This is a genomic window from Yoonia sp. 208BN28-4, from assembly GCF_037543925.1.
Taxonomy (GTDB): Bacteria; Pseudomonadota; Alphaproteobacteria; order Rhodobacterales; family Rhodobacteraceae; genus Yoonia.
The window spans coordinates 730,690-788,091 of the sequence record NZ_JBBIFY010000002.1; the positions used below are offsets into that span (position 1 = coordinate 730,690).

General features: G+C 58.7%; 56 protein-coding genes (2 of these 56 cut by a window edge). 33 read left to right on the top strand and 23 right to left on the bottom strand.

All coding sequences use genetic code 11. From position 1 onward, the window contains the following. Together V8J84_RS09860 and V8J84_RS09865 are read left to right on the top strand one after the other, a co-directional pair. Positions 1-165, top strand: the end of a protein-coding gene (locus V8J84_RS09860; protein WP_339930722.1) for a type II toxin-antitoxin system RatA family toxin. It extends 279 nt beyond the left edge of the window; 165 of the gene's 444 nt are visible here — the last part of the coding sequence; the start codon falls outside the window, past its left edge; the stop codon is at positions 163-165. Continuing rightward, positions 158-1,414: an MmgE/PrpD family protein gene (locus V8J84_RS09865; protein ID WP_339930556.1), complete on the top strand. Its 1,257-nt coding sequence runs from the start codon at positions 158-160 to the stop codon at positions 1,412-1,414. Before V8J84_RS09860 ends, V8J84_RS09865 begins: the two co-directional genes overlap by 8 nt. Before the next feature lie 53 nt (positions 1,415-1,467). Here the strand turns inward: V8J84_RS09865 and V8J84_RS09870 are convergent, their stop codons facing one another. From V8J84_RS09870 to V8J84_RS09885, 4 genes are all read right to left on the bottom strand, one after another. Then, entirely contained in the window at positions 1,468-2,646 is a 1,179-nt protein-coding gene (locus V8J84_RS09870) for an ammonium transporter (protein WP_339930558.1), read from the bottom strand. Between the two features lie 146 nt (positions 2,647-2,792). Beyond that, a complete protein-coding gene (locus V8J84_RS09875) occupies positions 2,793-3,284 on the bottom strand; it encodes a CinA family protein (RefSeq protein ID WP_339930560.1) in 492 nt (163 codons plus the stop codon). Further along, positions 3,285-3,779, bottom strand: a complete 495-nt coding sequence (locus V8J84_RS09880) for a phosphatidylglycerophosphatase A family protein (RefSeq protein WP_339930562.1) — start codon at positions 3,777-3,779, stop codon at positions 3,285-3,287. Next, a complete protein-coding gene (locus V8J84_RS09885) occupies positions 3,776-4,906 on the bottom strand; it encodes a bifunctional 2-C-methyl-D-erythritol 4-phosphate cytidylyltransferase/2-C-methyl-D-erythritol 2,4-cyclodiphosphate synthase (RefSeq protein ID WP_339930564.1) in 1,131 nt (376 codons plus the stop codon). The genes V8J84_RS09880 and V8J84_RS09885 overlap by 4 nt, the downstream gene beginning before the upstream one ends. 223 nt (positions 4,907-5,129) lie before the next feature. Between V8J84_RS09885 and dusB the strand changes: the two genes are divergently transcribed. The 9 genes from dusB (at position 5,130) to hflX (ending at position 16,913) form a co-directional block, all read left to right on the top strand. Then, positions 5,130-6,092, top strand: a complete 963-nt coding sequence (gene dusB, locus V8J84_RS09890; protein ID WP_339930566.1) for a tRNA dihydrouridine synthase DusB — start codon at positions 5,130-5,132, stop codon at positions 6,090-6,092. After that, positions 6,089-7,168 (top strand): two-component system sensor histidine kinase NtrB, encoded by a 1,080-nt coding sequence (locus V8J84_RS09895; RefSeq protein ID WP_339930568.1) that lies wholly within the window; start codon positions 6,089-6,091, stop codon positions 7,166-7,168. Before dusB ends, V8J84_RS09895 begins: the two co-directional genes overlap by 4 nt. Next, positions 7,168-8,538, top strand: coding sequence for a response regulator (locus V8J84_RS09900; protein WP_339930723.1), 1,371 nt, complete (start codon positions 7,168-7,170; stop codon positions 8,536-8,538). Before V8J84_RS09895 ends, V8J84_RS09900 begins: the two co-directional genes overlap by 1 nt. A gap of 188 nt (positions 8,539-8,726) precedes the next feature. Then, positions 8,727-10,901: a sensor histidine kinase NtrY-like gene (locus V8J84_RS09905; RefSeq protein WP_339930570.1), complete on the top strand. Its 2,175-nt coding sequence runs from the start codon at positions 8,727-8,729 to the stop codon at positions 10,899-10,901. A gap of 22 nt (positions 10,902-10,923) precedes the next feature. After that, a complete protein-coding gene (gene ntrX / locus V8J84_RS09910; protein WP_339930572.1) occupies positions 10,924-12,324 on the top strand; it encodes a nitrogen assimilation response regulator NtrX in 1,401 nt (466 codons plus the stop codon). A 54-nt stretch (positions 12,325-12,378) separates the two neighbouring features. Beyond that, on the top strand, positions 12,379-13,755 hold the full coding sequence (trkA, locus tag V8J84_RS09915) for a Trk system potassium transporter TrkA (protein ID WP_339930574.1): 1,377 nt from the start codon (positions 12,379-12,381) through the stop codon (positions 13,753-13,755). Next, a complete protein-coding gene (locus V8J84_RS09920) occupies positions 13,755-15,284 on the top strand; it encodes a TrkH family potassium uptake protein (RefSeq protein ID WP_339930576.1) in 1,530 nt (509 codons plus the stop codon). Before trkA ends, V8J84_RS09920 begins: the two co-directional genes overlap by 1 nt. 118 nt (positions 15,285-15,402) lie before the next feature. Then, positions 15,403-15,636: an RNA chaperone Hfq gene (hfq, locus tag V8J84_RS09925; RefSeq protein WP_056031573.1), complete on the top strand. Its 234-nt coding sequence runs from the start codon at positions 15,403-15,405 to the stop codon at positions 15,634-15,636. Positions 15,637-15,674: 38 nt separating this feature from the next. Further along, positions 15,675-16,913 carry a GTPase HflX gene (gene hflX / locus V8J84_RS09930; RefSeq protein WP_339930578.1) on the top strand — a complete coding sequence of 413 codons (1,239 nt, stop codon included), beginning with the start codon at positions 15,675-15,677 and terminating at the stop codon, positions 16,911-16,913. Here the strand turns inward: hflX and V8J84_RS09935 are convergent. The 12 genes from V8J84_RS09935 to V8J84_RS09990 all read right to left on the bottom strand — a co-directional run bounded on the left by V8J84_RS09935 (position 16,910) and on the right by V8J84_RS09990 (position 29,749). Beyond that, a complete protein-coding gene (locus V8J84_RS09935) occupies positions 16,910-17,680 on the bottom strand; it encodes a GGDEF domain-containing protein (RefSeq protein ID WP_339930580.1) in 771 nt (256 codons plus the stop codon). The genes hflX and V8J84_RS09935 overlap by 4 nt on opposite strands. Before the next feature lie 45 nt (positions 17,681-17,725). Further along, complete coding sequence (locus tag V8J84_RS09940) at positions 17,726-20,197, bottom strand: penicillin acylase family protein (RefSeq protein ID WP_339930582.1); 2,472 nt, start codon at positions 20,195-20,197, stop codon at positions 17,726-17,728. Between the two features lie 87 nt (positions 20,198-20,284). Continuing rightward, positions 20,285-21,586 carry a branched-chain amino acid ABC transporter permease gene (locus V8J84_RS09945; RefSeq protein WP_339930584.1) on the bottom strand — a complete coding sequence of 434 codons (1,302 nt, stop codon included), beginning with the start codon at positions 21,584-21,586 and terminating at the stop codon, positions 20,285-20,287. Beyond that, on the bottom strand, positions 21,583-22,593 hold the full coding sequence (locus V8J84_RS09950; protein WP_339930586.1) for a branched-chain amino acid ABC transporter permease: 1,011 nt from the start codon (positions 22,591-22,593) through the stop codon (positions 21,583-21,585). Before V8J84_RS09950 ends, V8J84_RS09945 begins: the two co-directional genes overlap by 4 nt. Before the next feature lie 3 nt (positions 22,594-22,596). Next, positions 22,597-23,004: a hypothetical protein gene (locus tag V8J84_RS09955; protein WP_339930588.1), complete on the bottom strand. Its 408-nt coding sequence runs from the start codon at positions 23,002-23,004 to the stop codon at positions 22,597-22,599. After that, positions 23,001-23,336, bottom strand: a complete 336-nt coding sequence (locus V8J84_RS09960; RefSeq protein ID WP_339930590.1) for a hypothetical protein — start codon at positions 23,334-23,336, stop codon at positions 23,001-23,003. Before V8J84_RS09960 ends, V8J84_RS09955 begins: the two co-directional genes overlap by 4 nt. 41 nt (positions 23,337-23,377) lie before the next feature. Beyond that, complete coding sequence (locus V8J84_RS09965; RefSeq protein WP_339930592.1) at positions 23,378-24,205, bottom strand: ABC transporter ATP-binding protein; 828 nt, start codon at positions 24,203-24,205, stop codon at positions 23,378-23,380. Then, positions 24,202-24,987: an ABC transporter ATP-binding protein gene (locus V8J84_RS09970; protein ID WP_339930594.1), complete on the bottom strand. Its 786-nt coding sequence runs from the start codon at positions 24,985-24,987 to the stop codon at positions 24,202-24,204. The genes V8J84_RS09965 and V8J84_RS09970 overlap by 4 nt, the downstream gene beginning before the upstream one ends. Positions 24,988-25,072: 85 nt before the next feature. Then, positions 25,073-26,269: an ABC transporter substrate-binding protein gene (locus V8J84_RS09975; protein ID WP_339930596.1), complete on the bottom strand. Its 1,197-nt coding sequence runs from the start codon at positions 26,267-26,269 to the stop codon at positions 25,073-25,075. Positions 26,270-26,485: 216 nt separating this feature from the next. After that, positions 26,486-27,508 (bottom strand): hypothetical protein, encoded by a 1,023-nt coding sequence (locus V8J84_RS09980; RefSeq protein WP_339930598.1) that lies wholly within the window; start codon positions 27,506-27,508, stop codon positions 26,486-26,488. Positions 27,509-27,611: 103 nt separating this feature from the next. Next, positions 27,612-28,580 carry a hypothetical protein gene (locus tag V8J84_RS09985; RefSeq protein ID WP_339930600.1) on the bottom strand — a complete coding sequence of 323 codons (969 nt, stop codon included), beginning with the start codon at positions 28,578-28,580 and terminating at the stop codon, positions 27,612-27,614. Between the two features lie 167 nt (positions 28,581-28,747). Beyond that, positions 28,748-29,749 carry a GlxA family transcriptional regulator gene (locus tag V8J84_RS09990; protein WP_339930602.1) on the bottom strand — a complete coding sequence of 334 codons (1,002 nt, stop codon included), beginning with the start codon at positions 29,747-29,749 and terminating at the stop codon, positions 28,748-28,750. A 200-nt stretch (positions 29,750-29,949) separates the two neighbouring features. Between V8J84_RS09990 and V8J84_RS09995 the strand changes: the two genes are divergently transcribed. Continuing rightward, positions 29,950-31,320: a class II 3-deoxy-7-phosphoheptulonate synthase gene (locus V8J84_RS09995; protein WP_339930604.1), complete on the top strand. Its 1,371-nt coding sequence runs from the start codon at positions 29,950-29,952 to the stop codon at positions 31,318-31,320. A 79-nt stretch (positions 31,321-31,399) separates the two neighbouring features. Here V8J84_RS09995 and V8J84_RS10000 read toward each other — a convergent pair whose 3' ends face one another. Beyond that, the gene (locus V8J84_RS10000; RefSeq protein ID WP_339930606.1) at positions 31,400-32,053 is read right to left on the bottom strand and encodes a PAS domain-containing protein; all 654 of its coding nucleotides are present in this window, start codon (positions 32,051-32,053) and stop codon (positions 31,400-31,402) included. 163 nt (positions 32,054-32,216) lie between these two features. On the opposite strand from V8J84_RS10000, the gene V8J84_RS10005 reads away from it, so the two are divergent. The 11 genes from V8J84_RS10005 to phoB all read left to right on the top strand — a co-directional run bounded on the left by V8J84_RS10005 (position 32,217) and on the right by phoB (position 42,615). Continuing rightward, on the top strand, positions 32,217-33,107 hold the full coding sequence (locus V8J84_RS10005) for a YicC/YloC family endoribonuclease (RefSeq protein WP_339930608.1): 891 nt from the start codon (positions 32,217-32,219) through the stop codon (positions 33,105-33,107). 5 nt (positions 33,108-33,112) lie between these two features. Next, positions 33,113-33,748 carry a guanylate kinase gene (gmk, locus tag V8J84_RS10010; RefSeq protein ID WP_339930610.1) on the top strand — a complete coding sequence of 212 codons (636 nt, stop codon included), beginning with the start codon at positions 33,113-33,115 and terminating at the stop codon, positions 33,746-33,748. Position 33,749: 1 nt separating this feature from the next. Then, positions 33,750-34,271 (top strand): gamma carbonic anhydrase family protein, encoded by a 522-nt coding sequence (locus tag V8J84_RS10015; RefSeq protein WP_339930612.1) that lies wholly within the window; start codon positions 33,750-33,752, stop codon positions 34,269-34,271. Continuing rightward, the gene (locus V8J84_RS10020) at positions 34,272-35,450 is read left to right on the top strand and encodes a trans-sulfuration enzyme family protein (RefSeq protein WP_339930614.1); all 1,179 of its coding nucleotides are present in this window, start codon (positions 34,272-34,274) and stop codon (positions 35,448-35,450) included. 55 nt (positions 35,451-35,505) lie between these two features. Continuing rightward, entirely contained in the window at positions 35,506-36,549 is a 1,044-nt protein-coding gene (locus V8J84_RS10025) for a sensor histidine kinase (protein WP_339930616.1), read from the top strand. 194 nt (positions 36,550-36,743) lie between these two features. After that, on the top strand, positions 36,744-37,775 hold the full coding sequence (locus V8J84_RS10030; protein WP_339930618.1) for a substrate-binding domain-containing protein: 1,032 nt from the start codon (positions 36,744-36,746) through the stop codon (positions 37,773-37,775). A gap of 88 nt (positions 37,776-37,863) precedes the next feature. Further along, positions 37,864-39,066 (top strand): phosphate ABC transporter permease subunit PstC, encoded by a 1,203-nt coding sequence (gene pstC / locus V8J84_RS10035; RefSeq protein ID WP_339930725.1) that lies wholly within the window; start codon positions 37,864-37,866, stop codon positions 39,064-39,066. Continuing rightward, positions 39,063-40,385, top strand: a complete 1,323-nt coding sequence (pstA, locus tag V8J84_RS10040) for a phosphate ABC transporter permease PstA (RefSeq protein WP_339930620.1) — start codon at positions 39,063-39,065, stop codon at positions 40,383-40,385. Before pstC ends, pstA begins: the two co-directional genes overlap by 4 nt. Positions 40,386-40,411: 26 nt before the next feature. Continuing rightward, the gene (gene pstB / locus V8J84_RS10045; RefSeq protein ID WP_445285968.1) at positions 40,412-41,203 is read left to right on the top strand and encodes a phosphate ABC transporter ATP-binding protein PstB; all 792 of its coding nucleotides are present in this window, start codon (positions 40,412-40,414) and stop codon (positions 41,201-41,203) included. Positions 41,204-41,215: 12 nt separating this feature from the next. Then, complete coding sequence (gene phoU / locus V8J84_RS10050; RefSeq protein ID WP_339930624.1) at positions 41,216-41,923, top strand: phosphate signaling complex protein PhoU; 708 nt, start codon at positions 41,216-41,218, stop codon at positions 41,921-41,923. A gap of 5 nt (positions 41,924-41,928) precedes the next feature. After that, positions 41,929-42,615, top strand: a complete 687-nt coding sequence (gene phoB, locus V8J84_RS10055; protein WP_339930625.1) for a phosphate regulon transcriptional regulator PhoB — start codon at positions 41,929-41,931, stop codon at positions 42,613-42,615. On the opposite strand, the gene V8J84_RS10060 is transcribed toward phoB, so the two are convergent. After that, positions 42,612-43,766 (bottom strand): lytic murein transglycosylase, encoded by a 1,155-nt coding sequence (locus V8J84_RS10060; protein ID WP_339930627.1) that lies wholly within the window; start codon positions 43,764-43,766, stop codon positions 42,612-42,614. The genes phoB and V8J84_RS10060 overlap by 4 nt on opposite strands. 220 nt (positions 43,767-43,986) lie before the next feature. On the opposite strand from V8J84_RS10060, the gene aroQ reads away from it, so the two are divergent. Together aroQ and V8J84_RS10070 are read left to right on the top strand one after the other, a co-directional pair. Beyond that, complete coding sequence (gene aroQ / locus V8J84_RS10065; RefSeq protein WP_339930628.1) at positions 43,987-44,430, top strand: type II 3-dehydroquinate dehydratase; 444 nt, start codon at positions 43,987-43,989, stop codon at positions 44,428-44,430. Continuing rightward, positions 44,427-45,182: a LuxR family transcriptional regulator gene (locus V8J84_RS10070; RefSeq protein WP_339930629.1), complete on the top strand. Its 756-nt coding sequence runs from the start codon at positions 44,427-44,429 to the stop codon at positions 45,180-45,182. Before aroQ ends, V8J84_RS10070 begins: the two co-directional genes overlap by 4 nt. Before the next feature lie 484 nt (positions 45,183-45,666). On the opposite strand, the gene tsf is transcribed toward V8J84_RS10070, so the two are convergent. From tsf to V8J84_RS10085, 3 genes are all read right to left on the bottom strand, one after another. After that, positions 45,667-46,539, bottom strand: coding sequence for a translation elongation factor Ts (tsf, locus tag V8J84_RS10075; protein ID WP_339930631.1), 873 nt, complete (start codon positions 46,537-46,539; stop codon positions 45,667-45,669). 80 nt (positions 46,540-46,619) lie between these two features. Continuing rightward, a complete protein-coding gene (gene rpsB, locus V8J84_RS10080; protein WP_339930633.1) occupies positions 46,620-47,387 on the bottom strand; it encodes a 30S ribosomal protein S2 in 768 nt (255 codons plus the stop codon). Positions 47,388-47,588: 201 nt separating this feature from the next. Beyond that, positions 47,589-48,908, bottom strand: coding sequence for a HupE/UreJ family protein (locus V8J84_RS10085; RefSeq protein ID WP_339930635.1), 1,320 nt, complete (start codon positions 48,906-48,908; stop codon positions 47,589-47,591). Between the two features lie 55 nt (positions 48,909-48,963). Here V8J84_RS10085 and V8J84_RS10090 point away from each other — a divergent pair, with 55 nt between their 5' ends. The 5 genes from V8J84_RS10090 (at position 48,964) to V8J84_RS10110 (ending at position 53,061) form a co-directional block, all read left to right on the top strand. Further along, positions 48,964-49,767, top strand: a complete 804-nt coding sequence (locus V8J84_RS10090) for a DUF4198 domain-containing protein (protein WP_339930637.1) — start codon at positions 48,964-48,966, stop codon at positions 49,765-49,767. A gap of 92 nt (positions 49,768-49,859) precedes the next feature. After that, positions 49,860-50,753 (top strand): PfkB family carbohydrate kinase, encoded by an 894-nt coding sequence (locus V8J84_RS10095; RefSeq protein ID WP_339930639.1) that lies wholly within the window; start codon positions 49,860-49,862, stop codon positions 50,751-50,753. After that, on the top strand, positions 50,750-51,658 hold the full coding sequence (locus tag V8J84_RS10100) for a pseudouridine-5'-phosphate glycosidase (protein ID WP_339930641.1): 909 nt from the start codon (positions 50,750-50,752) through the stop codon (positions 51,656-51,658). Before V8J84_RS10095 ends, V8J84_RS10100 begins: the two co-directional genes overlap by 4 nt. A gap of 75 nt (positions 51,659-51,733) precedes the next feature. Next, positions 51,734-52,459, top strand: coding sequence for a DUF502 domain-containing protein (locus V8J84_RS10105; RefSeq protein ID WP_339930643.1), 726 nt, complete (start codon positions 51,734-51,736; stop codon positions 52,457-52,459). Then, a complete protein-coding gene (locus tag V8J84_RS10110) occupies positions 52,456-53,061 on the top strand; it encodes a LysE/ArgO family amino acid transporter (protein WP_339930645.1) in 606 nt (201 codons plus the stop codon). The genes V8J84_RS10105 and V8J84_RS10110 overlap by 4 nt, the downstream gene beginning before the upstream one ends. Here the strand turns inward: V8J84_RS10110 and V8J84_RS10115 are convergent. Further along, positions 53,054-54,094 carry a patatin-like phospholipase family protein gene (locus tag V8J84_RS10115; protein WP_339930647.1) on the bottom strand — a complete coding sequence of 347 codons (1,041 nt, stop codon included), beginning with the start codon at positions 54,092-54,094 and terminating at the stop codon, positions 53,054-53,056. The two genes, V8J84_RS10110 and V8J84_RS10115, sit on opposite strands and share 8 nt — an antisense overlap. Next, a complete protein-coding gene (locus V8J84_RS10120) occupies positions 54,091-54,864 on the bottom strand; it encodes a 3-hydroxybutyrate dehydrogenase (protein WP_339930649.1) in 774 nt (257 codons plus the stop codon). Before V8J84_RS10120 ends, V8J84_RS10115 begins: the two co-directional genes overlap by 4 nt. Before the next feature lie 297 nt (positions 54,865-55,161). On the opposite strand from V8J84_RS10120, the gene V8J84_RS10125 reads away from it, so the two are divergent. The 3 genes from V8J84_RS10125 to V8J84_RS10135 form a co-directional block, all read left to right on the top strand. Next, positions 55,162-56,979: an extracellular solute-binding protein gene (locus V8J84_RS10125; protein ID WP_339930650.1), complete on the top strand. Its 1,818-nt coding sequence runs from the start codon at positions 55,162-55,164 to the stop codon at positions 56,977-56,979. Positions 56,980-57,058: 79 nt separating this feature from the next. Further along, the gene (locus V8J84_RS10130; protein WP_339930651.1) at positions 57,059-57,187 is read left to right on the top strand and encodes a lipoprotein; all 129 of its coding nucleotides are present in this window, start codon (positions 57,059-57,061) and stop codon (positions 57,185-57,187) included. Positions 57,188-57,233: 46 nt separating this feature from the next. After that, positions 57,234-57,402, top strand: the 5' portion of a protein-coding gene (locus V8J84_RS10135; RefSeq protein WP_339930653.1) for an arsenate reductase ArsC. The gene runs 308 nt beyond the window's last position; 169 of the gene's 477 nt are visible here — the first part of the coding sequence; the start codon lies at positions 57,234-57,236; its stop codon lies beyond the right edge, outside the window.

Consider the following 57,402-nt stretch of genomic DNA (forward strand, 5'->3'; position numbering starts at 1 on the left):
ACCTGGCGGTTTCGCGATGTGGACGGCGGGTGCGAGGTGGCGTTTGCCGTCGATTTCGAGTTCAAGAACCGCTTATTGCAAGGGGCCGCTGGTCTGTTTTTTAACGAAGCGATGACCCGCATTGTGCGATCCTTTGAAAAGCGCGCGGCAGAGCTTTATGGCTGATCCCGCACAGCGTCTTGCAGAATTTGCAGCTGGTCCAGTTGCGGGCGATGCGGCGCTGGCGATCACTGATCTGAGCATATGCGACTGGGCCGCCTGTGGCATTGCAGGCGCGCGCCACGGCGAATTTGCGGCTTGGGTCGCGTCCATGAGGCAGGGCGGCGATGCGCCTGTTTTCGGCGGCGGGGCGTTTGATCCGGCACAGGCTGCTTTGATCAACGGCACGCTGTCTCACGCACTGGACTACGACGACACACACTTTGCCCATATCGGTCACCCATCCGTTGCCGTGCTCCCCGCAGTCTTCGCCTTAGCGGGGCGTCACCCGTGGCAAGCCTTGCGCGATGCCGCCTTGGTCGGCATTGAGGGGTCCGTTCGTGCGGGTGTCTGGCTCGGCCGCGATCATTATCAGATCGGGTATCACCAGACGGCAACCGCCGGTGCCTTTGGTGCCACGCTTGCGGCAGGACGCCTACTGGGCTTGTCCGAAATCCAGATGGTGAATGCGTTAGGCCTTTGCGCCACGATGGCATCGGGTCTGAAGGTGCAGTTTGGCACCATGGGCAAACCGCTGAATGCGGGACTTGCCGCGCGCACAGGGATTGAGGCCGTACTCTGGGCGCAGGCGGGGATGACCTCATCGCCCAGCGCCATGACCGCATTTGCGGCAACACACCACGGCGCGGCGGATATGACTGCGCTGGATGGCTTGGGTCAGGATTGGCAGATCACGTCAATCAGCCACAAGTTTCACGCGTGCTGCCACGGCCTGCACGCCATGTTGGAAGCCTTGGCCACTTGCGAGCTATCCGAGGAGGTCGCGCGTATTGACGTGGTCACCCACCCGCGCTGGCTGACGGTTTGTAATGTCGCGTCGCCCGATACCGGACTGGCGTGCAAATTCAGCTATCGCCACACCGCTGCTATGGCGGTGCTGGGGATTGATACGGGCGACATTGATCAGTTCTCAGATGCTGCCGCTCAAAATGTAAATTTGATCGCCCAGCGCGAAAAGGTCCATGTCGTGGCTGATGATACCCTGAGCGAGATGCAGACCCGCATGATCGTCACCGGCCCAAAAGGTCGGCAGGAAAAGCACTACGATCTGGCCGCACCCGTCGCGATTGATGATCTTGCCAGAAAGCTACGGCGCAAGTCCGACACCCTGATCGGCGATGCGGCGTCTGATAAGCTTTGGACCGCGATGCGGGCGCAGGATGTGCAGGGCTTTGAGGCTGCTATTCAAGGCTGACACGCAAAAGGCGGACCGTGATGGCCCGCCTCTGCTTTGGATATTCGAAAGTCTTAGCTGGTGATGTCGTAGGCACGCTCGCCATGCACCGCCAGATCAAGGCCGTTCACTTCGGTTTCGTGATCGACGCGCAACGATGTCAGCGCCTTGCAGATCATAATCAGAACGACTGTCACGACAGTTGTATAAAGACCGACCACAACAAGCGACCCAAGCTGCGATGCCCATGATCCAATGCCGAAGGCCGCGATCATGATCGTGCCAAAGATACCGCCCACACCGTGAACCGCAAACACATCCAGCGTATCGTCAACGCCCACCTTGTTGCGGATGAAGTTCACGCCTTCCTGACACAGGATACCTGCGACACCACCGATGATCAGCGCCTGAATGGGCGTGATGAAACCGGAGGCAGGTGTGACGGAGGCCAGACCTGCGATCGTGCCTGTCACGATACCAACAAGAGACGCGCGACCAAACTTGATCTTCTCCCACAGCGCCCACGTCAGGGATGCAGCAGCAGCCGACAGGTGTGTGACGGTCAGGGCCATTGCAGCACCTGCGTCAGCGGCCAGCTGCGAACCACCGTTAAAGCCGAACCAACCGACCCACAGCATCGCAGCACCGATCATCACCATGCCGGGATTATGCGGCGGCTTTGTCTTTTCACGGCGTGGGCCAAGGAAAAGCACGAGGATCAGTGCGGCCAGACCAGCGGTTTCGTGCACAACGATGCCACCTGCAAAGTCCATGACAGGCTCCGCGAACAACGTGCCGTCAGCCAGCAAACCGCCGCCCCAGACCCAGTGCACAACAGGCGCGTAGCACAGCAGCATCCACAGGCTGGAGAAAAGCAACACAAACCCGAACCCGATACGTTCGACGTAAGCGCCGACGATCAGGGCAGGGGTAATGATGGCAAAAGTCATCTGGAAAGCGAAGAACAGGATTTCGGGCAGGGTGCCCGACAGGCTGTCGATGGTGACCCCTTGCAGGAACATCTTGTCCAGACCGCCCCACAGCGGGCTTTCCGCGCCGCCAAATGCGATGGAATAGCCAAAAGCAAACCAAAGGATGCTCATCAAGCAGGCAATGGCATAACAATGCATGAAAACGCTAAGCACATTGCGCGAACGCACAAGGCCGCCGTAAAAAAGTGCGAGGCCCGGCAATGTCATGAACAGCACCAATGCTGTTGCAACGATCATCCAGGCGGTGTCCGCTCCGTTCATAGTCCCCTCCAGTGGTCTTTTTGACTGTCTCGGGGGGATGGACCGGAAAACGGCTGCTTACAGAAGTGGCAATCTGCATTTTGACTGCTGAAAACTGCGCCAGTTTCCGTATTGCACGTCAAATGGGCTGTCGCAGATGGCGATGCCTAATTTTTAGCCGACAGTGAATCGACCTGTGCCAGCATCATCGACAAGGCGTGCGCGACTGTTGCCCTGCGCACCTCGTGCCGTCCGATGGCGCCGAACTGCATGGTTTCAGTGTGATGCCCTTTGGCGGTAGCGATGCCAAAGCAGACCATACCTTCGGGCTTGGCCGCCGTGCCGCCCGGTCCCGCAACCCCTGTCACGGAGATAGCGACCGTGGCTTGTGATCGATTGAGCGCGCCCATCGCCATCTGGGCTGCGACCTGCGGCGATACTGCGCCATGATCCGCGATTGCGTTTGCATCAACGCCCAGCATATCGACCTTCGCGGCATTGCTGTAGGTCACAAACCCGCGGTCAAACACCGCAGAACTGCCCGCGATGTCTGTCAAAGCACCTGCAATCAGCCCGCCAGTGCAGCTTTCTGCCGTTGCGATCATCACGCCTTTGGCCTTGCAGGCGGTCAACACATCTTGGGCAAGCTGCGCGGTCATCTAGATCACCCGCATCAGACCGTGAGCCACAGCAGCCAGAGCGACCACGCCAATCGCGGCAAAGACCCCGGCGATGATATCGTCGAGCATAACGCCCAAAGCATCATCCCTGCGATCCGCCCAGCCCACGAGCGACGGCTTTGTAATGTCAAACAGCCGGAACAGCGCAAAGGCCCCGATCCAGCCGGGATAAAGAGCCAGCAAATCGGCCTGCATCATCGCGGCCCCATAAACCACGGGCAGCAGCGCGACCCACTGGCCTGCGACCTCATCAATCACAATCTCTGACGGGTCATGATTGGCCTTGCCGTGCGTTTCGGTTTTCGTGGCCCAATATCCTATGGCGAACACAAGGATCGTTGCCAGCAAAAGTCCGGCGAACCCCGTGAGCGTGGCGATAAGCCAGGCTGCGGGCAAGGCGGCGAGCGACCCCCATGTGCCCGGCGCGGGGCGCAGGTGACCCACGTAAAAGAAGGTGGCGATCAGGTGGCTCATGTCTTCACCAGCGTCGCGGTGGCAATCGCCGCGATTCCCTCACCACGACCCGTAAAGCCCAGCTTTTCGGACGTCGTGGCCTTCACACTGATCCGGTCGGTCTCCATCTGCATGATATCTGCCATTTTTGCTTTCATATCAGCGGCGTGCGGGCCGATCTTCGGGTGCTCACAGATCAATGTGCAATCGGCGTTACTGATGCTAAATCCCAACTCCCGCGCCAATGCGCAGGCGTGTTCCAGAAAGATATGGCTGGCGGCACCTTTCCACTGCGGGTCGCTTGGCGGAAAGTGTTGCCCGATATCTCCGCGCCCAAGCGCGCCATAAATGGCATCGGTCACGGCATGCATGCCCACATCGGCGTCAGAATGTCCCTGAAGGCTGCGGTCGTGCGGCACTTTGACTCCGCAAAGCCAGACGTGGTCGCCCGGTCCGAAACGATGCACGTCATATCCGTTGCCAAGTCTGATATCCATATTGCGCCCCTGCATATGGCGTTCCGCGCGGGCGAAATCGGCCGGAGTTGTAATTTTCAGATTGTCGTCGTCACCGTCCACAATGGCAACCGCAATCCCTGCCGCGCGGGCGACAGCCACATCATCGGCGACTGGACCATCGTGCGCCGCGTGCGCGTCGACAATCGCCTTGTAGTGAAAGCCTTGCGGTGTCTGGGCGCGATACAGGCCATCGCGCTCCTTTGTGCCGGTGACTTGCCCGTCCGCACCTGTCCACAGCGCGTCTGTGACGGCCAGGGCGGGTGCTGCGGCTACCGATGTTTTGAGCGCCTCGCAAACGGCAGCAATCGTTGCAGTGCTGACAAGTGGTCTTGCGGCGTCGTGGATCAGTACGTGATCCGGCGCAATGTCGGCAAGTGCAGCCAGACCGGCCCTGACCGACGCATCGCGTGTCGCACCGCCCTGCACAACGATATGACCTGACGCAGAAAAGCCGACGGCCCGATCATGGTCCTGAGCGCTGACGACAATAACAACCGGCCCAAGATCGGTGAAAGCCGCGATGGTATGATCGATCACCCGTTGGCCGGCTATCATCTGCCACTGTTTTGGAACATCACCGCCCGCGCGTTCGCCTTTTCCAGCGGCAACAATGATCGTGGCAATGCTCATCTGCGGGTCCCGTCGGCTGTCTGGAATTGGTGTAAGCCTTTGTCCTGTCGCACGCAATTCTCTTCCCTTTGCCAGTTGCTGCCTAAAATTTAGGCGCATGCAGTTTTCCGCCCAAAAATTGACCGTGAAAGGTTTGTGACTCTTCCGGCGATCGGCTATGGCTTCGCATGTTCTACTTTTCCAGAAAGTCTGCTTTTCGTTGCTGTACCCGTTTCCCGATCTGATGACCAAGGCGCCTCCTGTGGTGCTGGCCCCTTTGGCTGGCATCACTGACCTGCCGTTCCGGCAGCTTGTCGCGTCTTTTGGCGCGGGCTGGGTGGTGAGCGAGATGGTGGCAAGTCAGGAAATGGTGCAGGCCAAACCGGGCGTGCGCGAAAGGGCAGAGCTTGGCTATGATCAGGCCGCGACAGCTGTGCAGATCGCAGGTCGCGATGCCTACTGGATGGCCGAGGCCGCGCGCATGGTCGCGGACAACGGCGCGGCAGTTATCGACATCAACATGGGCTGTCCCGCAAAGAAGGTGACAAACGGCTATTCGGGGTCCGCACTGCTGCGTGATCCCGACCACGCGCTGACGTTGATCGAGGCGGTGGTGAATGCGGTTGATATCCCTGTGACCTTGAAAACGCGGCTGGGGTGGGATGATGCCTTCCTGAATGCCGCTGACGTGGCCGCCCGCGCCGAGGCCGCCGGTATCCAGCTGGTTACAATCCACGGGCGCACGCGCTGCCAGTTTTACAAAGGGGCAGCTGATTGGGCGGCCATCGCTGCGATCAAGGACGCCGTATCAATTCCCGTCATCGCCAACGGTGATATCGTCGATCTGGCGTCGGCACGCAAAGCACTGGACTTGTCCGGCGGCGATGGCGTGATGATCGGACGTGGTGCGCAGGGCCGACCATGGCTGCTTGCGCAGATCGCGGCCAGAATGGCCGGTCAGCCCGCGCCAGATGCGCCGCAGGGGCGTGACCTGATCCGTTTGGTGTCTGACCATTACGAAGCGATGTTGGATTTTTACGGCCCTGATCTGGGTCGCCGTGTCGCGCGCAAACATCTTGGGTGGTACATGGATGAATGCGCCACAGACCCCGCATTGCGCCGCCGCATCCTGACCTCGAAAGACCCGCAAGAGGTGCACCGGATGCTACCCGATGCTTTGATCACAGCGCCGCAGGTGGCCGCATGATCTTTGATGCAGCCCTTTGGTCATCGCTACCGGTTCCGGCTATATTGCTTGATCCTGACGACACAATCGCGCGGATCAATCCCGCGGCAGAAAGCTTCCTGAATATCTCGGCCAAGGGCCTGACGGGGGCAAGTGTCTGGGACAAGGTGATGATTGACGCACCATTGGAAGGGGCGTTTGCGCGCGCGCGCAAGAACAAATCATCGCTCTTTGTGAATGACGTGGATGTCGGATCGGGCATGCGCGCCCCGATGCAATGCAACATCCAGATTGCACCGCTACAGGGGGCAGACGGGCACATGCTTGTGATGATCAGCCCGCGCGAGATTGCCAGCCGGATGGTGCAAAACCAAAATTCGGGCAAAGCTGCCAAATCGGCGATTGGCATGGCCGAAATGCTGGCTCACGAGATCAAGAACCCGCTGGCTGGCATCACGGGTGCTGCACAACTGCTGTCGATGAACCTCACGCCAGAAGATCTGGAAATGACCGACCTGATCGTCGCGGAAAGCCGCAGGATCGTGAAACTGCTTGAACAGGTTGAACAGTTCGGCAACCTGCGCCCGCCTGCGCTGCGCCCTGTGAACATTCACGATGTGCTTGATCGTGCGCGGCAGTCGGCCTCTGTCGGTTTCGCGGCGCATATGCTGCTAATCGAGGACTACGACCCGTCACTGCCGCCAGCATATGTGGATAATGATCAGCTCTTGCAGGTAATCCTGAACCTTTTGAAAAACGCGGCCGAGGTGGGCGGCGACGGCGGTTCAATCCGGCTGCGCAGCTTTTACGACACGTCCTTGCGGATCACCAAATCCGACGGATCGCAGGCACGGCTGCCGCTCCAGATCGAGATCGTGGACGACGGCCCCGGTTTGCCAGCTGAAATTGCAAATGATATCTTTGAACCCTTTGTTTCGGGGCGCGAGAACGGGACCGGTCTTGGTCTGGCGCTTGTTTCAAAACTGATCGGCGACATGGGCGGGTGGATTTCGGTCGATTCCACCCCCGGCCACACGGTGTTCCGCGTGTCCCTGCCGCTGGTGCCCGAAGACGCTAAGACAACAGGAGAGACATGATGGACGGCACGGTTCTGGTCGCTGATGATGATCGCACGATCCGCACGGTTCTGACACAGGCGCTGACGCGGGCAGGGTGCAAAGTGCACGCTACGTCATCTTTGGTGACGCTGATGCGTTGGGTGGAAGAGGGCAAGGGCGACCTTGTGATCTCGGACGTGATGATGCCTGACGGGAACGGGCTGGATCAATTGCCGCAGATCACAGCAGCGCGGCCCGGTCTGCCGGTGATCATCATTTCGGCCCAAAACACTATCATGACGGCCATTCAGGCAACCGAGGCCGAGGCTTACGATTACCTGCCCAAGCCGTTTGATCTGCCCGATCTGATGAAACGCGCCGCAAAAGCGCTTGAGGTAAAACGACGCGTGATGCCCGCAGGTGCGGCCACGGCGCCGGCAGACGCAGGATCGGACCTGCCGCTGGTCGGGCGCACGCCTGCGATGCAGGGGCTTTATCGTCTTGTCGCGCAGGTTATGAACACGACCATGCCGGTGTTGATCACTGGAGAAAGCGGTACGGGCAAATCGCTGATTGCGCGCGCGATCCACGATTTTTCGGACCGCCGGAACCTGCCATTCGTGGTGGCCTCTGTCGCCGATCTGCAAGGAATGGACGGACCGGGCACGGTGCTCTCACGGGCCAAGGGCGGAACGCTCTTGTTCGATGAAGTTGGTGATCTGGATCAAGGCACGCAAGGGCGGATTGTGCGGATGCTGGACGCACTCAGCGATACGGCACCACGGATTATGGCGACAGCGCGGACCGATCTGACCGCGTTGCTGGATGACGGCACGTTTCGCGAAGACCTGTTCTATAGGTTGGGCGGTGTAACCATTGCCGTGCCGCCATTGCGATCGCGGGTGGATGACATTCCTCTCTTGGCCACGCACTTCCTGAACCGCGCAGCCCGCGACGGCGCACCTGCACGCAGCCTGTCGGATGGCGCACTTGATCTGGTGCGGGCCTATAGCTGGCCGGGTAACGTGCGCCAGTTGGAAAACGCTGTCAGGCGTCTGGTATTTACCGGATCGCAAGAGGACATTGGCCGCGCCGAGGTGGAAACCGTGCTGGGCGAACAGCCCGCGATGGAACCGCTCAGGGCGGGGGGCGATGGTGACAAACTGTCAGCTTCGGTCGCACGGCATCTGCGGCGTTACTTTGACCTGCACGGCGGGGTTCTGCCGCCTCCGGGGCTTTATAACCGAATTTTGCGCGAAATTGAGTCGCCGCTAATCGAAATTGCGCTGGATGCTACGGGTGGAAATCAGGCGAAATGTGCTGATTTACTTGGAATAAACCGCAATACCCTGCGCAAGAAGATCACCGATCTCGATATAAGCGTGACACGCCGCCGCAAATTGATGTAAAACCGCAACATAACCGTGGCCCCGGAGTCGCATCTGCAAAGACGCGCCCCGGCAGGACCACATAAAACGGCGGTATCGCGGGGGGCACCCCGCCTGAAAACAGGGCAATGCGCGTGCAGCGTTCCCTCTTGGGCATCAATTTCAAGCGTTTCAGCCGTTGGCGGCGCCAAAGGCATGTGCAAAACGCAATGACCCTTGGTCTGGTGACGCTTGGGCCGGTCTTGGCCGTGCTCACGTTCCTGACACTGGGGCCGCTTGATCAGTCGTCATCGTCAAATGCGCTGCGGCTGATCCTGCTGCTTGATCTGATCTATATTCTGGCCGTGGCTGCCGCCGTGTTCTACCGCGTCGCCCGCATGATCGCGGCGCGCCGTGCGAAATCAGCGGGATCACGTCTGCACCTGCGCCTGACGGGTGTGTTCGCGCTTCTGGCGCTCATCCCCACGGTCTTGGTGGCAATCTTTGCGATGCTGTCGATCAATCTAGGGCTTGAAGGCTGGTTTTCCGAACGTGTGCGCAACGTGGTGTCCACGTCCTTGTCCACGGCGCAGGCGTACGAGGAAGAGCACCGTCAGGAACTGGCCCGCGACGGGCGCGCGCTTGCGGCGTATCTGAACACAGAACGCTTGCGCACGTTCTTTATGGACCCCGGCGAAATTCGCGAGGCGTTGGGGGCAGTGCAAAATCAGGTCGAACGCGGCCTGATCGAAGCATTTGTTATTGATAGCGCCGGCGAGATTATCGCCCGTGGCGCGCGATCCTACGAATTCGCTTACGAGCCACCAGAGCCGGGCCAATTTGATGAAGCTCGCGAATACGGCATCGTCGTGATCGAGGACGCGGCGAACGACGAATTTCGTGCGCTGATCCCGCTTGAGGCTTTTGTCGATCATTTCCTTTATGTCAGCCGCGAGGTGGACGGGCAGGTGCTGTCGCTGCTGGACGAAACGAAAGAGACCTACGCGCTATATGACCAACTCGAAAGCGAGCGGGGACGCACGCTGTTCCAGTTCGGTTTGCTCTATTTGGGGTTTGCCGTGATCCTGATCCTTGCGGCGATCTGGCTGGGGCTGTGGTTTGCCGAGCGTCTGTCGCGGCCTGTCGGGCGCTTGGTCAGCGCGTCACAGCGCGTGGGTGCGGGCGATCTGGATGTGCGCGTGATCGAGGATGACGGCGATGACGAAATTGCCCAGCTTGGCCATTACTTCAATCAGATGACGACCCAGCTGAAGGGTCAGCGCGACGAGCTGATCGCGACGAACCGCCGGACGGAACGCCGCGGGCGTCTGTTTGACAGCGTGCTGACCAACGTCACGTCCGGCGTTGTTGGCCTGAACGCGGACGGGCGTGTGACCTTTGTGAACCGCTCAGCCGAACGGCTGTTGTCAGTGGATCAGGATCAGACGCTGAGTGTCCTGGCCGTTGCCGTGCCGGAGTTTGACCCATTGTTCCAGCGGATGCAGGCCGAAGACCGCGAGGTGATGCAGGAACAGGTGAACCTGATCCGCGACGGCAAACAGGAAAGTCTGCTGGTGCGCATGTCTACGCGCCGCAATGCGGAAGGGGCGCTGGAAGGCTATGTTGTGGCCTTTGACGATGTGACCGATCTGGTCAGCGCCCAGCGTATGGCCGCATGGGGTGACGTGGCCCGCAGGATCGCCCACGAGATCAAGAACCCGCTCACGCCGATCCAGCTGTCGGCGGAACGGATCAAGCGCAAGTTTAGTTCGCAGGTCGGTGAGGATAGCGACAAGCTGGATCAGATGACAGATGTAATTGTCCGTCAAACTAATGACTTGCGGCGCATTGTTGACGAGTTTTCGAAGTTTGCACGCATGCCAGAGCCGGAGTTGCGCGAAAATGATCTGGTGACGCTGGTCCGTGATGCCGTGACCTTGCAGGAGGCGGGACAGCCCGATGTGATAATCACCGCCGATCTGCCAAACGCCAAACTGCTGGCAGACGTGGACAGTACGATGATTTCGCAGGCGCTTACAAATCTGATCAAGAACGCGGGCGAAGCCACTGAAAGTCTTGCCGAAAATGGCACAGTCCCCGATCTGAAGCCGCAGATATCAGTGACGATGGAGGCCGTTCAAGAACAGGCCACCATCCGCATCAGCGACAACGGGATCGGCCTGCCTGAAGACCGCGCGCGGCTGTTTGAACCCTACGTGACGACCCGCGATAAAGGCACCGGCCTTGGCCTGCCTATCGTGAAGAAAATTATCGAAGAACATGGCGGCACTTTGACCCTGACCGATGCAGAGGTCTTTGACGGGAACACCCACGCGGGTGCCTGTGCCATCATCACACTGCCTTTGCTGCCTGCCGCAGCTGAGGCCAATAAAATACCGGCGTAGGCGCGCCGAACAGGAGGACCTTATGGGCGATATTCTAATCACGGACGACGAACGCGATATCCGCGAACTGATCTCGGATATTCTCAAAGACGAAGGCTACACCACGCGGCTGGCTGGCACGTCGGATGCTTGCATGGCCGAGATCGAGAAAGAGCCGCCCGCGCTGATGATCCTCGATATCTGGCTTAAAGACAGCAACATGGACGGCATCGATATTCTCAAGGCGGTCAAGCGTGACCATCCGGGTATTCCGGTGGTGATCATCTCGGGCCACGGCAACATCGAAATTGCAGTCGCAGCGATCAAACAGGGCGCTTACGACTTTATCGAAAAACCGTTTAATATCGACCAGCTATTGGTCGTGATCCGCCGTGCGATGGAAACGTCACGCCTGCGTCGCGAAAATGTGGAACTCAAGCGCGGCGAAAGCGCCAGCGCTGATATGCTGGGCGAAAGTGCCGTTTTCCGTGCAATGAAGTCGCAGCTTGATAAGGTCACGAAATCCAACGGGCGTGTCATGCTGACCGGTCCTGCGGGTTCCGGCAAAGAGATCGCGGCGCGCTATATCCATGCCAATTCAAACCGCGCACAAGCGCCATTCGTCACGGTGAACTCCGCCTCGATTGAGCCGGACCGCATGGAAGAGGTGCTGTTTGGCCGTGAAAGCGATGGCAAGGGGGTCGAAAAGGGCCTGCTGGAGCAAGCCAATGGCGGTGTCATCTACTTTGACGAGGTGGCCGAAATGCCGCTTGGCACGCAGTCAAAAATCCTGCGCGTGCTGGTTGATCAGAAATTCCAGCGGGTTGGCGGGGCCGATCAGGTGCAGGTTGATCTGCGGGTCATTTCATCCACCAACCGTGATCTGGCCGCCGACATTGATGCAGGCACGTTCCGCCAAGAGCTTTACCACCGCCTGAACGTGGTGCCGATCCCTGTTCCAAGTCTTGAGGAACGCCGCGAGGATATCCCGCTTCTGGCCGAGCATTTCATCGGCGTGTTCAACAAGGTGCAGGGGCTGCCGCTACGCGCACTGGCCGAGGACGCGCGCGCCTTGCTGCAAACCATGCTGTGGCCTGGTAACGTGCGACAGTTGAAGAACGTGGTCGAACGCGTGCTGATCCTGGGCGAGGGCAATAGCGACATTTCTGCCAAAGAACTGCCATCTGCCGAAGAAACACCCGCCGACGAGGGGCGTATCGTGCTGTCTGGCGGTTTGGCCACCTTGCCCCTGCGCGAGGCCCGCGAATTGTTTGAACGCGAATACCTGCTGACGCAGATCAACCGCTTTGGCGGGAACATTAGCCGCACTGCATCGTTTGTCGGGATGGAACGCTCTGCGTTGCACCGCAAGCTTAAGTCGCTTGGTGTGGCCACAACCAGCAAGGCTGGCGGGCGCGTGGCCTATGTTGAGGGCGAGGCGTGATTGACGCATGACACTGGCTCTGGCATCGGTGGCCGGTAAACGAAGGATCGCGCGATGAAAGTGATTATCTGCGGGGCAGGGCAAGTGGGCTGGCAGATCGCCAAGCATTTGTCGGGCGAGCGCAACGACGTAACAGTCGTGGACAGCAACCCCGTGCTTGTGCGGCGGGCGACAGATACGCTTGATGTGCAGGGCATTTCGGGCTTTGCCAGCTATCCCGATATTCTGGATCGTGCCGGTGCGCGTGACGCCGATATGATCATCGCGGCGACCCATTCCGACGAGGTGAATATGGTCACCTGTCAGGTGGCGCACTCGGTTTTTGATATCCGCCGCAAGATCGCGCGTCTGCGCGCGCAAAGCTATCTGGATGCGATCTATTCAGATCTTTATCGCCGCGACCACCTGCCGATTGACGTGGTCATCAGCCCCGAAAAGGAAGTGGCCGAGGCCGCCTTGCAACGCCTTGCGGCCCCCGCGACGTTTGATACCGAAAGCTTTATGCAAGGCCGTGCGCAGCTTTTGGGCATCGTGATCGAGGAAGACTGCCCCGTTATTAACACGCCGTTGCGGCAACTGACCGACCTTTTCTCGACCCTGCGGGCTTTGGTCGTGGGTGTGCGGCGCGAGGAATCGCTGTTTGTCCCTTCACCGAACGATCAGCTTTTCCCCGGCGATGACGTCTATCTTTTCACCGACACCGAGGACATGACCCGCACGTTGGAAATCTTCGGCAAGGTCCAGTCCAAGCAAGAGCGCGTGGTGATCATCGGCGGCGGTAACGTTGGTCTGGGTGTGGCCAAGGCACTGGAAGCGCGCACCGACCGCGTGCGCGTCAAGGTCATCGAGAAAAACCGCGAGATCGCCGAAAACGCGGCCGATGCACTGGACCGCACCATCGTGCTGCATGGCGACGGCTTGGATACCGGACTGCTGGAAGAAGCGCAGATCGCGACGGCGGATGCTGTTCTGGCCGTCACAGATGACGACAAAACCAACTTGCTGGCCTCTGTGCGGGCCAAGGGGCTTGGCTGTCCGATGGCGATCACGCTGATCAATGATCCGACGCTGGTGCCGCTGATGGGTCCACTTGATATTGACGCTTATATCAACCCGCGCTCCACCACCGTGTCGTCTATCCTGCGCCATATCCGGCACGGGCGCGTGCGCAGCGTCTATTCCATTGGCGATGCAGAGGCAGAGGTGATCGAGGCGCAGGTGCTTGGCACATCACCCATTTCGGGCCAGAAGATCAAGGACGTGGCCTTCCCTGAAGGCACCCTCATCGGAGCCGTGATGAAGGGCACCAAGATGATCAAGCCTACCGGAAATACCCGCATCGACGAAGGCGATGTCATCACCATCTTTGCGCTGGCCGAAGACGTGCCCGAGGTGGAACGCCTGTTGCAGGTCTCGATCGACTTTTTCTGATGCTGGCGCGGATCACAGCCCTGCCGCTATTCGTCATCCTCATGGGGATGGGTGCGCTGGCGATGTTCCTGCCTGCGTTGCACGCATGGTTCATGAGCGATTTCAACACCATGCGCGTGTTCTTTTACGGGATGATCCTGTTTGGCACGCTGACACTGTTGGTGGCCTTGGCCACAGCCGGTTATGAACCAGAAAGCGTGGCGCGCAGCCAGTTGGTGGCGCTGCTCGCGGCGTTTAGCGTCCTGCCGCTGATGTTCGCCGTTCCGTTCTACGTCGCCGTGGGCAACACGACCTTGCTCAACGCGTGGTTTGAGATGGTATCGAGCTTTACCACCACTGGTGCCAGCGTTTACGATACGGCGGGGCGTTTGACCCCGTCCCAGCATGTCTGGCGCGCGCTTGTCGGGTGGCTGGGCGGTTTACTGGTCTGGGTCACGGCGATTTCGATCTTTGCGCCGATGAACCTTGGCGGCTTTGAGGTGCGGGCACTGTCCACCGCCGGGGCGGGTGCGGAAAACCGGACGCAAACCGTGCAGATCGCACGCATCCCTGACCCGTCCGAGCGGTTGGCGCGTTACGCGGTCTATCTCACTCCGATTTACATCGCGCTGACATTTGTGCTGTGGCTGGGCCTCACCATGCTGGGCGAGGTGCCTTATGTGGCCCTGTGCCATGCCATGTCGATCCTGTCGACGTCGGGGATCACACCGATCGGCGGCTACTACTACGCGGCATCGGGGTTCTGGGGCGAGCTGCTGGTCATCGGCTTTTTCGCCTTTGCGCTGTCGCGTCTGACATTCAGTCAGGGCCTGATTGCCGAAGATACTGCCGCGCTGCGCCGCGATCCGGAGTTCCGAATTGCCCTTGTCTTAATACTTGGCGCGACGGCCCTGCTGTTTCTGCGCCACTTCGTCTGGGGCATTGAGGAGGGGGACGACATCACCCTGCTTGATCGTTTTGCCGCGTTTTGGGGTGCGCTGTTCACGGTGACATCGTTCCTGACCACCACGGGGTTCGAATCCGCCTATTGGCAGACCACCGTGGACTGGTCGGGTCTTGAGGCTGCGGGTATCCTGCTGGTCGGGGCAGCACTTATCGGCGGCGGGGTGGCGACAACGGCTGGAGGCGTGAAGCTTCTGCGGGTCTATGCGCTTGCCCGCCATAGCGAGCGCGAGTTGGACCGCCTTGTGCATCCATCCTCGGTGGGTGGCGGTGGCCGCGATGCCAGACGGATCAGGCGCAAGGGCGCTTATATCTCTTGGATTTTCTTCATGTTGTTCGCCATTTCCATTGCGGGCGTCATGTTGCTGCTGTCGCTGACTGGCGTGCAGTTTGAAACATCCATGATCCTCGCTGTATCAGCCCTGTCCACGACCGGCCCATTGGCCAATGTCGCAGCGGAAACGCCTGTATCGTATTCCGGCATCCCCGATCTGGCGAAGGGCATACTTGCCGCGGCGATGGTATTGGGTCGCTTGGAAACGCTGGCGATCATCGCGTTGTTCAACCCCGAAATCTGGCGCAAATAGCGCAGTTTGGCCCCACCTGATTTTGGGGGTGGAAAGTCCAAATATCCCGCGACATACTGCGCCCCAGTAATGACCGGTCGCGGTGCGACCCCAAAGAAGAAAAAGAAGGGTTAGTGCCATGGCCTCTGACAAAGCAAACCTGCAAGACGCGTTCCTGAACCACGTGCGCAAGGTCAAAGTGCCTGTGACGATCTTTTTGGTGAATGGTGTGAAATTGCAAGGTGTTATCACGTGGTTTGACAGCTTCTGCGTTCTGCTGCGCCGCGATGGCCAATCCCAGCTGGTCTACAAAAGCGCGATCTCAACCATCATGCCCGCGCAGCCGATCAGCCTTTATGAAGGTGAAGAGTAGCTTTGCTCGAACACGATAAGCCCGTCACACGGGCTTGGGTGATCCACCCAGATGTGAAAACCAACCCCAAACGCCGCGATGCTGATCCGGCGCTGGAAGAGGCTGTGTCGCTTGCGGCGGCCTTGCCTGATCTTGAGGTTATCGGGGCCGAAGTTGTGCGCCTGCCCAAGATGCATGCGGGCAAATTGCTGGGCAAAGGCAAGATCGCCGAACTCAAGGATCGTTTGCACGACAATGAGGTTGAACTGGTCTTGATGGACGGCGCACTGACGCCTGTGCAGCAGCGCAATCTGGAAAAGGAATGGAATGTCAAAATTCTGGACCGGACCGGATTGATCCTTGAAATTTTTAGCGATCGCGCGCGCACCGCCGAGGGCGTGTTGCAGGTCGAGATGGCGCATCTGTCCTACCAGCGCACGCGCCTTGTCCGGGCCTGGACCCACCTTGAACGCCAGCGCGGCGGGTTGGGGTTTGTGGGTGGTCCGGGTGAAACCCAGATCGAAGCGGACCGCCGTGCGATTGATATGCAGCTGAAGGCGCTGCGGGGTCAGTTGGACAAGGTTGTCAAAACGCGCACGCTGCATCGTGCGGGACGTGCGAAGGTGCCGTTCCCGATTGTGGCGCTTGTGGGCTATACCAACGCCGGCAAGTCGACCCTTTTCAATCGCATGACGGGGGCAGAGGTCTTTGCCAAAGACATGCTTTTTGCCACGCTTGATCCCACGATGCGCAAGATCGAATTGCCGTCGGGCGACGAAGTGATCATGTCGGATACTGTGGGCTTTATCAGTGACTTGCCGACCGAACTTGTCGCGGCATTCCGTGCGACCTTGGAAGAGGTGCTGGATGCTGATTTGATCGTGCATGTCCGCGACATCAGCCATCAGGAAACCGAAGAACAGGCGCAGGATGTGATTGATATCCTCACCTCGCTTGGCGTTGCCGACACCGCACCGATGATCGAGGTCTGGAACAAGATTGATTTGCTGAACGACGAAGACCGCGCCAGCGTGCTGGCCAAGGCGGAACGGCGCGATGATCTTTATGCAATCTCGGCCGTTACGGGCGACGGGATTGATGAACTGTTGTCGGCGCTTTCGGGTAAGCTGAAAGACCCGCGCACCGCAGGATCAATTACGCTGGGCTTTGCGGACGGGCGCAAGCGCGCTTGGGCCTACGACGAGGGGATCGTCACGCACGAAGAACAAACCGATGAGGGCTATATCCTTGAGGTGTTCTGGACCCAGCTTCAGCAGGATCGGTTCAAACAGCTTTAGGCGACCTTTGGCAGTGTTGGCGGCCTTTTGGACCAGACGACAAATTGCGCGCGGCCATTTTCCTTTGCCATATAAAGGGCCTCATCCGCGCGTTGCAGTAAATCCTCGACCCTTAAATCCTGCTCTGCCGCAGCGATGCCTGCGGACAGCGTCACTGTCACATCAGGGGTGACGAGGTGCGAGGAAATGGCGATGGGTGAGATTAACGCGGCAGCGACAGGCTTTACCGCATCCGCCCGTGGTGCTGGCAGATAAACGCAAAATTCCTCTCCTCCAAGCCGGCCAAGCGCGTCGTCTGGGGTGGTAATCTCGTTCAGACGTGCGGAGATAGCTTGCAGGCAAATATCGCCAACGGCATGGCCGTAGGTGTCGTTAATCCGTTTGAAATGATCCGCATCAAGCAAGATAAGCGTGCCCAGATCACCGGCGTTGCGGGCAAGCCGGACGCGATTCAGAAAGTCGCGCCTGTTCGGCAGACCCGTCAGCAGATCGGTACTGGCAAGAATGGCGAGCTTTTTCTGGAGCCGGTCAAGATAGCTGACCACCACAAAGACGATCATCAAAAACGGCGCAGAAATGAAGAACACAAGGACAAGCGCCTGCGGGATCGGTGTCTGCTGATCGGGTGCCTTGATCACCCGTTCCACCAGCAGACTGGCCAGAAATATCGCCAGAAAGAAGATCGCAGGCTTGTAAAACCGTTGCGGCACCGTGCGCAGGGCGAATATCGTGACAAGCACTTTGAAAAGGCGGTGGTCGAAGGTCATGCCACGCGGCGTAGCAGGCAGGGGTTAACGACTGATTACCAACCGTCAGGGATCGGCAGTGGGCGGTGCCAGAACGGTGATGCCCACAGCGGCCGCACGCGCCAGCGCCGGATCAAGCGACATGGGGATGTATTCACCACGGCGCCACAACTCTCCCAGATTGTCATAATAGCGTGACAGCGGGTGTCCGGACTGGCCAGTGGCGGTGATAAAGACCGAACTGTCGGGATCGGCAAAATCATAGACCCCGCGATAGCCCGCGGCATGCACGTTCTGAAATGGAAACGGGTCAAGCCCCGACGTGCGCCCGCGTTGCAGGGTATTATCACCGCCGCTGGTCGATTGGCGGATGTTCACAAACCAGTTCAGCACCGGTGCCGTGCCAAGGACAGGATGGTCATGCGTGGCCTGGTGGGCATCGCCCCAGCGGACCGCCTCAATCGCGCTGCCGTGGTTTTCAGCCACCCACAGCAGGGCATCATCCAGCGCCTGACGGGAAATGTCGGTGCATGTCTCGGTCGGGGCCGATTGCAGCACGTCACACCATGCGCCAGCGCCGTTGATATTGCGGAACACCCGATTGATGAACACAGGGTTGGGATGGGTAAATTCGCCTGTCAGCGGCCCAAGTTCGTCGCGGACCAACCGCTCCTGCAATTCGCGCAGCCATGCCGCATAGATCAGCGGCTCCGGCAGGTGTTCGTTCATCTCGCCGTTCCACGCGGCCAGAAGCTCAAGCGCTTTCTGGCGTTGGCGTTCTGGCGTGCCTTCGGTGGCGGCATCGCCGGTGAACCAAAGATCGGCACCGATCAGCGGCAAAAGCGCGCGCGCGGTATAGCTCACCGTGTCCAGCTGCGCCTCGATAAAGCTTTCGCGGGTATGGACCTGTCGCGACTGCATCAGACGCTGCCAGCGGTTGATCCGCTGTGTGTCGCCCCAGCGGAACGACATATGCTGCGGGAAAGCGCGATCAATGATCTTGTTGTTGGTATTGCCAAGGATACCGCCCGCCGGATCGACAAACTCAGGGTTGGTGTCATAGGGCAGGCGGCCCGCCCATTGATTTTGCGCGATATAGCCAAAGCTGGGCAGACGTCCTTGGCTTTGGTGGGCCGGATCACGGGCTGGCATGTGGCCAATGGTTTTCATCGCGATCCGGTTCCGGTCGCTCAGGATCAGGTTTTGCGACGGCGCAACATAGGTTTCGGCGGCAGCGATAGCGCTGGTGACGGTCCGCGCGCGCATGATGCCAAGTGCTGCGGACAGTGACGTGTCACGATCAGACAGTGCCGTCCAGCCAAGGCTGGTCACGTGACCGGGCGGGGTGATGGTGCCAAGGCTGTACTGGTTCGGTGGCAGCACCGGACCATTTTTCGTCCATTGCAGTTGCAAGGTGACCGCTCGCCCGTCCTTGACGTTAATGATGCTTTCGCGCGTCTCGAACGGGGCCCAGCCGTCTGTTGTCCGGTATTGCGATGGGTCGTCGGGGTTCACCTCTTCAATGAACAGGTCCTGATCGTCGAGGTAGCTGGACGTGATGCCCCAGCCAAGATTGGCGCTGCGCCCTGACAGGATGACCGGAATACCCGGGATGGTGCCCCCGATGACACCGCCAGAGTCCAGTTCAAGCCGCGCCAGATACCAGACGGTGGGCGCGGTCAGGCCCAAATGCGGGTCATTGGCCAGCAAAGTTGCGCCAGCGGCTGCACGCGCAGGATTTGCAGCCCATGCGTTTGACGCGCCAGCCAGCTGGATCGGCTTGACCGGTGACAGCGGATCGCGCGGTATTGCCATGTTTGCCGCGTAACGTGGCACGCCGGGCACAAGCTGCGCGTATTCAGGTAAAGCGGCAATGCCATTGCCCGGTGCGTCAGGCAGAATGTCTCGCAAACGCTCCTGATCGATCATCAGGGACGTGCGCGCGCGCAGCACTTCGCCGCTTAGATGCGATGACAGTTGCAGCGCCATCACCTTCATCACGGCAAGGCTGTCGGCAGGCTGCCACGGGGCGACGGGGTGATTGAACAGCCACATTTCGGGCGCGCCACGTCCCAGCGCACCTTTGTTCACTTCGGCCAGCCACGCATTTACACCTGCGGCATAGGCATCAAGTGCGGCGCGGCCCTGTTGATCCTGCGCCGCGACCGAGCGCACGGAAAGCCCGTAAAGATCAAGCCTGCGGATCAGGCTGTCGATCTGCACGGTGCGTTCGCCAAACAGCTCTGACAGGCGGCCCTGTGCGGTCCGCCGCAGCATTGTCATCTGCCACAGCCGGTCTTGCGCGTGGGCATATCCAAGGGCGAAAAACACATCGCTGTCGGTTTCGCCAAAGATATGCGGGACATTGGCGTTGTCGCGCACAATTTCCACCGGCGCGGTCAGGCCCGCGACCTCAGCCTGCATGTCATAATCGGGAAGAGAGCGGGACGCGAAATAATAGGCCAGCGCGAACGCCGCCAATCCCAGAAATATCAGCGCCGTCGCAAGGCGGAACAGCCACCGGAACAATATCGCCATTACAAAGACCCACCTGCCATCATGGCAGGCCTTTTAGCGCGGCTGCGCGGGGCCTTCCATGATGAAATTGGGTGGCGCACCAGCGGCTTACCTTTCCGGCAGCAAGCCGCGCGGGCTGAACCGCAGCACCAGCAACAGGATCACACCCATTGTCAGCAGGCGCATATGTGCTGCCGCTTCGGTCAGGTGGTCTTTCAGGAACGACCCGTCGGCCATGCCCGATGTGATCAGGTCCATGACAAAGCGGCCAAAGGGTTCAACCTGCACCCACAGGAACCAGATCAGGAAACCGCCCAGAACGGCACCAAGGTTGTTGCCCGAACCACCCACGATCACCATGACCCAGACAAGGAAGGTAAAGCGCAGCGGCTGGTACTGGCCCGGTGTCAGTTGACCGTCAAGCGTGGTCATCATCGCGCCCGCGACGCCGCAAATAGCCGAGCCGAGGATGAAGATTTGCAGGTGCCGCTTGGTCACGTCCTTGCCCATCGCCTCTGCTGCAACCTCGTTATCGCGGATCGCGCGCATCATGCGGCCCCACGGGCTGTTCAGCGCCCGTTGCGCCAGCATCAGCAGGATGACCAGAACGATGGCAAACAAGATGCCGTAGGCCAGCTTCACGTAAAGCGTTGAGGCCAGAACCGGATCCATCCCAAAGCCAGCCGCGCGTTCCACGAATGTCGGGTCTTGCTGAAGGTCAACTTCAAGCGGGACAGGGCGGGGCAGGCCGATCACGTTCTTCACGCCGCGGGCCATCCAGTCTTCGTTCTTCATGACGCTGATCACGATTTCCGCAATGCCCAATGTCGCAATCGCAAGGTAGTCCGACCGCAGGCCAAGTGCCGTTTTGCCGATAACCCACGCCGCACCGGCCGCGAACACGCCGCCGATAGGCCACGCGAGAATAATCGGCAGGCCAAGACCGCCAAGGTAGCCGGTGGATGCCGGATTGACCGCCTCAACCGCGTCAACACCCGCGTCAAATACAGAGCGGAACACAAAAAAGCCGACGATCAGCACGGCAAGCAAGGCAAGGGTGCGCTGCCGTCCGCTGAACTTGCGGAACACATAGACCGCGGCAAAAATTGTGATGACGGCAATCAGCAAACCGCCAAACAGCATCAGACCACCCGCCGACCACGCTTCTGGCACAGGCGGCATGGAGACCAGCACAGCGGCCAAACCGCCGAGCGCCACAAATCCCATCACACCGATGTTGAACAGCCCCGCAAAGCCCCATTGCAGGTTCACGCCCAGCGCCATGATTGCTGAGATCAGGCCCATATTCAGGATCAGAAGCGCAGAGTTCCAGCCCTGAATGATGCCTGTCCCGATGATCAGCAGGGCGATGCCCGCGAAATAGACGTATGTTTTGACAGTCTCGTTCATAGCGATTGTCCTTTGAACAGGCCTGTGGGCTTGATCAGCAGGACGATCACAAGGATCGCAAAGCTGACCGCGAATTTATAGTCGGTGGATAGAAACTGCACGAGGCCCGTCGGTTCGAGGTTCTCCGGCAGCAGGTACACCGCAACCTTTTTCCACGCGTAGGTGATTGTGACTTCCGAGAAGGCGATGACGAACCCGCCTCCGATAGCCCCCAGCGGACTACCCAGTCCGCCGACAACAGCACTGGCGAAGATCGGCAGCAGCAGTTGGAAATAGGTGAACGCCTTGAACGATTTGTCGAGGCCGTAAAGCACACCCGCCACAGTGGCGAGGGCGGCGACGATCAGCCAGGTGACCTTCACCACACGCTCGGGATTGATACCCGACAGCAGCGCCAGATCTTCGTTATCCGAAAACGCCCGCATGGATTTACCGGTGCGGGTTTTGTTCAGGAAATAGAACAAGATGGCGACCACAACGAAGGCCACGACAACCGTGATCGCCTGCGTTGTCTTGATCGCCAGACCCTCTTTCAGCCCCGTCATTTCCTTGAAATCACGCGCGGAAATGATGAACCTCTCACCATCCGAGAACGTAATGTCGCGCACCCCGATGATAAAGCGCACGATCCCGTTCATGATGAACATGACACCCATCGACACGATGACAAGGATCACGGGCTTCGCCTTTTGATCGCGATAGAACTTATAGACCGCACGGTCCGTGCCCAGCACCAGCAGTCCCGTCGCCGCAATACCAATCGGCAGCGCCAGCAGGGCGGTTGGCAGCGGACCAAAGCCGACCCCCATCGACTGCAGCCCCCACGTGGCAAGGATCGTCGCCATCGTGCCAAAGGCCATCGTGTCGCCATGGGCAAAATTGGAAAACCGCAGGATGCCGTAGATCAGCGTGACACCCAGCGCACCGATGGCAAGCTGCGCACCGTAAGCCAGACCGGGGACGATCACAAAGTTGGTCAGCGCGACAATCGCGTTCAAGAAATCCATGCGTTACTCACTTTCGCGGCACTGGCCGCTATGGACAAAGGTATCAGTCAGACGGCCTTGAATGGCGGTTTCCATCAGCAGGAACTCCGCCACATCGGGGTTCGGCATCTTAGAGTTGTAGATGTACGACAAGGCAAAGCTGCGCGGATCGTCATTCACGTCCGTCAGCCACGAAAAGATATGACCTTCGTTGATCTGGGCATCCGTAATCTGCTGTCCGCGCCAGACAATGACGTATTCATCAGCCGCATCGTCGCTGGCAAAGGTCGTGAGAATTTCGAAAGCGTCACCGCCCGACTGACAGGGCTGCGCGTATTGGCAGGTCTTCACGATCTCGCAGGTTTCTTGCAGATCGTAGGCAGTAGCGGGCAGGGCAGCACAGCCAAAAAGGGCGGCAAGGCGCAGGATCATTCCGTCACCTCGCAGGGTCCGGTCAGCTCGTATCCGTGGCGGGCCACAGCATATGTGCCCGTGCCATCGGGCTGCATCGCAAAGATCGCGGGCGCACCGCCAAAGGCCTCGGCGCTAAAACCGATGGTGTCACTGATGATAAACGGCTCGGCGGGGAACTGCGCTTGCCCCAGCTGCACGATGCTGAGCTTGCGGCGTGGCGGCTCATCAGCGTCAATCGCGGGCGCAAACTGCGTGCGGTCAATGGTAAACTCCAGATCGGCACCCGTCGTGCCACAGGCCTGAAAATCGGCGCAGGGGCCGGACAGGCTGCACGTGACAGTCTCGGCCATCGCCGGTCCTGTGCCCACTGCAAGAATGGCAGCCACCCGCATCATCCGCCCAAGAAGCTCCGGCGGACCTGTTCGTCTGCCAGCAGTTCCTTGCCGGTGCCGGTGTGGGCATTGCGGCCCTGCACCAGAACAAAGGCTTTATCCGCAATTTCAAGCGCTTGGCGGGCGTTCTGTTCCACCATCAGGATCGGGATGCCCGTGCGGGCCACTTCGATGATGCGATCAAAAAGCTCGTCCATCACGATAGGCGACACGCCCGCCGTTGGCTCGTCCAGCATCAGCACCTTGGGCTGCGTCATTAGCGCACGACCCACGGCAACCTGCTGACGCTGACCGCCGGAAAGCTCGCCCGCCGCCTGATTGCGTTTGTCCTTCAGGATCGGGAACAGATCGTAAATCTGTGTCATCGTGTCCTTGTAATCGTCGCGCCGAATAAACGCGCCCATCTCAAGGTTCTCTTCCACGGTCATGGACGTGAAAATGTTGGAGGTTTGCGGCACAAACCCCATGCCTTTCACAACCCGCTGCTGCGGCGTCAGGTGGGTGATATCCTCGCCGTCCAGCCGCACAGCGCCCTTGTTGACGTTCAGCATCCCGAACACGGCTTTCATCGCGGTCGATTTGCCAGCGCCATTGGGGCCAACGATCACGGCAATCTCGCCCTTTTCGGCAGAGATCGTGCAGTCGTGCAAAATGTCAGGGCCTTTACCATAGCCGCCCGTCATCGCGTCGCCGATCAGGAACGGACCACCGGGGGCAGGGGTTGCGACACCGTCCTTGCCTACCGGATAGCTGCTGCTGCCGGTGCCGGATTTGGTGATCGAGCGGTCTTTGTTGCCGCGATCGTCTTGGTAGGGATTGTCGCTCATACTGTGGCCACCTGATCCTTGTTCTTCAGACCGGTGCCGAGGTAAGCCTCGATCACCTGTTCGTTCGCCTTGATCTCGGCCAGCGTGCCGGTGGCCAGCACCTTGCCCTCGGCCATACAAATGACGGGGTCGCACAGGCGGCCAATGAAATCCATGTCGTGTTCGATGACCACGAAGGTATAGCCGCGCTCTTTGTTCAGACGGATAATCGCGTCGCCAATAGTATTCAGCAGCGTGCGGTTCACGCCCGCGCCAACCTCGTCCAGAAACACGATGCGCGCATCGACCATCATGGTGCGACCCAGCTCCAGTAGCTTTTTCTGGCCGCCAGATATCTGGCCGGCCTTTTGCTCGGACAGGTGGTCAATCGTGAGAAACTCAAGCACCTCGTCAGCTTTCGCCTTCAATGCGCGTTCTTCATCCGCGATCCGCTTGCGGCCAAACCATGTGTTCCACAGCGTTTCGCCTGATTGTGCGCCGGGCACCATCATCAGGTTCTCGCGGCAGGTCATGGAGGAAAATTCGTGCGCGATCTGGAAGGTACGCAGCAGGCCCTTGTGGAATAATTCGTGCGGCGGCAGGCCGGTGATATCTTCGCCCGCCATCTTCACCGTGCCGGACGTTGGTGGAAGAACGCCCGCGATCACATTGAAAAGTGTAGTTTTTCCGGCACCGTTGGGTCCGATCAATCCGGTGATTGATCCTTCCTCAATCGACAGCGATGCACCGTCCACAGCGTGAAAGCCGCCAAAGGTTTTAACGAGATTTTCGACAACAATCATGGGGATATCCAGGTGCAGCGCAGGGGTATCAGGTGTAAAAACGGCGCGGGCAGAACCCGCGCCGTTATCATCTTAGTGGTCGGTCTTAGCGGTAACCGATTGTGGAATATTCGCCATCGGCAAATTCGATTTCCTGATAGTTACCAGCGGATTCACCAGCACCGATCAGTTCCACAGCGGACGCACCGACATAGTCGATCTCTTCGCCAGCAGCGAGCAGCTCAAGGCCCTTCGCCAGTTCGCCCGGCATGATCTCTGTGCCCGGTGCGTTGGCCACATCCATGATGTGATCCTTGAAGTCGGCAGATGCAGAGGAACCTGCAGCCTGCATGGCCAGCATGATCAGCGCAGCGGCGTCATAGCTTTCAGGTGCAAATGCGCCTGTGCCGTCAAAACCGGCAGCCTCGGCCAGTTCAACAAACTGACCAGCGCCAGCATTGTCAGTGCCTGGATATGCACCGTAAGAACCGTTCAGTTCTGCGCCGAAGTTCTCGTTCAGCTTGGCACCAACCATACCGTCGGGGAAGTAGAACGTATCAAACGCACCAGCGTCGAGCGACGAACGCACGATGCCCGAACCACCCTGATCGACGTAGCCTGCAACAACCAGAACGTCGCCACCGGCGGATGCCAGCGCGCCAACTTCAGCAGAGTAGTCTGCTTTGCCGTCTTCGTGGGCCGCAGAGATAGTGACCGTGCCGCCAGCTTCTTCGAAAGCAGCCTGGAACGCATCGGCAAGACCCTTGCCGTAGTCGTTGTTGGTGTATGTCAGAGCAACAGTGTCGATACCGCGATCCTGCAGGATTTCGGTGATGATCACACCCTGACGTGCGTCAGATGGCGCTGTGCGGAAGAACAGGCCGTCATCTTCGGCTGTCGACAGGCCGGGCGATGTCGCGGATGGCGATACCATCACGATACCGTTGGCACGTGCCACGTTGGCAAGGATCGCACCTGTGACGCCGGAACAGTCAGCACCCATGATGGCGTTGACGTTGTCGGATGTGACCAGACGCTCGGCTGCGGTTGTGGCCGCACCTGCGTCGATGCAGGTCGAGTCGCCGCGTACGGATGTCACTGTCGCGCCGTCCAGCAGTGCGCCGGATTCGGTGACTTCTGCCATCGCCAGTTCAGCACCGGCACCCATGGCAGGTGTGATGGATTCAAGCGGGCCAGTGAAGCCGAGGATCACGCCGATCTTGACGTCTTCAGCGTGGCCATCGGCAAATGCAGCACCAGCCATCAATGCGGTGGCAGCAGTGGCCATCATAAACTTTTTCATGTCTTTCTCCCTATTGGAACGTTGTCCTAGCGCGCAGATTAAGCAGACCATTCCTGAAAGGAAAGCGCGATATGCAGCCCAAAAGCCTTGAATCAGCAGCGAACGCGGGTGATTTTCACCGCGTACACGCCTTTTGACGCGGCTTTTTTGCGGTGACATCACGGGTTCGCGTTATGCGTGTGAAAAACTGCCTTTACGTCACGCGATCAGGCCGATTTACGGATTGCCCTGCTGTGCGGTGGTGAAAAAACCCGCACCCACAATGTCGTTGTCCTGTCCCGCGGCGGTGACGCTGATCGCACCTGCGGCCTCTTGCGCGGCGGGGCCGTAAAACGTGCCGCCATATGTCCCGATCCGCGACTGGTTCGGTGCCAAGACCTGTGATGCAAAGGTCGGGTCGGCAATTAGATCACCAGAGAACCCTTCGGCTGTAATCGTCGCCGCGGTCATCTCAACGGTCCCTGCAATTGGCGCAAACTCAGTCGCGTCCGGTTCAAGCACGCGCACGTTCGACAGTTCCCCCGATATCGTGCCGTCCAGTGTGACCGAGAGGGTTGCATCTCCCCGAAACCGGCTGCGCTGTTCGCTGAAGGATTGATAGTCGGTGGGTAGCGCCTCGATCTTGAAGAGGCCCTCGTAGGTGCCAAGGCTGTGCTGGGCGAACACCTCGGGGCGGGTTTGCGTGCCGACGACGGCATAAAGAAAGCGTTGCTCTGTTTCGCGGCCAACTTCGGATGTGAAAAGCGAGATGCCTTCGGCATAGCTGCTGCCGGGTTGCAGAAGTTCCGTGATCGGGCCGGAGTGACCGAATAATCCTACAAACACGCCGCGCGCGTCATCGCGCGTCACGTATCCTTCAACACGGCCATCGTCCGCACTGATCTGACGGTCTGTGGCGGCAAAGCTTTCGGTTTCACCCTCAATCGTGATGGCAAGCTCACCCGCAGCGTTGCGGCGCAGTAGAATGGCACCATCCGACACACGCGCCGTGTCGCGATCAAAATCAAGCGTCAGCGCAGCCACAGATGTGCCGCCCGCCGTGAGGCTTTCGCCTGCTGCAAGAGCCGCACCGGCATCGCGGGTCACGCCGTCCACATTTGCATAAACGGGGATCACCTCGACCATCGGCACGTCTGCGGTGCCGCCGCACGCGGCCAGTGCGACACATCCCGACCAAGCAAGACTGCGAACACGAGGGGCAAGGGCGCAGACGCGCGGCACGTTTTGGATGTATCTCATATATCCAATTTCAACCTGAAAGGGCGCTGGCTGTCAAAGCAAAAGGGCCATCGCATGCGCGACAGCCCCTTGCCTGATTGAGTTTTGTTCAGCTCGGAAAGGACTAGTCTTCGCCGCGGAAGAAACCCACACCATTCACCGGTCCCTCGGAACCATCCGCCTGCAATGTCAGGGTGCCTGCAGCTTCTTCTGCTGCCGGTCCGTAAAGGCGGCCTGCATAGGTGCCAACTTCTGGATCGCTCAACCCGGTCAAGGATGACACCAAGGTCGCATCAGCCGTCAGATCACCCGAAAACGTCCCGTCAGTGATCTGCGAAGACGACATCGCAATGGTCCCTGCAAAATCTGTGCGGTCATTGGACCCCGGGGCCTGCACCGTGATGTCAGACAGAACGCCGGAAATCGCACCGCTTGTCGAAACCCGCAGCTCTGCATCGCCGCGAATGCGTGTGCGCGAGTCGCCAAAGCTGTCAAATCCCGTGGCCGGAAGGGTTTCGATCTTGAAGCCACCGCCATAGACCGCAGTTGACGACGGCATCACGTCAGGAGCAGTGCGCGCACCCAACACGTTATAGGAAACGATGGGTGTTGGATCGCCGTTCTCGGGGAATGCCAGATAGGACACAGCACCCGAGTAGGCGTCATCACCGTTCAGGATTTCCTGAATATTGTTCGACTGGCCGAAAACGCCGACAAAGCTGACTCCGGGATTGTCAATCTCAAATCCGTCATCGCCTTCACGCTGTGTCGCACTGAACGAGGTGCTCATACCATTGTTCACGACAACAACTCCGCCATTCCCGTCTGAAGTCAGCGAGAATGTCGACTCCACCGGTGTGGTCACATCATTGTTGAAATCCAACTCAAGGGCCGTTGTATCCGCGCCGTCAGCCGTCAATGTGACGCCAGCGGTAAAGGCTTCGTTCACGCTTTGGGTGCTTCCGTCTGGCAAAACAGCAAACAGGGCACCGTCTTGCATCATCTCCGGATCGCTGGACCCGGAGCCGCCACAGGCCGCAAGCATGAGAACCGCAAAAACTGCGGTGGTCGTCTTATAGTTTTGATATTTCATGATATTGATTGCACAGCGTAAAAAGCTGTTGTCCTTCCTAACTAAACACAATGATCGGGCGCAAAAATGATCGCCTGACCTAAGGTCAACAGAAGGGACCCGGTCACCGGAGTCAACCATTACGGGCGCGTGATCATCTCGTTTCGTGGGGATAAAAGGCCGCGGCGCTAAATCGACAACCGCGACGCATGGCTGCCGCGTTCGCGGTAGGGGGTCGTATCATAGTGCGACCGGTAGCATTTTGAAAAATGCGATGGCGATGCAAAGCCGCAGGCAAGGGCCACGTTGATCACCGTCATATCGGTCTGCATCAACAGGTTGCGCGCCTTTTGCAGCCGCAATTCCATGTAATACCGCTTGGGGCTGCGCGACAGATAGCGCCGGAACAACCGCTCAAGCTGGCGCGTCGACATGCCCACGTTTTTCGCCAGTAGCGCAGGGCTGATCGGCTCTTCGATATTGCTTTCCATCATCTGGATCACACGGCTTAGCTTAGGGTGCCGCACACCGATCCGTGTCGGGATCGACAGGCGCTGCGTGTCCTGATCGGTACGGATCGACGAATAGATCAGCGTATCGGCCACCACATTGGCCAATTCCTCGCCGTGGTGGTCGGCGATCAGCTTGAGCATCAGGTCAATCGACGCGGTGCCGCCTGCGGTGGTGATCCGGTTGCCGTCCACCACAAAGACGGACTTGGTCAGTTCAACTTCATCAAACTCCTCGATAAAGCTGTCCTGATTTTCCCAGTGGATCGTGGCCTTCTTGCCATCCAGCAAGCCGGCCTTGGCCAGTGTGTGTGCCGACGTGCAAAGTCCCGCCATCGTCACACCACGGCGGGCCTCGCGGCGCAGCCAATTCAGAATTTTCTTCGTGGTTGCCTGTTGGATATGTTCGCCGCCGCAAATGAAAACGGTATCGTCACGATCCAGTTCGATCAGATCATCCTCAAGCGCAAACGCGGTGCCGTTTGAGCTGGTGATCGTCTCGCCGCCTTCGCCGATGACCTTCCACGTATAAAGGTTGGTGCCCGCCGTGCGGTTGGCCAGTCTCAGGCTTTCGATCGCGCAGGCAAAGCACAGCATCGTAAAGTGATCGAGCAACACGAACACAAACCGGCGCGGTTTGTCCGGCGTGGGGAGATCAATGGTGGTGTCGGCGTGTCGCATATGAAGCTCGGACAACTAAATCTGCCTCATGTGCTACGGGTTTGGAACCGATTTCAAGCCCGAATGTGTACGATAGGAAACTTGGGGCGGTTTTTGTAGGGATTTGCCCATTGGCGCTGCGGCAGGGTCAGGTTATATACCATTTCTGTTAGCGCTCACCGGTGATGGCGGGCGCACCATATTATGATCGGAGCAAGACCATGACGACCTGGCAAAAAACGGACTGGCGCAGCAAGCCTCGGATCCAGATGCCAACCTATACAGACGCCGCAGCCCTGAATGCTGCTGAAAGCCGTCTGTCCGGGTATCCGCCGCTGGTTTTTGCAGGTGAAGTGCGCCGTCTGAAATCACAACTGGCCGCAGCATCGCGCGGTGAGGCTTTCTTGCTGCAAGGTGGCGATTGCGCCGAAAGCTTTGCTGAATTTTCTGCCGACGGCATCCGCGACACATTCAAGGTGATGCTGCAAATGGCGATGGTGCTGACCTATGGCGCGAAGGTGCCTGTGGTGAAAGTGGGCCGTATGGCGGGCCAGATGGCCAAGCCGCGCTCGGCTGATACCGAAACCGTCGATGGCGTTGAACTGCCAAGCTACCGTGGTGACATCATCAACGGGTTCGACTTTGACGAGGCATCCCGCGTGCCGGACCCGGAGCGGATGTTGCAGGCCTACACGCAGGCTGCCGCCACGCTAAATCTGCTGCGCGCCTTTTCGACGGGCGGTTACGCTGACGTGCATCAGGTTCACCAGTGGACCCTTGGCTTTACCAGCGGTGACGAAGCATCCAAATACCGCGAGATTGCCAACCGCATCAGCGACACGCTTGATTTCATGCAAGCCGCTGGCATGACGCCAGAGCGGAACCATGAATTGCAGACCGTGGATTTCTACACCAGCCACGAGGCGCTGCTGCTTGAGTATGAAGAGGCGCTGTGCCGTCTGGATTCGACTTCCGGCAAATGGCTTGCCGGATCGGGCCACATGGTTTGGATCGGGGATCGCACCCGCCAGCCTGATGGCGCGCATGTTGAATTCTGCAAGGGCGTGCAGAACCCGATTGGCCTCAAGTGCGGCCCGTCCATGACGTCCGGCCACCTTAAATCGTTGATGGCATCCCTGAACCCCAACAACGAAGAGGGGCGCTTGACCCTCATCGCACGCTTTGGCGCAGGGCAGGTGGGTGATCACCTGCCGCGTCTGATCAAGGCTGTTGAGGAAGAAGGCGCCAAGGTGCTTTGGACCTGTGACGCGATGCACGGCAACACGATTAAGTCGACCACTGGCTATAAGACACGGCCATTCGACAGCGTTCTGCGCGAGGTGCGTGAATTCTTTGGTATCCACAAGGCCGAGGGCACTGTCCCGGGTGGTGTACATTTCGAGATGACAGGCGCTGACGTGACCGAATGCACGGGCGGCGTGCGTGCTGTCACGGACGAGGATCTGTCGGATCGCTACCACACAGCCTGCGATCCGCGCCTGAATGCATCACAGTCGCTTGAGCTGGCATTCCTTGTCGCCGAAGAGCTTTCTGATCGTCGCGAGACACTGAACGCGGCCAAGGCTGGCTAACCGATCACATTGCGAACGATTGAATAAAAAGGGGCGGCGCCATAACGGTGCCGCCCCTTTTTGCTGCAAGGTGTCAGGATCAGGTGTTGTCGACGACCAAGCGCAAACCCGGACCCGAGGATCGAGTTTCAGATGCCACGGGTTGGTCCGCTGTTGCGATCAAACGCACATCGCCGCTGGGGCCACGCAGCACGCGGTCCTGAATAACGGGTTCGTCCGCAAGACCAAACCGGCGTTTGCCAAGCCTGATCGCGCGATCCGTGACCAATGCGCCGAAAACGCGACTGGTCCGGCCCTGATCATCGCGCAGCGGCAGCATCACCAGACGGGCGTGCGTCGTGGGCCGCGCCAGTGTCCGGCCTGACTGTAGCGCAAATTCCAGCACGCGGGGCCGCAGGAACAGTTTCTCAATCATTGGGGTGATGGCCGCGCGGGCATCGGATGACAGGAAGGTGCTGATCGGCATGCCGCGCGCATCCATGTTCAGGATATCGCGCAGCGCCTGTCCGGCCACGCGCATGCGAAACGCCTCTGGCGCGACGCGCTCGGCGATAAAGCAATGTGGGAGCGCGTAATCCAACGCCGTCGGGGCAAGATCCGATCGCAGGGGGATTTGCCGGTTATCCCGCAACGCATCCCAATAGTCCTGCACGATCTGCAAGACAGCTTCGCCCTTGTCATACGCAAAGGGCTCTCGCGTGTGTGTCGCTGGTAGGACGATCTTGTGTGTCATCGTTTTGACCCTTTCTTGCCACATTTGCCCCGTTAAGACTTCTACAACCTTTTCGCGTCTTACGCATTTAACAAACTGTTAAGTGGTTAACGTGCGGTTCCGCGCCCTTGCCCCAGCATCCGGTTTTGCAGTAGGTGCGAAGGTGACTTTCAAGGAGCCTGCAATGACCCGATCCATGACCGCTTTTGCCAGCCGGACGGGGGCAATGGACGGTGTGTCTTGGCAGTGGGACATGCGCGGCGTGAACGCGCGCGGACTTGATCTGCGGCTGCGGGTGCCTGACGGACTGGGTGCGCTGGAAACCACACTGCGCAAGGCCGTCACGGCGGCTGTCACACGCGGAAGCATCACGCTGAACCTGAAACTTGTGCACGAAGATGCAGCCCAAGCGCTTTCGATTGACGCAGCCCAGCTTGACCGCGTGCTTGGTGCGTTGGACACGATTCAGGAACGTGCCTTTGCGATGGGCGTCACCTTGGGTCAGCCAACCGCCGCTGACGTGCTGGCCACACGTGGCGTCGTGCTGACCACCGCCCGCGATGATATATCCGATGCGGTGCGCGCCGCCATTGACGCCGACATTCCCGCGCTGATCGCCGACTTCACAGCCATGCGCGATGCAGAAGGCGCGGCTTTGCAAACGGTCATGACAGCCCAGCTTGACGAGATCGGCGCATTGGTCGAACAAGCCGCCATCGCGGCGGCAGATCGCCGTGCGGATGTGCAATCGGGCCTGACCACGGCATTGCGGCGGATCGTGGATGATGTCACCGAAATTGACGATACGCGGATCGCGCAGGAACTGGCGCTTTTGGCGGTCAAGGCTGATGTCACCGAAGAAATCGACCGCCTGCGGGCCCATGTCACTGCGGCGCGTGATCTGGTCATGGCAACAGACCCAAGCGGGCGGAAACTTGATTTTCTCGCTCAGGAATTTAACCGCGAAGCAAACACCTTGTGTTCCAAAGCGGGTGCCGCCGCACTGACAGCGGTGGGGCTTGATCTGAAAGCGGTGATCGACCGGATGCGCGAACAGATCCAGAATGTGGAGTAACTGATATGGCACGACGCGGCCTTTTGATAATCCTGTCTTCACCTTCGGGTGCCGGCAAAACCACATTGGCCAAAGCCCTGCGCAAATGGGATGAAACCCTGCGGTTCTCGGTGTCGGCCACCACACGCGCCCCGCGCGAAGGCGAGGTGGATGGCAAGGATTACTTCTTCACCACGACAGAGGATTTCCAGCGGCAGGTCAGCGATGGCGAAATGTTGGAGCATGCCCGCGTTTTCGGCAATTACTACGGCTCACCAGTAGCGCCCGTGCAAGAGGCGATCACGCAAGGCCGCGATGTTCTGTTTGATGTGGACTGGCAGGGCGCGCAGCAGATCGCGAAATCGGCGCTCCGCGACCACGTCCTGTCGATCTTCATCCTGCCACCCAGCATCACCGAACTGCACCGCCGTCTGATCAGCCGCGGGCAGGACAGCGCAGAGGTGATTGAGCAGCGCATGCAGAAAAGCTGGGACGAAATCTCGCACTGGGACGGCTATAATTACGTTTTGATCAATGATGATCTGGCCGAATCCGAAGAGCGGCTGAAAACCATCATCAGCGCCGAACGCCTGCGGGCCAGCCAGCAGCCTGATCTGATGGATCACGTCCGCACCCTGCAATCGCAATTCGAGGACCGCTGACATGCTTTACGCTTTGGCCGACAAATCACCCGTGGTTGATGATGCCGCATGGATCGCGCCGGGATGTCATCTGATCGGTGACGTCACTGTGATGGCGCGTGCATCGGTCTGGTTTGGCACAACCATTCGCGGCGATAACGAAAACATCACAGTGGGTGAAGGCTCCAACGTGCAGGAAAACTGCGTGCTGCACACCGACATGGGCTTTCCGCTGGTCATCGGCACCGATTGCACCATCGGCCACAAGGCGATGCTGCATGGTTGCACTATTGGCGACAACTCCCTGATCGGGATGGGGGCCACGGTGCTGAATGGCGCTGTCATTGGCAAGAACTGCCTGATCGGGGCAGGGGCGCTGATCACCGAAGGCAAGGTGATCCCTGACGGATCGCTTGTAATGGGCGCACCAGGCAAGGTGGTGCGCGAACTGGACGACGCCGCAATCAACGGGCTGACCCTGTCGGCCAAACACTATCAAGACAACGCAGCGCGGTTCGCCCGCGATCTAAAGGCACTTTCGTAAATGATCAAAACACCCCCCACCAGCCTTGTCCGTCGCACCGACTGGCCAACATCTGTTTCGCGTCCAGTGGTCACGCCGCTGCAACCGTCTGTTGTCTACGCCTCGCCTGATCCTGATGCGCTGGATGCGCAATATGCGGATGCGTCCGGCTTTACCTATGCCCGCGAAGGCCACCCCAATGCAGAGGTGCTCGCCCGCAAGATCGACATGCTGGAAGGCGCTGATAACGGGATCATCACAGGGTCCGGCATGTCCGCGATTGGTGCGGTCTTCCTTGGGATGCTCAAGGCGGGCGATCACGTGCTGGGCGGTGATCAGCTTTATGGCCGATCCTTGCGTCTGATGACGCAAGACCTGCCGCGCCTTGGCATCACCACATCGCTGGCCGATCCCACGGATATTGACGCCATGCGCGCCGCGATCCGCCCTGAGACGCGGATGATCCTTGTCGAAGTGGTCTCCAACCCCACGATCCGCGTGGCGGATATGGAAGGCATCGCGGCACTGGCGAAAGAGACAGGCGTGCTGCTGGTCGTGGATAATACCTTCACCACACCACGCAGCTATAAGCCGTTTGAGCATGACGCGGATATCGTCATTCATTCGGTGACAAAACTGCTGGCAGGCCATTCGGATGCCACGCTGGGCTATGTCGCCGCCCGTGATCCTGATCACCGCACGCTGATCAACGATGCCAACGTCACATGGGGTCTCACGCCAAGCCCGTTTGACTGCTGGCTGGCAGAACGTGGCCTCCATTCGTTTGAACTGCGCTATGATCGCGCACAGGACAACGCCCGCAAACTGGCCGATGCGCTGGCGGGGGCCAAGGGCATCAAGCGTGTGATCTATCCCACGCGCCCTGACCACCCCGACCACAATCGCGCAACGGCCGTGCTTGGCGGGCAGGGCGGTAATATGCTGTCGTTTGAATTGGAAGGCGGGCGCGCGGCGGCCAATGCCTTTACCCGCGCGGCCCCAGAACTGGCGTTTGCGCCAACCTTGGGCGATATCGGCACAACCCTGTCGCATCCCGCATCCTCATCACATCGCGGCCTGACACCAGAGGGGCGCAGTGCCTTGGGCATTTCCGAAGGCTTCTTTCGGGTGTCTGTCGGTGTTGAGGATGCCGAACTGCTGATCAACGAGATGACAGCGGCAGCGGCAGCGACAGTTTGATCATGGGTCGTGGTGACGCTTGCCAAATGGCCTTGGCCAATGGCACCAAGACACCATGACCACATCACGCAAACCGCCATCGCTTTTACAGGCCTTTCCCCAACCCGCGATGATGATCGGGGCAGATGCCCGTATCACGGCCCAGAACGCCGCGATGAAGCGGGTGCTTGGCGCTGATCTGACCGGCCGGCACCATATCGCGGGCCTGCGCCAGCCCACCGTGCTTGAAGCGATTGAAGCAGCAGAGGCGCAGGGCACCGCGCAAAAGACGCGCTATCTGGGGCGCGATGGGGCGCAGGATACGACCTATGACGTGACTGTGGCACCAACAGATGAGGGCCTGTTGGTAGTGTTCGAGGATATTTCCGCTGCCGCGCGCATCGGGCGGTTCCGGCGTGATTTTGTGGCCAATGTCAGTCACGAACTGCGCACGCCGCTTACGGCCTTGCTTGGCTTTGTCGAAACCCTGCAAGGCCCCGCCAAAAATGATCCTGATGCAACAGCACGGTTTCTCGGGATCATGGGGCACGAGGCGGACCGCATGCGGCGGCTTGTCGATGATTTGTTATCCCTCAGCCGCGTTGAGGGGGACGAGCGCATCCGCCCCAAAGACATGGTCGATCTGGCGGCCCTGATCCCGTCCGTCGTGGCGCTCTTGTCTCCGTTGGCCGATGCTGCTGGCTGTCCGTTAGATGTGGATACACCGGACGGCCCGCTCATGGTGCCCGGTGATGACGCGCAGCTGCGTCAGGTCCTGACGAACCTGATCGAGAACGCCCTGAAATACGGCAAAAGCGGTGACGGCATCCGTATCAGCGTCGCTGGTCCAAAGCATGAGCGTATGCTGCAAGCCGACGGCGTGCGTATCATGGTCCGCGATCATGGCATTGGCATCGCCGACCATCATCTGGCCCGCCTGACCGAACGGTTCTACCGCGTTGATTCCCATCGGTCACGCGAAGTGGGTGGCACCGGTCTTGGGTTGGCGATTGTAAAACACATCCTCAACCGCCATCGCGGGCGTTTGCTGGTGGAAAGTCAGGCCGGGCAGGGCAGCACCTTTACGATTCTCCTGCCTGCGCGGCTTCCAGCGTCATAAAGCGCCGTTTGTTATGCAAAACGTGGTTGAGGCGCATTACGTAAGTCGCTGATAATTATTAATTTCCTTAAATAATTTCGCTGTCATAAAACTTTTACAGAACTGTCACAAAAGCTTTGATCAACGGCCTTAGCACGTCACCATCGGCAACACGGCTCGCGGGTTGCTGGATGATGACATATCTGGAGACACTGATGTCCATTTTTAAACTGAGCGCTTCTGCAATTGCGATGACCGCCCTGACCACAACGGCTGCAATGGCCCGTGACAATGTTCAGGTTGCCGGGTCTTCGACCGTGCTGCCCTATGCGGCGATTGTTGCAGAGGTCTTTGGCGAAAACTTCGACTATCCAACACCTGTTGTTGAATCCGGCGGATCATCTGCTGGCCTCAAGCGCTTCTGCGAGGGCGAGGGCGAAAACACAATCGACATCGCAAATGCCTCCCGCCAGATCAAATCATCCGAGGTTGAGGCCTGCGCCGAAGCTGGCGTGACTGACATTATTGAAGTGCGCATCGGCTACGACGGGATCGTCTTTGCATCCGACATCAACGGCAACGCTTTCGCCTTCACACCAGAGGACTGGTACAAGGCGCTGGCCAACGAACACTTCATCGACGGCGAACTGGTGCCAAACACCTTCACCAACTGGAACGAAGTGAACGCCGATTTCCCCGACCAGCCCATTCAGGCCTTTATCCCCGGCACCAAGCACGGCACACGCGAAGTCTTCGAAGAGAAGGTGATCCTTGCGGGTTGCGAAGAGGGCGGGTTCCTTGAGGCGATGCTGGAAGCAGGCGTTGATGAGGACACAGCCGAGGGCAAGTGCATGGCGATCCGCACAGATGGCGTGTCGGTCGATGTGGATGGTGATTACACCGAAACACTGGCCCGCATCGAAGCAGATACAAACGGTATCGGCGTCTTTGGTCTGGCCTTCTACGAAAACAACACCGACAAGTTGCAGGTCGCCACGATGTCCGACGTCGTGCCATCGACCGAGACGATCGCATCCGGTGACTACCCTGTGTCGCGTCCGCTCTACTTCTACATCAAGGCCGCACACTTGGGCGTGATCCCCGGTCTGAAAGACTTTGCTGAGTTCTTCGTCTCCGACGATATGGCCGGTCCTGATGGTCCTTTGGCGGAATACGGTCTGGTGTCTGATCCGGAACTGGCCGACGTGCAGACAACTGTGGCCGACGAAGTGACCCTGAGCAACTAAGCTTCGGTCCAGAATATGAATAAGACGAGGGGCGCATCAGCGCCCCTTGTTGCGCAATAAAGTGAATGACGGGACGGGCTAAACCTTGCTGCCACTGACAACACCACTTCTGATAATCGCGGTCCTCGCGCTGATGGGATGGCTTCTGGCCCCCCGTCGCGCGATTGCGTCCGTTGATGGCGATATCCGCCGACTTGCCTCTTTGCCGCGCCAGCACGGGCTGAATGCGGTGCTTTCAACCATCGTGCCGGGCGTTGCAGCCCTGATCGGTGCGGTTGTCGCGTTTCGCGTCAGCAACTTTGAAACCGGCGGCACGCTTGCTGCTATCGGGGTCGTGGCGGTTGCGGCGGCGGGGCTTTTGTTTGCACTGGCGCGCAGCACCGAAACCTTTCGTGCGCGCACTTCTGCGGAAATGTGGATCAAGCTGCTGCTGATCACCGCTTCATCCATCGCGATCCTGACGACCGTCGGCATTGTGTTGTCGATGGTGTTTGAGACATCGAATTTCTTCAGCCAGTATAACTGGACGGACTTCTTCTTTTCCGCCGAATGGTCGCCCAACTTCCGCGGCGATAGCGCGCTGGGTATCCTGCCGCTGCTTTGGGGTACGCTGTACATCAGCTTTATTGCCTTGGCGTTTGCGGTGCCCATCGGGCTTTTTGCCGCCATCTATCTGTCCGAATACGCAGGCCGCCGGATGCGGTCGATTGCCAAACCTGTGATCGAAATTCTCGCGGGTATCCCGACCATCGTCTATGGTCTGTTCGCCCTGATTACAGTCGGTCCGTTCTTACGCGATTATTTCGCCCAGCCCATGGGCTTTGGCGATAGCGCCTCATCGGTGATGACGGCGGGTCTGGTCATGGGCATCATGCTGATCCCGTTTGTTTCATCGTTGTCGGACGACATTATCAACGCTGTGCCACAGGCGATGCGTGATGGCTCGTACGGTCTGGGTGCGACAAAATCGGAAACCATCCGTCAGGTGATTATCCCCGCAGCCTTGCCCGGTATCGTCGGTGCGATCCTATTGGCCGCATCGCGGGCGATTGGCGAGACAATGATCGTCGTGCTGGGGGCAGGGGCCGCCGCGCGCCTGTCGCTCAACCCGTTTGAGGCCATGACAACCGTGACCGTCAAAATCGTGAGCCAGCTGACCGGTGACACCGATTTTGCGGCGCCCGAAACCCTTGTTGCGTTCGCCCTTGGTCTGACGCTCTTTGTGATCACCTTGGGCCTGAACGTCTTTGCACTTTATATCGTGCGCAAATACCGGGAGCAGTACGAATGACCCGTCAAAGCCTGTTGCAAGTCGACGCCCGCACAGCCAAGCGGAACGCGGCTGAAAAGCGGTTCCGCCTGTATGGCCTCAGCGCGATTGTCGCGGCTGTGATCGCGCTTGTGATCCTGATGACGTCGGTGCTGTCGTCCGGTCTGAGCGCATTCCAGCAAACTTACATCACGCTCGAATTGCCTCTGCCCGAAGACAAGCTGGACAAATCCGGCGTGCGCGATCCGGCGGTCATGTCCAAGGTCACAACACTGGGATACGCGAAAATCCTGCAGGCCGGACTGGTCGAACAGGTTGCCGCACTTGGCCTTGAGACAGACCTGTCCGACAAAGACGTCGGAGGCATGATCTCGAAAGAGGCGTCTGCCACCGTCCGCGACCGCGTCTTGGCCAACCCCGATCTGATCGGCACAACGCTGACGATTGACGTGCTTGCCGAAGGGCGCATCGACGGTTTTTTCAAAGGTCGCGTCACGATGGAAAGTGCGGCGCTGGACGGGAATACATCCCCCGAAGCGCTGATGCTGGCCGAACAACTGGCCGAACTGGGTGTTATCGAGACCAAGTTCAACTGGGCCTTCCTGACTGCGCCAGATGCGTCCGACCAACGGCCCGAGGCGGCTGGTCTTGGCGTGGCGATCCTGGGGTCGCTTTACATGATGATTGTGGTGCTGGTGCTGGCGCTGCCCATTGGCGTGGCCGCGTCGATCTATCTGGAAGAGTTCGCGCCCAAGAACCGCTGGACCGATATCATCGAGGTGAATATCTCCAACCTCGCCGCTGTGCCGTCCATCGTTTACGGTATCCTTGGCCTTGCGATCTTCATCAACTTTGCGCAGTTCAATCAATCATCGCCGCTTGTCGGTGGCCTTGTGCTGACCCTGATGACGTTGCCGACGATCATCATCTCGACACGGGCGGCGCTGAAATCCGTCCCGCCGTCGATCCGCGATGCGGCCCTGGGCGTCGGCGCATCCAAGATGCAATCGGTATTCCACCATGTCCTGCCATTGGCGGCCCCCGGCATCCTGACCGGCACAATAATCGGTCTGGCACAGGCCTTGGGCGAAACCGCACCGCTGCTGTTGATTGGTATGGTGGCGTTTGTACGCGAATACCCAGCTGCCTATACGCCTGATGCGGGGCTGTTTGGTGAAGCCTCAACCGCCTTGCCAGTGCAGGTCTACAACTGGACCCAACGCGCCGATCCCGGCTTTGTGGAACGCGCATCGGGCGCCATCATCACACTTCTGGTGTTCCTGCTGATCATGAACGCGATCGCGATCTATCTGCGCCGCCGGTTCGAGCGTCGCTGGTAGGAAAGGGGCACATCACAATGAATACAATGAATAAACTGGACCACGCGATGACCGAGACAGACAATATCAAGATCAGCGCCAAAGGTGTGCAGGTCTATTACGCCGATACCCATGCGATCAAGGACGTGGACGTCGAGATTGCTGACAAAACCGTCACGGCCTTTATCGGCCCGTCCGGCTGCGGCAAATCCACGTTCCTGCGCACGATCAACCGCATGAACGACACCATCGATATCTGCCGTGTGATGGGCGATATCCGTATCGACGGCGAAGACATCTATGACCCCAAGGTTGACCCCGTGCAGCTGCGCGCAAAGGTCGGCATGGTCTTTCAAAAGCCCAACCCGTTCCCCAAGTCGATCTACGACAACGTGGCCTATGGCCCCAAAATCCACGGTCTGGCCCGCAACAAGGCCGAACTGGATGAGATCGTCGAGAAATCACTGCGCAAGGCAGCCCTTTGGAACGAGGCCAAAGACCGGCTTGATGCACCAGGCACGGGTCTTTCGGGCGGTCAGCAGCAGCGTTTGTGCATCGCCCGCGCCATTGCCACGGCACCCGAGGTGCTTTTGATGGACGAGCCGTGCTCCGCGCTTGACCCGATTGCCACCGCGCAAGTGGAAGAGCTGATCGACGAACTGCGCCAAAGCTACAGCGTTGTGATCGTCACGCACTCCATGCAGCAGGCCGCCCGCGTGAGCCAGAAAACCGCGTTCTTCCACTTGGGCAACCTGGTGGAATACGGCGAGACTGACAAAATTTTCACCAACCCCGAAGACCCCCGCACGGAAAGCTATATTTCCGGCCGGATCGGGTAAGGAGACTGATCCATGAACGAACATATTTCATCCGCCTATGACCGCGATCTTGAGGCCATTCAGGCGCTTGCCATGAAGATGGGGGGACTGGTTGAAGAGGCCATTCTCAACGCCGCTGAATCGCTGGCCAACCGCGACGCGGAACTGGCCGAAAAGGTGCGGGCAGGGGACAAGGTGATCGACGCGCTTGAGGTGCAGATCAACGAAGAGGCCGCCCGCACAATCGCGTTGCGCGCCCCTGTGTCGAAAGACCTGCGCGCTATCCTTAGCGTGCTGCGCCTTGCCGCCTCGCTTGAGCGGATCGGCGACTATGCCAAGAACATGGCCAAACGCACGGGGTCTCTTGTCGAAATGTCGCCTATCAATGGCACAGACGCGGCCCTGCGCCGGATGGCGCGAGAGGTGCAGGCGATGTTGAAAGACACGCTGGATGCCTATCTGCGCGGCGACGCCGACCTTGCCGAAAGCGTGCGCCAGCGCGATCAGGAAGTGGACCAGATGTATAACGCGCTGTTCCGCGAATTCCTGACCTTCATGATGGAAGACCCGCGTAACATCACCTCATGTATGCACCTGCATTTCATGGCCAAAAACGTCGAACGCATGGGCGATCTGGTGACTAATATGGCCGAACAGGTTATCTATCTCGTGACCGGCGAAATGCCCGAAGAAGGTCGCCCGAAAAGCGACAAGACCGCATTTGTCACCGATCCGGGCTAAGTAAAATGGCGCAGATTCCGCATGTTCTGGTGGTGGACGACGAAGCCGCACAGCGTGAAATGCTGGTCTATAACATGGAGGCTGCGGGTTTTCGCACAACCCGCGCCACCAATGGGGAAGAGGCCCTTGAAAGTGTCGCCGAAGATCCGCCGGACGTGATTGTGCTGGACTGGATGATGCCGCTCTTGTCGGGCATCGAAGTGTGTCGCAGGCTCAAGATCAAATCCGAAACGGCAGCTATTCCCGTGATCATGCTGTCGGCCCGGTCAGAGGACGTGGACAAGGTGCGCGGCCTTGAAACTGGCGCGGATGACTATGTGGTCAAACCCTATTCCGTGACTGAACTGGTTGCGCGCGTGCGTGCATCGTTGCGCCGTGTGCGGCCCGCAACTGTCGGTCAAACGCTGACCTATGATGATATTGTGCTGGACAGCGAAACCCACCGCGTGACGCGCGATGGTTCCGACTTGAAACTTGGCCCGACCGAATTTCGCCTGCTCAGCACCTTTATGGAAAAGCCCGGACGGGTCTGGTCGCGTGATCAGCTCTTGGACCGCGTGTGGGGCAGGGACGTTTACGTCGACACCCGTACGGTGGATGTCCATGTGGGTCGCCTGCGCAAGGTACTGACAGAAAGCGGCGGCGCCGATCCTGTCCGCACAGTGCGCGGCGCGGGCTACGCCTTGGGTTAACGTAGCGCCTGCAACAGCGCCTGCGATGGCACGCCCGTTGCAGGAAGGCCCTGACTGGTCTGGAACGCTGCAATCGCTGCCTTTGAATTTGGCCCGATCACGCCATCCGCACCTTGGGTATCAAAACCACGGGCGGTCAGGCGGGTTTGCAGCGCGATACGGTCGTCCTTGGTCAGTCCATTTGCATCGGGCGGGAAGGCGGTTTGCAGCGGGCCCGCACCACCGATCCGGTCAGCCAAGTGGCCCACACCAATCGCGTAAGCGTCTGAATTGTTGTATCTTTTAATGACGTTGAAGTTGCTGGTGACGGCAAATCTGGGCCCGCCAGCCTGCGGTTGAATGATCCGGCCACCTTCGCCTGCAGCAGCTTCACGGCCCCAAGCGCGGCCACGGGTCCAGCCGTTGCGCAACAGATAGGCCGCGGTCGAGGCCAGTGAATCTGCGGGGTCATCCGACCAGATGTCACGCCGACCGTCACCTGTGAAATCAACGGCAAATGACTGATAAGACGTTGGAATAAACTGCGTATGGCCCATCGCACCAGCCCAGCTTCCTGTCAGGCGATCAGCCGAGATATCGCCGTTCTGCAAAATCCTGAGCGCTGCCATCAGTTGCTGTTCAAAGAAACGCCCACGACGCCCGTCAAAGGCCAGCGTCGATGTGGCAGAGATCACAGGCACGTTGCCACGCCGTTCACCATAGAAGCTTTCCAGACCCCAGATCGCGGTGACAATCTTTGGGTCCACGCCATAGCGGCTTTCGACGGCGGCCAGCGTATTGCTGTGACGGGCGAACGCGGCACGTCCTTTGGCGATCCGTTCATCCGACGCTGCGATCGACAGATAGTCTTCAAGCGTGCGCGAAAACTCGGTCTGGTTACGATCGCGCGTCACGACGCCGGGCAGGAACCCCGTGTTGCGAAATCCTGCATTCAGAACGCTGTCAGTGATGCCGCGACTGCGTGCACGATCACGAAAGCTGGCGACCCAGGCATCGTAGGACGCATTTGGCACCGGCAAAAGATCAGGCGGCAGCGCGCCAGAGTTTGGCGTGGCGCCAGCATTCGACGACGCGCTACACGCGGCCAGACTGCCAGCCAACATTCCGAAACCGAATTGACGACGGGTCAGCGATGCCACGTGGGTTTTCATTCTGAAATGACCTTGCGATGATGTGAATAAGCTATGTCTGAACGATAGCCTGCGTCACAGAGATTTCAAAGCGGGGGAACTGCCAATGCACGTAATTTCGCCGAGGATGCCCGACGTCTCGTTCCTGCCATCCAATAAACGTATAATCAGTATTATGTAATAAATATATCCAGCGGGATTTTCATTTTGTCCAATGGAATAAAGCTGATAGACAGCCTCTATGACTTCACTCCTTATTCTTAATGGTCCGAACCTGAACCTGCTTGGCACTCGCCAGCCGGACATCTATGGCCATGCGACCCTGTCGGACGTCGAGGACCTGTGCAATGCCAAGGCGGATGCGCTTGGCGTGACGATCAGCTTTGCGCAATCCAACCACGAAGGCGCGCTTGTGGACCAGATCCACGCGGCCCGTGGTCAGCACGACGGGATCATCCTGAACGCCGGCGCCTACACGCACACGTCGATTGCGATCATGGATGCTGTTGCCTCAACCGAGGTTCCGACGATTGAGCTTCACCTGTCAAACATCCACGCGCGCGAGGATTTTCGCCATCACAGCTATCTCGCAAAAGTCGCCGTTGGCGTGATCTGTGGGTTTGGTGCCGCGGGATATCCGCTTGCGATGGATGCGATGGTCCAACATCTGGAAAACCGCGCATGAGCAGTATCACATCGCACCTGCTTGCTGTGACCAGTGCGCGCACGGTTGAAGACTTGTGGTCGCTGCACACCGAGAAAATGGCCTCTTACGGGTTTGATCGCCTGATCTACGGCTTCACGCGCTACATAACGTCCAGCTCTTTGGGTGATCCGCAGGACTGGCTGATCCTGACAAACCTGCCGTCCGAATACATGGACGTGTTCATGCAGGAAGGTCATCAGCAAAACGCGCCGATGGTGCGTTGGGCCTTGGACAACGATGGTGCCTGTAGCTGGCAATGGATGGAAGACTTGGCCCGCAGCGGTAAACTGTCTGATCACGAGCTTGGTGTGATGGATTTCAACGCCAGTCACGGTGTCAAAGCGGGCTACACCATCAGCTTTCGTTCCGTGTCAGAGCGGACCAAAGGTGCGATTGGCCTGATCGCGAAAAACGGCACGACGCAAGACGAAGTTGAAGCGACATGGGCGCGGATCGGTGATGACGTTATCGTCGCCAACAATGTGTTCCACCTTAAACTGCTCACCCTTCCCTACTCCGGCGCGCGCCGTCTGACGACCCGTCAGCGCGAGGTATTGCAGTGGGTTGGCGATGGAAAAACCACACAGGACATCGCGATCCTGCTGGAATTGACACCAGCGACTGTGGAAAAACATCTGCGCCTTGCCCGCGAGGCACTGGACGTTGAAACAACAGCGCAAGCTGTTCTGAAGGCTGCATTTTACAACCAGATGTTCGTGATCGACCTGTAAAAAATGCGCATCCTGCGCCAATCCACCGCGAAATAATCGTAAATTCTGCCGTAGGGTCAGGTTTCCCTTACTTTCGTGACCCGACGTCATTTGGCATGTTGATCGTGTTCCGTGAGTGGTGGCCTAAGGCCTTGGAACTGCGGTCAGACTCCTCGTGATTTCGAGGCTCGCTGATTTGCTTGTTGGGTGACCGACAGCTGGTCCCATTGCGTATTATCGTCGTGGGATCAGCACCCCGATATGCATGTTTCGTCCCCCCGATCTGATCGGGAAGCGTGCACATAAGTCGGCACTGCATCTCTCCCGGGTGCAGTGCCGCGTTTGGGCCAAAAGACCCGGCACACAAGATACACTTTGCCAGACCGGTTTGCTGGCTGTCATTCAGCTATGACACAGCAAACTGCAATTCCCGTCAAAATCGACGTTTAAAACGAAAACGGCCCGCACATGATGTACGGGCCGCAATACATTGATTTTCAATGGCTTATTTGCCGATCTTTGCAACCTCGGCTGCGAAGTCTTCTTTTTCAACTTCGATGCCTTCGCCTTTTTCCAGACGCACATAGCCAGTGATCTCGACGCCAGCTTCCTTCGCGGCTTCGGCCACGGTCACGTCAGGGTTCACGACGAACTGCTGGTTCAGCAGGGTCACTTCGGCCATGTATTTCTTCATACGACCAACGATCATCTTCTCGATCACCTGCTCGGGCTTGCCAGATTCGCGGGCGATATCCATCTGGACCTGCTTTTCCTTCTCGACCACAGACTGATCAAGGGATGCTTCGTCCAACGCGGCTGGGTTTGTCGCAGCGATGTGCATTGCAACCTGACGGCCAAATGCCTCGTTCTCGGCGGACAAAGCCACCAGAACACCGATGTTGCCCATGCCGGGTGCGGCTGCGTTGTGGACGTAGTTCACGACCGATGCACCCTCAAGCGCTTCCATGCGGCGCACGGACATGTTCTCGCCGATCACGGCAACAGCGTCTGTTACGGTCTGCTCAACAGTCTTGCCGTCCAGATCAGCCGCTTTCAGCGCCTCTGTGTCGTCCACAGTCAGGGCCACAGCCGCGATCTTCGACACCATCTGCTGGAAATCAGCGTTCTTGCCAACAAAGTCAGTTTCGGAGTTCACTTCGACAGCGATACCCTTGCCACCTTCAACAGCGACAGCCACAAGGCCTTCGGCTGCGGTGCGGCCGGATTTCTTGGCCGCTTTGGCCAGACCTTTGGTGCGCAGCCAATCAACAGCAGCTTCCATGTCGCCGTCTGTTTCTGTCAGCGCCTTCTTGGCGTCCATCATGCCTGCGCCAGTGCTGTCGCGCAGTTCTTTCACCATGCTTGCGGTGATTGCCATCATATCTCTCCTAAATGTCAGGAATAGGGATAGGGCAGAGGAACGCCCCCTGCCCCAAAATCAATGCGTCAAAGCAGTGCTTATTCGGCTGCAGCTTCTTCAGCGACAACTTCCTCGGCCAGCTCTTCCATCTCGCCCATGTCAACGCCAGCTGCACCCAGCTGTGCCTGCATGCCGTCAAGCGCCGCACGGGCAGCCAGATCAACATAAAGCGCGATGGCGCGTGCAGCGTCGTCGTTGCCGGGGATGACGTAGTCAACGCCGTCTGGCGAGCAGTTGGTGTCGACAACAGCCACAACAGGAATGCCCAGCTTTTTGGCTTCTGCGATGGCGAGGTCTTCTTTGTTCACGTCGATGACGAACAACAGGTCAGGCGTGCCGCCCATCTCGCGGATACCGCCGAGGGATGCTTCCAGTTTGCCCTGCTCACGCTCCATGCCAAGACGCTCTTTCTTGGTCAGGCCAGCGAAACCGTTCGAGGATGCCTCGTCAATCGCCTTCAGACGGTTGATGGACTGCGACACGGTCTGCCAGTTGGTCAGCGTGCCACCGAGCCAGCGGTGGTTCATGTAGAATTGCGCGGACTTTTCAGCAGCGTCTGCAATCGGCTTCGCCGCCTGACGCTTGGTGCCGACGAACAGCACGCGGCCGCCCTTGGCGACAGTTTCGCGGATGACGGTCAGCGCTTGGTCCAGCATCGGAACTGTCTGTGTCAGGTCCATGATGTGGATGCCGTTACGGCTGCCGTAGATGTATTGGGACATCTTTGGGTTCCAGCGCGCAGTCTGGTGGCCAAAGTGAACGCCAGCTTCCAGCAGCTGACGCATGGTGAACTCGGGTAGAGCCATGGTCGTTTCCTTTTCCGGTTTCATAGCCTTGGGCGAGGGTATCAACGCGGATGCGTCAACCGGTGGAACCTTTGGGATGTCTCCCCATCGGTCCCGCCCCCGCCTGGGGATTTCGTGGGTGCGCCTTAGCAACGTAAAACGCCGGAAGCAAGGGTAAGCTTGTCTCCGGCGCGTGTTATTTTGCGGCTTTGCAGCTTGGTCTTACAAAACGGTCCGCTCAAGGAACCAGTAAGCACCAACCAGCGCGATAAAGACAGACGCAGGGATCGCGACCGTGCGGCGAAATGCAGCCAGATGATCGCGGAACGAAATCGATGCAAAGCATAGCGCAAAGATCGCCAGCATTGGTGCCAAGAACACGTAGGACGGGTTCTCAAGCGCCTCAGACAACGCAGTTGGATCAAGCCACAACAGCGCCAGCGTCACCAGCATCAGCACACCGTAAAGCGCCTTGGCCTGAAACACCTCGTTCTCGCCACGATCTACGCGGATCGCCTGCCAAACAGCGAGGAACATCACCGCGATCACAGCCAACTGACCAATTTCCACACCGATGTTAAAGCCGATAAGGGCTGGCACAAACGCGTTGTCCGGCAGGCCAAACTCGCTCAGCACCGAGGCAAAGCCAAGACCGTGCAGCAGGCCAAAAAGGAACACGATCACAGGCCGCCACGGACTTAGGTTGCGCATGAAGATGTTCTCGACCGCGACATAGACAATCGACAGTGCAATGAGCGGCTCCACCACCGCGATGAATTCAATCCCGAACGTGCTGATAAAGAACTCATCCATAAAGTTGGTGTAGCCAAGCGCGGCCAGCGCCAAGGTGATTGTGTGTGCCACAGTGAAAAGCGACACCTGCCAGATCAGCGGGCGCAGGTGCGTGGACAAAAAGAACAGACCCAACACAAACAGAATGTGGTCCAGACCCTTTGGCACGATGTGATCAAACCCGACGGGGATATAGTTCACAAAGGTCTGCCAAGCACCGGCCTGATCACCACCGCCCAAATCAATTTCGTCGGACATCGAACCCGCTTCAAGGTAGCCGTCGTAGGGCGCATCAACGCCCTGTTGGCGCAGCACAAGCGTCCCGAATTCGCGCGCCCAGCCGACAGAAACCTTTTCAACACCTTCGGGCAGTTCGGTCTTGAAAGACACTGTAGACGTGCGCACCAGGTCGACATTGCCAACCTCGCCCGCATCAAAGCTGATCAAATCGGGTGTCAGCGCCTCGCCATCTGCAATGATCTGGATCTGCTGGGCCATTTGCGGCCAGAAATCGGCAAATGCGGCCTCAAGGGCGGCAGGTTCAAGCGCGCGCACCTCGTCATAATCGGCGGCTTGTGGCGTATTGTCTGTATCGTTGGTTTCCGTCAGGTCGATGCCTGCGATAAAACTTTCGGCATTGAGGCTGATATCGAACACAAGTTCATCGCCTTCTCGCGTCATATCGGCGATAGCTGGGAGAACTTCATGTGCCTGCGCGGGCAAAGCCGCCAAACACCACAGCAGCGCCATGCTTGACAATATGCGCCCAAAAGCCACTTTTGCGGCTAACCTAAAGGAATTCACGATGCGTACCCTTGCCCTTGTTCTATCATTTCTTGCGGCCCCTCTTAGCGCCCATGAGTTATGGTTGGAACCGCTGAATTATCAAATCGCCTCAGACGGTAATCTTGAAGGCCAGATAGTCAACGGAGAGGCGTTCGAAGGCACCCGTTTACCTTATCTTCCTGCGCGTTTCAGGCATTTCATCGCATTTCACGATGGAAATGGCAGCAGTGTTGGTGGTCGTCCGGGTGACACGCCCGCGCTAAACATGTCCGCGATGGGCGACGGGCTGCATGTGGTTGTCTATCAATCCACGCCCTCGACGCTCAACTACGCCAATTGGGAAAAATTCCAGAAGTTTGCCGATCACAAGGATTTTGACAACGCCGGCGCACAGCATCTTGAGCGGGGCCTGCCGCTTGATGATTTTGACGAGGTTTACATCCGGTTCTCAAAAACGCTGATCGCCGCGGGTGATGGCGCGGGCGCTGATCTGCAAACCGGCCTTGAAACTGAACTGGTCGCCCTCACCAATCCCTACACCGATGATCTGGCTGACGGTTTTCGCGTTCAGCTGTTCTATCAAGGCGCGCCGCGGGCCAACGAACAGGTCGAGATGTTTGAAAAGGCCGCTGATGGCACCGTGACAATCACTCTGCACCGCACCGATGATGCAGGTATCGCCACCCTGCCCGTGACCGCAGGCTATGCCTATATGGTGGATGCCGTTGTGCTGCGCGTGCCGTCCGATGCTGTGGCAGAGGATACGGGTGCTGTGTGGGAAACGCTTTGGGCCAACCTGACGTTTGCGGTGCCGGACGCATAATTTCCTTATCGAATGTGAAAGTGGCAAAAACGGCTGGCGGTGAACTGCGCCAACCGCTTGCCCTTGCGCCGCCACCGGTCCAATAGTGCGCCATGACACAATCACCTGACATTCTTTGTATCGGATCGGTCCTGTGGGACGTGATCGGGCGTGCTGCCAGCCATATGCGGGTCGGATCAGACGTGCCGGGCCGTATCACCCGCATTCCCGGTGGCGTGGCGATGAATATCGCCATGACCCTGCGCCGCTTTGGCATGACCCCTGCCCTGCTCACCGCCATCGGGCGTGACGCCGAAGGGGATGAGCTGATGGCCGAAGCCACTCGCATGGGGCTGATCACGCAAACGGTTTATCGCTCTGACGATTTGCCGACAGATGTCTACATGGCAATCGAGGGGGCAAACGGTCTTGTTGCCGCAATCGCTGATGCCCATTCGCTTGAGGCAGCTGGCAACAAGATTCTGCGTCCGCTTGAGGATGGCACTTTGGGTCAGGTCGATGCGCCATATGACGGGATCGTGGCTCTTGACGGTAACCTGACGGAAGACCTGCTCGCCCAAATCGCGGCATCCCCTCTTTTTGCGCGTGCCGATTTGCGTGTGGCACCAGCGTCACCGGGCAAGGCCGAACGCCTGTTGGCCGTGATGCACCACAAGGCGACGACCCTTTACGTGAACCTCGAAGAGGCGGGTTTGCTGTGTCAGACCCGCTTTGATGATGCGCAATCCGCGGTGCACGCCCTGTGCACGCGCGGTGCACGCCGTGTGCTTGTGACAAATGGCGGTGAAACGGCTGCCGAAGGCACGCTTGGTGACGTCATCACAGAAACACCGCCATCCGTAATGGTGACCCGCGTGACAGGCGCTGGCGACACCTTCATGGCGGCCCATATCGCATCAGAAGCGCAAGGCATGGACCGCGCCGCCGCGCTATCGCGTGCACTGAATGCCGCAGCCACCTATGTTTCAGGAGAGACCCCCCTATGACGATCCCGATGATGATGAGCGCCGAAGTCGCCAAAGCCCGCGCTGACGGCACGCCCATCGTGGCGCTGGAAAGCACGATCATCACCCATGGCATGCCCTATCCGCAAAACGTTGAAACGGCCCGTCTGGTCGAAGCTGATGTGCGCGACGGCGGTGCGATTCCGGCCACAATCGCGGTGATCGAAGGTTTGCTGCACATCGGGCTGGAAGCCGATCAGCTTGATGCTTTGGGTCAGGCGCAAAACGTGGCCAAGCTTAGCCGCGCGGACATGGCAGCCTGCATCGCGACAGGTGGAACTGGCGCCACGACGGTTGCAGCCACAATGATCGCGGCACATCTGGCGGAAATTTCTGTTTTCGCGACAGGTGGGATCGGTGGCGTGCATCGCGGGGCCGAAGACAGCTTTGACATCTCTGCCGACCTGCACGAACTGGCGCAGACGCCCGTGACCGTTGTGGCCGCAGGTGCAAAAGCCATCCTGGACCTTAACAAAACCTTCGAAGTCCTTGAAACGTTTGGTGTTCCTGTCATCGCCTATGGGCAGGACATGCTGCCCGCATTCTGGTCGGCGCAGTCTGACATGCCAGCGCCCCTGCGCATGGACACCGCCGATCACATCGCCAAGGCGCAACTGACGCGCACCGCAATGGGCTTGCAAGGTGGGCAACTGGTCTGCAACCCGATCCCGCAAGACGACGAAATCGCCGCTGATGTGCTGGCCCCTGTGATTGCGCAGGCGCTGGACGAGGCCACCGCGCAAAACATCAGCGCGAAAGCTGTCACACCGTTTCTGCTCGGGCGCATCTTTGAATTGACCGACGGCAAGTCACTGACCGCGAACATCGCACTGGTGCGCAACAACGCGCAGCTTGCCGCCCAGATCGCCACGGCGATGAAAATCTAGCGTCGCACACCGCCCCCTTGTTGCGGGGCGCGCTGCGGCTTAAATGCGCTAGGTAGTTTGAAAATTGGCAGCCACATGCAAAACGATCCCCTTCACGACGATCTTCGGTCCACCCGCCGTCCCGGATTGATAGCACGGCTGCGCAGCAACTTTCTGGCGGGCCTAATCATTGTTGCCCCAATCGGCCTGACGATCTGGCTAATCTGGACCGTGGTGGGCTGGGTCGATGGCTGGGTCTGGCCGTTTATCCCCGAACAGTTCCACCCCGAAGAAGTCATCAATTCGCTGCTGGGCCGTGAGGGAGCGGATCGTATCAACGTCAACGTGCGTGGCGTGGGCGTGGTCATCTTCCTGATCTTTACCGTGGTCGTCGGCTGGCTTGGCAAGGGCCTGATCGGGCGCTTTGTGTTGCGCTGGGGTGAGCGGATCGTGGACCGGATGCCGGTTGTTCGCTCGATCTACAATGGCGTAAAGCAAATCGCTGAGACCGTGTTTTCGCAACGCGACACAAGCTTTGATAAGGCCTGCCTGATCGAATACCCGCGTCGCGGTATCTGGGCTATTGCGTTCATTTCGACCAATGCCAAAGGTGAGGTGAAATCGAAACTCAGCGATGGTGAAGATATTGCCACGGTCTTTTTACCGACCACGCCAAACCCCACGTCGGGCTTTTTGTTGTTCCTGCCGCGCAGTGACATCAAGGAGCTGGATATGACGGTTGAGGACGCCGCCAAGCTCGTGATTTCGGCAGGTCTGGTCTATCCCAACAGCAAAGATCCGACGCAGCCCGAACCACTATGATCCTCGCCGCAACGACAGGCTTTGCGACAGCGTTTGCGCTGATCCTTGCGATCGGGGCGCAAAACGCATTTGTACTGCGACAGGGTCTGGCGCGGGCGCACGTGTTCTGGCTGTGTCTGTTTTGCGCGGCGTCAGACGCCATTCTGATCGTTGCAGGCGTTCTTGGCTTTGCGGCCATGGTCGCGCTTTTCCCGGCCCTGCCAACCGTTATGACGCTGGGCGGGGCCGCATTTCTAATCGTCTACGGGATCACGCGCTTCATCGCCGCATGGCGTGGTGATTACGCGCTGCAACTCTCAGGCAAATCTGCGGGATTGGGGGCAACACTTGCCACCGCCGCGGCGTTCACATGGCTGAACCCGCATGTCTATCTGGACACGCTGGGCCTGATCGGCGCGATCTCGACAGAGTTTCCTGCGGCGTCTGACAAGACGGCCTTTGCAATCGGGGCTGTCACATCGTCTTTCGTATTCTTCTTCAGCCTCGGATATGGCGCCCGCCTCTTGGCGCCGGTGATGCAATCCGCCCGCGCATGGCGTATACTGGATGTCATCATCGGGATCGTGATGTGGCTTTTGGCGCTGAAGCTGCTGGTCAGCTGAACATTTCTTGCAGATCAATCGTGCTTTGCTTGTTCAGATCCGATTTGTGCTGTGCCAGAAACTGATCTGCTGCGGCAAAGCCTGCCTCTTTCAGACGCGCAAGAACAACGGGTGCCGGAATCGTCTTTGTGGCCACGTTCAGCGTGTTCATCAGCTCATCATCTGAAATCATATGCACCAGCACGTCCTTCATCGTGCCCTTGGCAACCTTGTTTTGGTTTAACAGACGTTTGACGAAATCAATCGCGCGCAATTCGCGGAACAAGGAACTGTTAAAGCTGATCTCGTTCACGCGGTTCTGGATGCTTTGCGGATCAGATGGCAAGGTTTCGCGACGTAGCGGGTTGATGTTTACAACAAGAATGTCGTCCGGCAAGTCGTTGTTATAGAGTGGGAAAAGCGCCGGATTGCCGGTATAGCCACCGTCCCAGTAGGCCTCGACCTCGCCAGTCTTCGGGTCTTCGAATTCCACGGCTTTGAACAGGCTGGGCAGACAAGCCGAGGCCATGATGGAGTTTGGCGAGACTTCCTCGCCCGAAAAAACCCTGATCTTACCGCTGCGGACATTTGTGGCGCAGATGTGCAGCGCGGGCCCCTCGGGCGCGCAGATTTCGTCAAAGTGCATATCGCACAAAATGCGTTCCAGCGGATTGCGAAGCGCGGGACCATACAGATAGGGCGACATCATGCGCGTCGTCAGATCAAAGGCGGTGTAGGCTGGCGAATACTCGATCATCTTGGCGATGATACCGGCACTTGGTGCCGCAGCACTGATCCATGCTGTCAGACGTTCGTCCGTGACCGCGCCGATCTGCTCCCACAGCCATGAAAGATTTTCGCGCGCGCCCTGACGACCTCCCGCGACCATGCCTGCCTTGAGTGCCGCGCCATTCAGCGCGCCAGCAGACGTGCCGGAGATCGCTGCAATTTCAATGTCGTCCTCGGCCAGAATGCGGTCCAGCACGCCCCACGTGAACGCGCCATGTGCGCCGCCGCCTTGCAGCGCAAGGTTGATCCGTTTGACGTTGCTCACAACGCGGTCCAGCCGCCATCAACGCTGATTGTCGTGCCGGTGATCTGGGCCGCGGAATCCGAGCACAGGAAATTCACCGTGCCGCCCAACTGTTCGACAGTCGCAAACTCCTTGGATGGTTGACGCTTAAGCAGGACGTTCTTGACTACCTCGTCGCGGGTCATGTCGTATTCTTTCATCGTGTCGGGGATCTGCTCCTCGACCAGAGGTGTCAGCACATAACCCGGACAGATCGCGTTTGCGGTAATCGGCTCTTGCGCGGTTTCCAGTGCGACGACTTTGGTCATGCCAACAACGCCGTGCTTTGCCGCGACATAGGCCGATTTGTAGGGCGAAGCAGTCAGTCCGTGGGCAGAGGCAATGTTCACCACCCTGCCCCAGCCTGCCTTGCGCATCATCGGCAACGCGGCGGCAGTTGTGTGAAAGGCAGACGACATGTTGATTGCGATGATGGCGTCCCATTTGCCAGTCGGAAATTCTTCAATCGGGGCGACGTGCTGGATACCGGCGTTATTCACCAGAATGTCGCACACACCCGCATCCTCGATCAGGCGGCGGCAGTCGTCGGCCTTTGACATATCGGCGGCGATGTAGCGCGCCTTCACGCCATGCTCTTTCGCGATCTCGGCGGCCAAAGCGTGATCTTCGTCATTGTCTGTGTAGGAGTTCAGGATCACATCCGCCCCGGCCTTGGCCATTTCGCGGGCAATCCCCAGACCGATCCCCGAGTTCGAACCTGTGATGACAGCGGTTTTTCCGTTAAGTGACATGGGATGGGCCTTCCTGCGTATTGCTATTTGCCGTGATGTTAATGCTGCAACTGCGAAAGCGCCACAGATGTTCCATCATCATGTCCAGATCGGAAATCCATCGGGCCAAAAAAAAACGCCCGCACAAGGCGGGCGTAAGTTATTGAGGCAGGTTTCATACAGGCAAGAAACCTATCGAGCAGTGACACCTTTATAGGCCTAACCCTGCCTGTGGCCAAGAGAAAAGTTTGCGCCGCCCTGCAAGCCTGTCTAGGCTGGCGAATAATGAAATAAGAGACCACAGGGATTGTTGCCAAAATGAAACCAGAGTTATTCCAACCACTTCGCAGATCAGCCGCATCCATTGCGGTGATTCTCGGCCTTGCTTCGACCGCCTATGCGGACGGTCATGGCATAGCTATGTATGGCGACCCTGCGCTGCCACCAGATTTTGCGCATCTGCCCTATGCAAACCCTGACGCGCCGCATGGCGGCTGGATCGGCACATCGAATGTCGGCAGCTTTGACAGCCTCAATCCCTACATCCTGAAAGGATCCGTTCCGTGGCAGATGCGGTTCCTTCTGGGAGAGAGCCTGATGGGGCGCTCGTTGGACGAGCCGTTCTCGCTTTACGGGCTTCTGGCTGAAAAAATCGAGACCGGACCGAATCGGGAGTGGGTTGAATTCACCCTGCGCGAAGAGGCGCGTTTCACCGATGGCACCCCTGTGACCGTCGAGGATGTGATCTGGTCGTTTGAGACATTGGGCACAGTTGGTCACCCGCGCTATCATGGCTTTTACAACAAGATCGCCAGCATCGAAGAAACCGGCGACCGCATGGTGCGCTTCACTTTCAATGAAGCAGACCGCGAACTGGCCCTGCTGGCCGGTCTGCGTCCGATCCTGAAAAAGGCGCAGTGGGACGGCGTGGATTTTGCCGAAAGCGGCACGGACATTGTGCCCATCACCTCAAGCCCCTACGAAATCACCGATTTCGAGGCGGGTCGCTTTATCGTCATGACCCGCGTTGAGGATTACTGGGGCGCTGATGTGCCGTTCCGTGTCGGCACCGCGAATCTTGATGAGATTCGTCTGGAGTTCTTTGGTGACGAAACCGCTGCGTTCGAGGCGTTCAAAGTGGGCGAGGTCAACTCCAACCGCGAATTCAACGTGGCGCGTTGGGAAAGCCAGTATGATTTCCCCGCTGTGCAGGAAGGTGACGTCGTGCTGTCGGTTCTGCCGCATGAACGCCCCAGCGGCATGACGGGCTTTGTGATGAACACCCGCCTGCCCCAGTTCGAGGATTGGCGCGTGCGCGACGCTCTGATGCACGCATTTAACTTCGAGTTCGTGAACGAGGCCATGACAGGCTCTGCCCAGCCGCGGATCACGTCCTACTGGTCCAACTCGCCGCTTGGCATGTCACATGACGCCGCCGAAGGTCGTGTGGCCGAATTCCTCGAACCCTTCGCCGATGATCTTATCCCCGGCACAATCGAGGGCTATTCCCTGCCCGAATCCGATGGGTCCGAGCGCAATCGCGCAGGCACGGCCGTGGCACTCGACCAGATGGCTGCGGCTGGCTGGAACGTGGGCGCAGACGGCGTGATGCGCAACGCAGATGGTGAAGAGTTCACATTTGAAATTCTGCTGCAAACCGGCGCGTCTGAACCGCAGTCGATGATCGATATGTACACCGAATCGTTGGGCCGGATCGGCATTACGCCCACGGTCATCAACGTGGACAGTGCCCAGTTTAAGGAACGCACCGACGCCTACGACTTCGGGATGACCTACTATCGGCGCGGCGTATCGCTATCCCCTGGCAACGAACAATATGCCTACTACGGGATGGATGCCGCAGATGAAGTAGGCAGCCGGAACCTGATGGGTGTGCAGTCCGAAGCTGTGGATGCCATGATCGGGCGCCTTCTGACTTCGGAAAATCAGGATGATTTTGTAGCAGCCGTGAAGGCGCTGGATCGTATCCTGACAGCCGGACGCTATGTGATCCCGATTTACCAGTGGAATATCAGCCGCGTGGCGCACTCTGATAATCTGAACTACCCCGACACAATGCCGATCTTCGGTGACTGGCCCGGTTGGCAGCCAGACGTGTGGTGGTGGGAAGAATAATCCGCTAGAAGCGCGCGCAGACGGGCCAGCGGCATCCCCGCTGGCCCTTTTTCGTCTTTGACCTCGGGAATTTTGAAAAATGAAAAAACTGGTTTTGATTACACTCGCCGCAGCGGCCTTGGCTGCCTGTTCGCCTGTCACCGCTGTCACAAGCACGGCCATCGGTGCAGGGCAGATCGCATTGGGCGCGGCAGACGTCATCCTTTAGTGATTGCCGTCACATGACTGTCACACGATCACGATAGGCGGATTGCATGAATATCTTGGTTCTTTGTACGGGCAACTCTGCCCGCTCCATCCTGCTGGAAAGCATCCTGACACATCGGTCTGACGGGCGGATCACGGCCTATTCGGCCGGATCAAAACCGTCTGGCAAGGTGCATCCGCAATCCCTGAAACTGCTGGCTGACAACGGCTATCCAA

Coding starts and splice junctions, on each gene's coding strand:
- V8J84_RS09865 (WP_339930556.1), top strand. CDS start 158: ATGGCTGATCCCGCACAGCGTCTTGCAGAATTTGCAGCTGGTCCAGTT.
- V8J84_RS09870 (WP_339930558.1), bottom strand. CDS start 2,646: ATGAACGGAGCGGACACCGCCTGGATGATCGTTGCAACAGCATTGGTG.
- V8J84_RS09875 (WP_339930560.1), bottom strand. CDS start 3,284: ATGACCGCGCAGCTTGCCCAAGATGTGTTGACCGCCTGCAAGGCCAAA.
- V8J84_RS09880 (WP_339930562.1), bottom strand. CDS start 3,779: ATGAGCCACCTGATCGCCACCTTCTTTTACGTGGGTCACCTGCGCCCC.
- V8J84_RS09885 (WP_339930564.1), bottom strand. CDS start 4,906: ATGAGCATTGCCACGATCATTGTTGCCGCTGGAAAAGGCGAACGCGCG.
- dusB (WP_339930566.1), top strand. CDS start 5,130: ATGACCAAGGCGCCTCCTGTGGTGCTGGCCCCTTTGGCTGGCATCACT.
- V8J84_RS09895 (WP_339930568.1), top strand. CDS start 6,089: ATGATCTTTGATGCAGCCCTTTGGTCATCGCTACCGGTTCCGGCTATA.
- V8J84_RS09900 (WP_339930723.1), top strand. CDS start 7,168: ATGGACGGCACGGTTCTGGTCGCTGATGATGATCGCACGATCCGCACG.
- V8J84_RS09905 (WP_339930570.1), top strand. CDS start 8,727: ATGACCCTTGGTCTGGTGACGCTTGGGCCGGTCTTGGCCGTGCTCACG.
- ntrX (WP_339930572.1), top strand. CDS start 10,924: ATGGGCGATATTCTAATCACGGACGACGAACGCGATATCCGCGAACTG.
- trkA (WP_339930574.1), top strand. CDS start 12,379: ATGAAAGTGATTATCTGCGGGGCAGGGCAAGTGGGCTGGCAGATCGCC.
- V8J84_RS09920 (WP_339930576.1), top strand. CDS start 13,755: ATGCTGGCGCGGATCACAGCCCTGCCGCTATTCGTCATCCTCATGGGG.
- hfq (WP_056031573.1), top strand. CDS start 15,403: ATGGCCTCTGACAAAGCAAACCTGCAAGACGCGTTCCTGAACCACGTG.
- V8J84_RS09935 (WP_339930580.1), bottom strand. CDS start 17,680: ATGACCTTCGACCACCGCCTTTTCAAAGTGCTTGTCACGATATTCGCC.
- V8J84_RS09940 (WP_339930582.1), bottom strand. CDS start 20,197: ATGGCGATATTGTTCCGGTGGCTGTTCCGCCTTGCGACGGCGCTGATA.
- V8J84_RS09945 (WP_339930584.1), bottom strand. CDS start 21,586: ATGAACGAGACTGTCAAAACATACGTCTATTTCGCGGGCATCGCCCTG.
- V8J84_RS09950 (WP_339930586.1), bottom strand. CDS start 22,593: ATGGATTTCTTGAACGCGATTGTCGCGCTGACCAACTTTGTGATCGTC.
- V8J84_RS09955 (WP_339930588.1), bottom strand. CDS start 23,004: ATGATCCTGCGCCTTGCCGCCCTTTTTGGCTGTGCTGCCCTGCCCGCT.
- V8J84_RS09960 (WP_339930590.1), bottom strand. CDS start 23,336: ATGGCCGAGACTGTCACGTGCAGCCTGTCCGGCCCCTGCGCCGATTTT.
- V8J84_RS09965 (WP_339930592.1), bottom strand. CDS start 24,205: ATGAGCGACAATCCCTACCAAGACGATCGCGGCAACAAAGACCGCTCG.
- V8J84_RS09970 (WP_339930594.1), bottom strand. CDS start 24,987: ATGATTGTTGTCGAAAATCTCGTTAAAACCTTTGGCGGCTTTCACGCT.
- V8J84_RS09975 (WP_339930596.1), bottom strand. CDS start 26,269: ATGAAAAAGTTTATGATGGCCACTGCTGCCACCGCATTGATGGCTGGT.
- V8J84_RS09980 (WP_339930598.1), bottom strand. CDS start 27,508: ATGAGATACATCCAAAACGTGCCGCGCGTCTGCGCCCTTGCCCCTCGT.
- V8J84_RS09985 (WP_339930600.1), bottom strand. CDS start 28,580: ATGAAATATCAAAACTATAAGACGACCACCGCAGTTTTTGCGGTTCTC.
- V8J84_RS09990 (WP_339930602.1), bottom strand. CDS start 29,749: ATGCGACACGCCGACACCACCATTGATCTCCCCACGCCGGACAAACCG.
- V8J84_RS09995 (WP_339930604.1), top strand. CDS start 29,950: ATGACGACCTGGCAAAAAACGGACTGGCGCAGCAAGCCTCGGATCCAG.
- V8J84_RS10000 (WP_339930606.1), bottom strand. CDS start 32,053: ATGACACACAAGATCGTCCTACCAGCGACACACACGCGAGAGCCCTTT.
- V8J84_RS10005 (WP_339930608.1), top strand. CDS start 32,217: ATGACCCGATCCATGACCGCTTTTGCCAGCCGGACGGGGGCAATGGAC.
- gmk (WP_339930610.1), top strand. CDS start 33,113: ATGGCACGACGCGGCCTTTTGATAATCCTGTCTTCACCTTCGGGTGCC.
- V8J84_RS10015 (WP_339930612.1), top strand. CDS start 33,750: ATGCTTTACGCTTTGGCCGACAAATCACCCGTGGTTGATGATGCCGCA.
- V8J84_RS10020 (WP_339930614.1), top strand. CDS start 34,272: ATGATCAAAACACCCCCCACCAGCCTTGTCCGTCGCACCGACTGGCCA.
- V8J84_RS10025 (WP_339930616.1), top strand. CDS start 35,506: ATGACCACATCACGCAAACCGCCATCGCTTTTACAGGCCTTTCCCCAA.
- V8J84_RS10030 (WP_339930618.1), top strand. CDS start 36,744: ATGTCCATTTTTAAACTGAGCGCTTCTGCAATTGCGATGACCGCCCTG.
- pstA (WP_339930620.1), top strand. CDS start 39,063: ATGACCCGTCAAAGCCTGTTGCAAGTCGACGCCCGCACAGCCAAGCGG.
- pstB (WP_445285968.1), top strand. CDS start 40,412: ATGAATAAACTGGACCACGCGATGACCGAGACAGACAATATCAAGATC.
- phoU (WP_339930624.1), top strand. CDS start 41,216: ATGAACGAACATATTTCATCCGCCTATGACCGCGATCTTGAGGCCATT.
- phoB (WP_339930625.1), top strand. CDS start 41,929: ATGGCGCAGATTCCGCATGTTCTGGTGGTGGACGACGAAGCCGCACAG.
- V8J84_RS10060 (WP_339930627.1), bottom strand. CDS start 43,766: ATGAAAACCCACGTGGCATCGCTGACCCGTCGTCAATTCGGTTTCGGA.
- aroQ (WP_339930628.1), top strand. CDS start 43,987: ATGACTTCACTCCTTATTCTTAATGGTCCGAACCTGAACCTGCTTGGC.
- V8J84_RS10070 (WP_339930629.1), top strand. CDS start 44,427: ATGAGCAGTATCACATCGCACCTGCTTGCTGTGACCAGTGCGCGCACG.
- tsf (WP_339930631.1), bottom strand. CDS start 46,539: ATGGCAATCACCGCAAGCATGGTGAAAGAACTGCGCGACAGCACTGGC.
- rpsB (WP_339930633.1), bottom strand. CDS start 47,387: ATGGCTCTACCCGAGTTCACCATGCGTCAGCTGCTGGAAGCTGGCGTT.
- V8J84_RS10085 (WP_339930635.1), bottom strand. CDS start 48,908: ATGGCGCTGCTGTGGTGTTTGGCGGCTTTGCCCGCGCAGGCACATGAA.
- V8J84_RS10090 (WP_339930637.1), top strand. CDS start 48,964: ATGCGTACCCTTGCCCTTGTTCTATCATTTCTTGCGGCCCCTCTTAGC.
- V8J84_RS10095 (WP_339930639.1), top strand. CDS start 49,860: ATGACACAATCACCTGACATTCTTTGTATCGGATCGGTCCTGTGGGAC.
- V8J84_RS10100 (WP_339930641.1), top strand. CDS start 50,750: ATGACGATCCCGATGATGATGAGCGCCGAAGTCGCCAAAGCCCGCGCT.
- V8J84_RS10105 (WP_339930643.1), top strand. CDS start 51,734: ATGCAAAACGATCCCCTTCACGACGATCTTCGGTCCACCCGCCGTCCC.
- V8J84_RS10110 (WP_339930645.1), top strand. CDS start 52,456: ATGATCCTCGCCGCAACGACAGGCTTTGCGACAGCGTTTGCGCTGATC.
- V8J84_RS10120 (WP_339930649.1), bottom strand. CDS start 54,864: ATGTCACTTAACGGAAAAACCGCTGTCATCACAGGTTCGAACTCGGGG.
- V8J84_RS10125 (WP_339930650.1), top strand. CDS start 55,162: ATGAAACCAGAGTTATTCCAACCACTTCGCAGATCAGCCGCATCCATT.
- V8J84_RS10130 (WP_339930651.1), top strand. CDS start 57,059: ATGAAAAAACTGGTTTTGATTACACTCGCCGCAGCGGCCTTGGCTGCC.